Raw genomic sequence first — 57,671 nt, forward strand, 5'->3', positions numbered from 1 at the left:
ATTATTAAAAATTAAATGCTTAAAGAGAATTAGAATGTCATTGCCTACTTATGATCAACTCATGCTGCCACTTATGAAGTTATTAGCAGAGCAGGAAAGGGCAATAAAAATTTCTGAAGCAGCTGAATTACTTGCACAACGTTCGAAGTTATCTGAAGAAGATTTAAATAAGTCACTTCCAAGTGGGAAAAATATTTTTAAAGATCGAGTATCTTGGGCGAAAACGTATTTAGTTAAAGCTGGTCTAATTAGACAGCCACAAAGAGCATTTTGTGAAATTAGTGATTTAGGTAAAACAATAGATTTAAATAATTTATCCGCTATAACGAATGAGTTTTTAGCCCAGTTTGATGGTTTTTCTGAGTTTAAATTAGGACGAGCTGAAAATTTAGATATGATTCACTCTACAGAAAAGAGTTTTGTCGCATTAAACCTAAATAAAAATAATAAGGTGAACAGTACACCTGAAGAAATTATTCAAACAACCACTGAATTACTTTTATCAAATTTGAAAACAGACTTGTTGAAGCTGGTTAAAGAAAATAGCCCATCATTTTTTGAAAAGCTTGTGGTCGATTTACTTGTTGAAATGGGTTACGGAGGATCACATCAAGATGCAGCACAAGCCATTGGTAAAACGAATGATGGTGGTATTGATGGAATAATTAGCGAGGACCGTTTAGGACTCGATAAAATTTATATTCAGGCCAAACGTTGGGAAAATACAGTTGGTCGTCCTGATATTCAGCAATTTAAAGGTGCATTGGCTGATCAGGTTGCCAAGAAAGGCGTATTTATTACCACATCCAATTTCAGTAAGGAAGCAATCGAATCCGCCAGGAAATCAGGAATTGTTCTAATAGATGGTGACAAACTCACATCACTGATGATTGAATTTGGTTTGGGTGTGCAAGTCGAGCGCAGTTTTCATATTTATAAAATCGACCAAGACCGTTTCGATGAGGATAATTTCTAATTATTCATGGGTATAAATTGCCACCTGATTGCGTCCATTTTTCTTGGCTTGGTAGAGTGCAATATCGGCATTTTTAATGAGCAGGTTTAAATCACTTTGATTCGGCTGCAGTTGGGATACCCCAATCGACACACTGAAATTAAAGAAGCACTTATCTTTAACACAAATTTGATGGCTTTCAATTTTTCGGCATAAGCGGTTGGCAATGTTCATCGCATCTTCCAGTGTAGTATCGGGTAGCAAAGCAATAAATTCTTCACCCCCAAAACGGGCCAGTACATCGCTATGACGCATTTCCCGGCGGGTAATATCAGCCAGTACCCGCAGCACTTCATCTCCCACATCATGGCCATAGGTATCATTAATATTCTTAAAAAAGTCGATATCAAACATCAATAGACAGGTTAAATTATATTTGGGCCATTGCTGTATGCTCTGTTCGGCCAGTTGTAAAAATTGTCGGCGGTTATACAGCTGGGTCAGTTCATCCGTATGCGCCATTTCAGTTAAGGTGTAATAGTTCCAGTCATTGAGTAACACCCGCAAAAAATTACGTTTTGAATTTAAGGTGTTATTCCAGCTGATATACATGCTGAGCAATAAAACCGGCGCGTAAATGAGTGAAAATAAAATCAGTTCCTGGACGCTGACTAACCTGAATACGCCATTAAAAATCACCGCACTAATCAGCAGGGAACTAAAAATGGAATTACGAAAAGATACCTGTATGCATAAATTGCCCAATAAAATAAAAATGATGCTGGCGTAGAGATACATATTCACAACGGGACTCTGTGATAAATACAGCAGTTCAAGCCATATTGCTGCTGCAGCTGCAACAGAAGCCGGTAACAGACTATCCAGAATTTTAATATTCTTGCAGTAGCGGAAAGCCAGCCAGTTGACCGATAGTGCCAAGATGACCAGACTGAGCCGTGCAATACCAGACAGCATGCCAATGTCCGGTAATAAAACCCAATCGACAAAGAAATAGCCTAAAAAAGTCAGTTGACCAATAAAATTGACGCATTTTAAAAACTGTCGTTGGTGCTTATTTTGATAGTCCAGATAGTATTGTTGAAATTGCTCCGGAATACGTGTTGTGGGATGTTCTAATTGTTGTTCTATCTGTTTTTTATTGTCGAGCGTACACAGCTGCTTGGGTAAAATGGCAGTTCCGATATTTGAATATTTATCTTCATTGTTCCTGATATGATTATATTCTTGATTTTCAGAGTAATGAAAATTTTCCTGCTGTCCTTGGGACATGATTATCCTCTTCTATAGCAGATTGGTCAGGGAGAAATAGTATGCTGAGGAAAAATATCTGTATACAGAATATACAGTGAGTGACAGCCATAATTGTGACAAAAAATTTTTTTCCTATAAAATTCATATGAATAGGGTAAAAATAGTCAATCATTTATCGCGTTTAGACCTTGTTTTATGAAGAAAATTTCAAAAATAACATTGTCCTATACATGGTATTCAGCGTATTAACTTAACTATAGGCTGAATGACGAAGAATCTATATGATTTATGACAATAGATGAGAACTTACAACAACAGTCGCGTTCATGAAATTCAGGATAGTCATATGACCAATAGCAGCTATACAGAGCTTTCCAATTCGGACGATTGTGAAAAATACGTAAACCGCTTTATTCAGGAATTTCCTTTGCGTAGTGCGGAAATTGGACAGGGCACCGTGATTAAGCGCGCATTGCCAAGCCGGCATAAACGTTTAATTGGAGCCTGGTGCTTTCTGGATCATGCCGGTCCCGTGACTTTTCCTCAAGGCGATGGTCTGGATGTTGGACCGCATCCGCATATTGGCTTGCAGACTTTTACCTGGATGATTGAAGGCACCATGATGCATACCGACAGCTTGGGTAGCAAACAGCTGATTCGTCCCAAACAGGTCAATTTAATGACTGCAGGGTACGGCATTTCCCATACCGAAGTGGCACCGGAAAGTGAAACCCATATGCACGCTGCCCAGCTCTGGATTGCCTTGCCGGATGACAAGATCAATATGGCGCCACGTTTTGATCACTATCCGGAACTGCCAGTGGTGGAAAAAGATCAGGTTGAATTTACCGTACTGGTGGGGGAATTCTTGCAAACCCGGTCACTGGTTACGGTGCATAGCGAACTGCTAGGTGTGGATTTAACTGCACAGGAATCTACCACCACCCGAATTCCATTGAATCCGGAATTTGAATATGGCTTTATGGCGCTGGAGGGGGCTGCTGAAGTCAACGGTCATGAGCTGACGGACGACAACATGGTGGTGCTGGAACCAGGCATGACTGAAGTTGAAATTCGGTTACATAAAGGCAGTCGAGTACTGTTGTTGGGTGGCGAACCTTTCGAGTCACCGATATTACTGTGGTGGAACTTTGTCGGGCGGACTCAGGAAGAGCTTTGCCAAGCCCGTGACCACTGGATTACTCAGCATGAACGTTTTGGTACGATTCCTGACTATCCGGGACCCCGCCTGGAAGCACCCGCATTTCCCGATAAAATGCGTGCCTCAAAATAACAATAAAACTTAGGATTGTGGATATGGCAATTATTGCAAATGCAGAAGTACAGAGCCTGGCTGAACCCTGGTCAGGTGAAGTGAAAAGCGGAAAACACCAGTTTATTACCGATAAACCGGAATCCTTGGGCGGGCAGGATTTAGGGCCTGCACCTTATGACCTGATTTGTTCCGGCCTGATTTCTTGCACCATGATTACCTTGCGCATGTATGCCAGTCATAAAGGCATAGAATTAGGTCAATTTTCTGTGGAAGCCGATTTTAATGCCAATAAAGAAGGCAAAGAATGGATTGAGCGCCGTTTGTCTTTTGCCCAGCCATTATCGGATGAACTGAAACAAAAAGTTTTAGAGATCAGCAGTAAAACACCAGTCACCAAAACATTGTTGCGCAGTCTGGAAATTAATACGATTCTGCTTTAAATCCAACCCGATACCGATGACATTTTGTCCAAAGCAAAATGTCATTTTTTAAGACCATCCGCTATGATCAAAATATAAAAATAGAGGTCAAAAAATAATGATTACACTGCACCACTTAGATCAGTCACGCTCTTTTCGAATTTTATGGGCTTTAGAAGAACTGGCTCAAGATTACGAGGTCAAGTTTTATAAACGGTTACCCACCTTTGCCGCACCGCCTGAATTAAAACTGGTTCATCCTTTGGCTAAAGCCCCGATCTTGACCGATGAGGATCAGACCATTGTTGAATCGGCAGTGATTTTGCAGCATCTGCAAGAAAGCTATGATACGGTGCAGAAATTTAAACCGAAGGCCAAAAAGGATCAGCAACAGTACCGCTACTGGATGCACTATGCCGAGGGTTCGTTAATGCCATTATTGCTGATGCAACTGGTGATGAACAATGTCCCCAAACATGTTCCTTGGCTGATTAAGCCGGTTGCACATAAAATTACTTCGGGCGTGAAGGCGGGATTTATTCACCCGCGTTTAAAAGATCATATTGCTTACTTGGAAGATTATTTATCCACGCATGAATATTTTGCCGGATCATTTTCCTTTGCCGATATTCAGATGTGGTTTCCACTTGATGCCATTCAATCCAGAGCCTCGGGTTCATATCCGCATATCGCCCAGTATCTGAAGCGTCTTGAGGAACGGCCTGCCTTTCAGCGAGCCAGGTTTAAGGAACAAGGTCTGACTTAATACAGGCAGGTCTAGCAGAGTTTGTACAGGCGTTCTTTAGGGAAAATGACTTTAAAAGTCGAGCCTTCATTCTCTTTGGATTCAATTTCCAGATGTGCGCCGTGTTGCATCAGCACATGTTTTACAATAGCCAGACCTAAACCGGTTCCTCCAGTTTGACGGCTACGGGCGCTATCGACCCGATAGAAACGTTCGGTTAAACGTGGCAAATGTCTAGGGTCAATCCCGATACCGGTATCTTGAACGGTAAAGATGCCGTGTTCACCATCATCATGCCAACCCATGGTGATGGTTCCGCCTTTAGGGGTGTACTTAATGGCATTGGTAATTAAGTTACTAAAGGCACTGGCCAGCTCGGTCTCGGAACCGATCAGGTCGCAATGGCTGTCAATGTCGAGATTGAGCGCATGGTGATAGTCGACATTATAGGCCTGCGCATCATCAAACAGCTGGTTCATCAGACTTGGCATTTCAATAATCTGGTTTTTCGCGATTTTTTTGTCATTTTCTAAACGCGACAATAGCAATAAATCATTCACCAGGGCGTTCATGCGCTTGGTTTGCGCCTGCATCTGGTCGAAGGCACGTTTCCAGCGCGGATTTAAATCTTCCTGATCGGTAAAGGTTTCAATATAACCGCTGAGTACCGTAAGCGGTGTACGTAATTCATGGGAAATATTGTCGACAAAATCTGTGCGCATCTGTTCCAGATTATGCATGCGGGTGACATCGTAGGCCACCAATAAGCGGCTTTCTCCACCGAAACGGGTCATTTTGACTTGCACATAATGGTCTTCAAAGGCAGAAGATTTCATTTTCAGGCCATCAGGTGCTTGATCTATATGATTGAAATATTCAATAAAACTGGGCTGACGCAGAATGGTCAAAATATTGCGACCACGGTCGAGTGGTTGAATACCAAGTAATTTTTCTGCAGCGGGATTCCACCATTCAATTTGATGCAGTTCATCAATTAAAACCACAGCTTCAGCCAGCGCTACCAGTGAAGATTGAGCCCGGTCAATCAGGCCGACCATTTCTGCTTGGACAATACGTTCCTGACGCTGCGAACGGTAGACATTAAACAGCAATGCACCCCAGATGCCATTTAAATTGGGTGGCACATCATAAGGGCGATTGGAAATCCACTCATTGACCAGATACAGCGAGCGTAATTGCAAGGCAAAAAACACCGCAAAGGCGATTAAAATAAAAATCCAGAAGTACCCAATTCCTACACCGATTAAACCTGAGATCAGCAATAAAAAGACCAGCAGACGTAAATCTTGCTTGGCAAAGGTCCATAAACTGCTGTAACGGAACTGTTTATGTTCTCGCGCAAGTTCGGGGACGGGGTAGGGTTCATACATAAAAAGTGATTTACCTGAAAATAACTAGCCTAAAGCCACATCTGCACGGGTAGAAAAACGGTAACCTGTACCACGAACGGTTTGTACATAACGATCGGCACCATATGGTTCCAGCACTTTACGCAAACGGCGGATATGTACATCAATGGTACGGTCTTCAATATATACGTTACCACCCCAAACCTGATCCAGCAATTGCGCCCGGGTATAAGCCCGTTCCGGATGGGTCATGAAGAAGGCTAGCAAACGGTATTCGGTTGGCCCCATCTCTAAAATATTTTGACCATGACTGACACGCTGACTGACCGGATCCAGTATCAGACCATTGGCATCAATGGTTTTTTCGCCGCTTAGGGCATTGGCACGACGTAACACGGCCTTAATGCGGGAAACCAGTTCACGGGTGGAAAAAGGTTTGGTCATGTAGTCATCGGCACCGGCATCCAGACCTTGCACTTTATGGTCTTCTTCAGCACGGGCGGTGAGCATGATCACCGGAATTTCAGATAAGGTTTCATCACGTTTTAAACGGCGACACAGATCTACACCGCTGACACCACCCGGTAACATCCAGTCGAGTAAAACAAGCGCAGGACGTTGATCTACAATCATCTGGTGGGCTTGTTTTGCATCTTCGGCTTGTAAACACTGAAAGCCTGCCATATCTAAAGAAGTATGAATCATCTCTCGAATGGGAAGTTCGTCATCGACGATTAATATATAGTCATTCACAACGCAATATCCTATTTGATGTTAACGGTGAACCGTTTTTTATTTATGACAGGCTTATTACAAAGATTAATTATGACAGTATCATTGCAGAAAAGGCAGTTCGGCCTATTTTCGCAAAAAATTGTGACAATTTTAATGTCATAAAATGAAGAATTTAAAATAAATCAGTTATATAAATATATTAAATTCAAGATGTTGAATATTTTTTAACAGCTTTGTAAGAGCAGCTGATTTTTGCTCATATTTTTTCTTTTTCCGAAAAAGTCTCCAGCAGCGATAAGAAAACGATACTGCAAGAAGACAGTACATCCTCTATCGAGAGCTTGAAACCACTGACCACCCAGCGGATGGCTATTTGCGTGACATAGCCATTTAAACCAGTCGAAATCATTGAAATTTCACGTTCAGAGCGGTTAATGTTCGGCATCATCAGCATGACAAAAGCATGAATCATACGGTCAAACCGCAACATGGTTTCATGGATGGTGGCCTGGTTATGCAGTTCTTGCACCAGCATGGCATCAATATAAATAATCCGCGCCATAGGTGGATTGTCTTTTAAGGTGGTGAGCAGGGCAGTGAGACCCGCTTCGATCATTTTCTTAGGATCGGTCGAGGCCTGCATAATGGCCTGCATGACATTGTGCTGCAACTGGTCAATTAACTTTAAAAAAATGGTTTGAAAAAGTTCTTCACTTTTCTTAAAGGATTCATAGAAATAGCGTTCTGTTAACTTGGCTTCATTACAAATATCTTTCACAGTAACTGCAAAAAAACCATGCGTACCATAGGCTTCAATCCCGGCTTCAATCAATTTTTCACGACGTGCCTGTTTACGTTCGGTTAAGGACATGCCTTTAAATTGACGTTCTTTGGTTTTTGCCGGTTTTTTTTGATTTTCTTCGAAACTTTTGTGCTGTTCAGTCATAAATGTGGTGTGCCAAATGAAATCGAGATTTTGCTCTATATTAACAATAATTTATCTCTATACCTATGCGTAAAACAAAGCCGCGGCTTTTGCTGTATGGATGGATAACTTACATATTATATTGACAATGGTTATTGTCAAAATTATATTGGATGGATGAATTGCACATCATCCCGACAGAAAAACAATCGAGATGTTTAGGATGATGGGGCAGAAAACTGAATAAGGATAGGTCATGAAAAATTTTAAAAATAAAGTCGCAGCCATTACCGGTGCAGGGTCAGGTATTGGACAGCAATTGGCCGTACTTTTGGCCAAGCAAGGCTGTCATTTGTCCTTAAGTGATGTCAATGAACAGGGTTTGGCAAAAACGGTTGAACTGGTCAAAGACAGTCATGTCCGTGTGACGATAAAAAAAGTCAATGTGGCCAAACTGGAAGAAGTCCGTGATTGGGCTGCAGAAACCGTAAAAGATCATGGTTCAGTCAACATGATTTTTAACAATGCCGGTGTGGCATTGGGTTCAACCGTGGAAGGCGCTTCGTATGAAGAGCTGGAATGGATTGTAAATATTAACTTCTGGGGCGTGGTGTATGGCACCAAAGAATTTTTACCCTTGATCAAGCAATCGGGTGAAGGGCATATCATCAATATTTCCAGCCTGTTTGGCCTAACTGCTCAACCGACCCAGTCCGCTTATAACGCGACTAAATTTGCGGTGCGTGGCTTTACGGAAGCCTTGCGTCAGGAACTGGATATGGAAAACTGTGGCGTGAGTGCACTCTGTGTGCATCCGGGCGGAATTCGTACCAATATTGCCAATGCAGCGAAAATGAATGACAGTATTCGCGCCTTGGGCATGCATCCTGAAAAATCAGCTAAATCTTTTAATAAATTATTACGTTGTCCGCCTGAAGAAGCAGCACGTCAAATTATTGAGGCAGTTCAAAAAGATAAGCGCCGTTTGCTGATTGGTAACGATGCCAAGGCAATCGATTTGATGCAGCGTATTTTGCCGACCGGCTATCAGCGCGTTATGGCATTGGCGACAAAATTAGGCAATAAAGGCAAGAAATCCGCTTAAAAGCCTACCCTTTAAAACCCGCATCATGCGGGTTTTTTTATGTCTGATGATAGGGAAAATGAAGTTTCAAATATGCTTTGAACCTATCGATTGAAGCTGTAGAGCTGAGTTTAAAAGGTCTCTTATATCTAAAAATAAGAAATAAAAAGACAAAAACAAGCTGAATTTAAATAAGCAAGTGTTGAATTATCAACACACATATCGCGTTAAAACCAACATATTTGGTTGGGATATAGCAATAAATTTATTTAAAACAATAACTTAAATTGTTGGCATGCTTGTTGTAATAACAGGGAGGTGTAATGATAAGAAATTAGGTAAACCTCATGACAGTTTTAAAAGATTTAAAGGCAAAACAATCGCGTGCTGCTCAAGTGCGTTCTCAGCTCGATTTTCCAGTGATTGATACGGATATCCATACCAATGCCTATAGCCCGGCTCTGGAGGATTATATTGCGCAGTATGGTGGTTCACGTGTGGTCGATGTATTTCGTAGCCATTTAAAAAGTAATGGTTTAAACGCATTAGCGGCAGAGTGGTACAACGCCAGCCCAGAAGAACGTAAAAACCGTCGTCTATTCCGTCCGCCATTTTGGGCACTCCCTTCAGAAAATACCTATGACTTGGCAACGGTTGCCTTACCGGGCTTATTGTATGAGCGTCTAGAAGAACTTGGTACGGACTATGCTGTGCTCTATCCAAATTTGTCTTTATTTCCAATTAACTCATCCAATGATGACCTGCGTCTGTCCTTAACCCGTGCGATTAACCATTTCCATGCCGATATCTATCAGCCTTATGCTGACCGGCTGACGCCAGTAGCTGCGATTCCGCTCAATACGCCGCAAGAAGGGATTGAGGAACTCGAGTTTGCACAAAAATTGGGATTAAAAGCTGCACTGATTCCGGGTGCAGTACGTCGTCCAATTCAGGCTGTTGCAGAGAAATATCCTGAAGATACTGATCTGCGTCGTTATGCTTACTGGTTAGATTTCTTTGGCATCGACAGTGAATACGACTACGACCCGTTCTGGCAAAAGAGTGTGGATTTGGGAATTAACCTGTCGACGCATTCGGGCGGTCAAAGCTGGGTGGCACGTAACTCGCCAAGCAATTATATGTTCAACCACATTAACCACTTTGCCGATGCCTCTGAAGCATTGGCGAAAGCCTTGTTTTTTGGCGGTGTCACTGAGCGTATTCCACAGCTTCGTATTGCACTTTTGGAAGCAGGGGCTGCCTGGGGTCAAAACGTGTTGACTCATCTGGTTGACCGTTTTGAAAAACGCGGTAATGAACATGTGCAACAGTACAACCCGGAACGGCTAAACCGTGAATTGGCGATAGAGCTCTATCGTCAATATGGACATACCCTGTACCAAGGTCGTGAACTGAATGAAGCAGAGATTATTGAGAGTTTATTTGGCGTGGCTTCAACTTCACGTTTCCAGACGCAAAATCCAGCTGAAGTAAATGATTTTGCCTTGGCCAAAATTCAAAACAAACAAGACATCTGGGATCGCTGGGTACCGAATTTCTACTTTGGCAATGAAGCAGATGACCGCACGATTGTCGGTGCATTGAATCCTAAAGGTAATCCATTTGGTCAAAAAATTAATGCCTTGTATTCATCAGATTCCGGCCATTGGGATGTACCTGAATTAACTGAACCCTTGGCAGAAACATGGGATTTGGTGCAAGAAGGTGCCATTACGGCAGAAGACTTCAAGGCCTTGGTGTTCACCAACCCATACCAGTTCTATACCGCGAACAATCCAGCCTTCTTCAAAGGCACGCAGGTTGAACACAAACTGAAAAAGAATCAGGCCGCTTAAAACCAACCACTCAGGAAATTGAAACAACCTCATGTCTTTGGCATGGGGTAGGGGAAATTTTGTTTTTTAATCATAGATGAAGTGAATGTAACAATGAGAAAGACGAGTTTAACTGTTGCGATTGGATTTATTCTGACGACGACATCGAATTTTAGTTTTGCCCAGGATGCCACTCTCAACAAGCAATTGGAGGGACTCAAAAAGCAGATTGAAGTTTTACAACAGCGTTTAAATGCCGTTGAAACGCAAAGCGCACCAAGCACAAAAAAAGCAGTTGCTCCGGCAGCTGTAAATACAGATAACAGCGAAGTGCTGACAGTTCAAGACAGTGAAACTGGCGAAGAAGTCGTAACAGCTGAAGCGACCCCTGCAACATCTGACGATATTGAAGGCTTAAGAGCCGATATTGAAAACTATAAATATGACCAGTCTCGTCAGTACGAACGCCAAACGGTCAAGTCGACACGTGATACGACTTTATTCGGTACGGTGCAACTGCGTGCCAATGTGCAAGACAATAACACTGCACCCAATACCCCAAAATCGAGCTTCGATGTGGGTACGGCATTGCTGGGTGTGCGCGGTAATTTATTTAAAGATTATAACGAAGGCAAAAACCTCGACTATCAAGCCTCTTTTGGCTATTCAAAACGTAATGATGGCACTAACAACAGTAACTTTAACCTGCTAGATGCCTACCTACGCTATCACGTATTTTCAACCAATGGCGGTGCAGAAGTTCCCAGGTTGAACCTGACTTTGGGTCAACAACTCTTGCCATTTGGTCTAGATGTGCAATCTCCGGAAGATTTACGCCCCACCATCAGCACTGCAACTGCGCCTACCTATTTGGGACTGTTTACCCGTCAAAACGGTTTCATTGTGCGTGGCGATGCCAAGCCATTTGTGGACTATGGCGCGAACTATCGTGCGCCCTTATTTGAATATGCGCTTGGGGTGACCAATGGTAATGGCAGTAACAAAACCGATGACAATAACGGCAAAGATTATATCGGGCGTGTGGCGTTTACCTTGCCTGTGGATTATGCCAGCTGGCTTCGTGAGTTGAAATTCGGTGCTTCCTATATCAAAGGTGAATCCAAAATTTCTGGATCGGGAATTACCGACAACAAGGCAAAACGTGATCGTCTGGGTTTTGATGTGTATTACAACCATGCACCGTTTGGCGTGACTTATGAATATCTGCAAGGCAAGACCGATTACATTGATAGTACTGTACCTGCCGTAAAAGAAGCCAAAGCTGAAGGCCATACCGTCACTGCATTCTATACCTTGGGTGACCAGTTCTATAACAGTATTAAATCCAATGCCAAGTTTGATGACTTCTGGCCAAAGTCGATCCAGGGTTACTACCGTTACGACACCTATAACCCCAATAAAAATCAGAAAGATTATCTCGATACAGCCAGTGGTCGTATTGGCGAATACGACATTCACTCACTGGGTCTCAACCTGTTTTTTGCACAAACCACCAAATTCCAGTTGCAGCTCAATCATTACAGCTACGACATAGAAACAGCAACCCAAAAAGACACCAATGAATTGCAGGCGCAATTCCAATACACCTTTTAATTTTGATTGTTAAGGAACAGATTTAATGAAACTTTTTTCTAAAAAAATTGCGGCAACATTTTTAGCACTCTCCGCATTCGGTTTAAGTTTGCACATCCATGCAGCCAATCCAAAAGAAATCCGCATTTCTATGTCGGGTGCTGGTGAAGGCGGTAAGCCAAAAACAGGCGGGAGCTTTGTGGCTTCAGCACATTTACGCGGTGTACTCGAGCAAGAATTTAAAAAAGATGGCATTGCTGTGAAGTGGTTATTCTTCCCGGGTGCAGGCCCTGCAACCAATGAAGCTTTAGCCAACGGTAAAGTCGATTTTGCTTTACATGGTGACTTACCTTCATTGGTGGGGCGTTCTACTGGACTTAAAACCAAAGTACTGTTCTCCACGGGGCATTTTGGACCAGTATATGTAGCCGTACCAGCCAGTTCTAATGCGAAGTCTTTTGCTGACCTCAAGGGTAAAAAATTCTCAATCTTTAAGGGTACAAACCAGCAAATCGTTTTTAACCGTGTCCTGGCTAAATATGGCTTTACCGAACGTGATCTACGGGTGATTTCACAAGATAGTTATTCCGCACGTACAGCACTTGCAACAGGGGATATTGATGCCGCGATTACTTCACCCTTTAGTCTGGTTTCACGTGGAGTCGCAAAAACTTTACTTGAAATTAAGGATCCAAAAGTGGCGCCATTGGCACATTTCTGGGTAACCGAAAGCTTTGAAAAGCAATATCCAGAAGTAACTCAGCGCGTGGTCACCACGTTAATTAAACAAGCGAAATGGAGTTCTGAAGAAGCCAACCGTGTTACCCAATACAAACTATGGGCACAAAGCGGGATTCCATTGGTGGATTATCAAAAAACCTGGGATGGCTGGAATTTAAAAGATCGTAACAGCCCATTATTAGATGAATTCCATCGCTCACAAGTCGACAGTGCTTTAAAAATTGCCAAAGACTCACGTTTGATTCGTCGTGATGTGGATACCAAAACCTGGTATGAGCCGAAGTATCTGAACAATGCCTTGAAAGAACTGAATTTACAGAATTACTGGCATGCATTTAATACCAATGGTCAGCCGAAATAATTCAGGAACGTGGTTATGAATCCCATTGAAACCAATGTTGTGACCACGCCATTGACCGTAAAATTCATGAGTAGCTTTGTGCTACTCACGATTATTGCCGGTTTGGGCGTAGGTGTGGCACGGGTACTGATTTCACTTTATGCGGTGCACCTGAACGCATCTGAACTGCAACTTGGTTTGATCTCGGCAGCACAAAACATTGGCATTTTATTTATGGCCTTGCCGATTGGTGTCCTGGTACAGCGCTTAGGTTCATTAAAGGTATTTAGCATCGGCAGTGTGATGGGCGCCGTGTTGTATTTCCTTACCCCCTTACAAGCCAATGCCTGGTATCTGATGATTTTAACCGCACTGGTGAGCTGCTTTTTGCCGATGCGCTTTGTCTCCATTAATACCGTGTTTTTGAGCAATCTGAAGCGATTAGGCCCTGCCAAAGCTGGCTGGTTCCGTGGTTCACACATGATGGGATTCTTCCTGATTGCTCCTGCTTTAAGTGTATTGCTGATCGAGCATTTTGGTTATGGTGGCAGTTTTTACTGCGTGGCATTGCTGTTTCTGGGTACATTATTTTTTGCCCCGTTTTGCTTTCAAAAAGTTCATCAACACACCGAAAGTACGCCGAGTTTTCAATGGCGAGATGTGGTTGCACCACTGGCCTTGCTGAAAACCCATGCGCCATTACGAGTGATTTGCGCCTTGGAATTTTTAAGCAGCGTCGCGAATAACTATTTTGGCTTTTTTATTGTGGTGATTGCGATCCAGAGTTTCTCTTTAGCGGAATCTATGGCGGTCATGCTGCTGACCACACAAGGCCTGGTTTTTGTTGGTTCACTTTTTACTATGGGTGGCTTGGCGGAACTGGTGGGATACCAGAAATTTTATTTGATCGGATTGGGCCTGATCAGTAGTGCCTTACTGACTTTGGCAATTACATCGGTCACGCTGTGGATGTGGCCCGCATCGCTGATGTTGGGACTCGGTCTAGGCATGCTGCATATCGCAAACTTCATGTCCTTTGCCAAAGTGGGTGAACAAACTGCGATGGCAAAAATCTCTCCAATTCTAGCCTTGGTTGGCCCTACTGGTGGCTTATTGGGTGGCTTTCTCGGTGCGGCATTTGGTGCCAGCATGGGTCTGCAAAACCTGTTTTTACCAATTGGTCTGGCGTTTATAGCACTAATTTTATTGATCTCACGAGATCAGACATTTATTTCATTTTTAAAACCTGATGTATCAGCACAGGTCGCAGAAGGACAAGAATCATGAGCCTTACGAATGTAACCGCACATTCGGTACAGTGGCAAAGTTACCGTAGTGCATTTGAATTTTTTAAGAAATACCTGAAAGTAACCTTGCAATTGGCTTGTGGTCTGCTGCTACCGGTGTTGTTGTTGGCGGTGTGGCATGTGGCAACCGTGCAGCAGTGGTTGCCAGAGCAAATTTTACCGGCACCACAATTGGTGTGGAGTACCAGCGTTGAACTTTGGCAGTCTGGCGATTTGCAATTTCACTTTGCCACCAGCGCCAAACGTATTTTCTGGAGCGTGGCTTTAGGGGTGAGCGTAGGCTTAAGTTTAGGGATCTGGTTTGCGTTATCACAGCGCGCGCAGCGTTTTGTCTTGCCAACGATTCAGCTCCTGACCCAGTTTCCGATTATTGGCTGGATTCCACTGCTGATGATTTTCTTGGGTATTGATGAAGCCTTGAAGATTGTTGCGATCTCATTAGCCGTGGTTTCACCGGTGCTGATCGCAACCTTTAAAGGCATTCAGCAAGTACCAAACCGTTTAATTGAAGTGGCACAGGTTTACCAGTTTTCCAAACTTCAGACTTTTTCAAAAGTCATTCTGCCTGCCAGCCTCCCTGCGATTATTAGCGGTTTGCGTCAGGGTGTGATGCAAGCGTGGTTGGCCTTGGTGTTTGTAGAATTACTGGCAAGCAGTGAAGGCATTGGCTTCCTGATGGTGTGGGGACGTCAATTGATGCAGATGGATATTATTTTCATGGGCATCATTTTAATTGGCATCACGGGCTTTGTTCTAGACAGTGGTTTGGCTGCCTTTGAACGCCTTGCTCGTTTTTATGCAACGCGAGTAGGGGGTTAATCATGTCAGAACTCAGTCTTGAAAAATCGGTCATCCGTGTAAATTCGGGTGTGGAAAAAAGTATTAAAGTGCTGCAAGCCTTGATTTTACCTCTCGCCTTTATTGCACTCTGGGCCGTGGCATCAGCCTTACAGTGGCTGGATGCCAAACTGATTCCATCACCCTTGACGGTATTCAACGGGGCAATCCAGAGCTTTAGCCAAGCCGAATTTTGGCAGGGTTTTGTGGCGAGCTTAAGTCGTAATTTTGTGGGCTATGCCATTGGCGCAACGCTCGGTGTTGCCTTTGGTGTGGCTTTAGGGACTACATGCTGGATCAACTGGTTATTTGCACCCGGTTTTAACGTGTTGCGTCAGGTCTCGCTGTTTGCCTGGTTACCGTTAATCTCGACCTTTTTAGGCTACGGTAACGGCGCAAAAGTCCTGTTTATCAGCCTTTCAGTATTCTATCCCGTCGCCCTGCATAGCCTTGAAGGCGTGAGCAGCATCAGTGCGAAATACAGTGAAGTCGCAAAAGTCTATCAGTTTCCAAAACTGTATACCTACCGCAAGCTGATTTTACCGGCCGCCAGTCCACAGATTTTTGTCGGTCTGCAACTCGGTTTGATTTTCGCCTGGCTGGCAACCGTGGGTTCCGAATTTTTACTGGCAAATTATGGCGTTGGGCTGGGTAATCTGGTCATTCGTGGTCGTGAGCAGTTTAATGTGTCCTTGATTATTTTAGGCATGCTGAGCATTGGTTTTGTCGGGGTGATTTTAAATAGCATCCTTGTCCGTATAGAACGAAAAGTCCTGCGCTGGCAGCAGCGCAGTTAGGAGAAATAATAATGAAAATACTCCCAAAATTTTGGCAAAAAGCGGTCTTGGCAGCCGTGATCGGTGCAAGTGTCGTTGCAGGCTGTAGCACACAACAGCTGGAAAAAAATCCTGCCGCTGCAGTGACGAATTTGCGTTACCAAAGTTATCCCGGTCTGGTGTCCTTGCCTGAACTGGCACAAGACTTGGGTTATTTCGGCAATCTTAAACTGGATTACGTCGGCACGGTACAGGGTGGTCCACAAGACCTGCTCACGCTCGTTGCAGGCGATGTCGACTTTGCCTCGGCCTTTAATGGGGCGGTGGTGAAAGTGATTGCTGCAGGTCTGGATGTTGTACCAGTTGTTGCATCTTATGGTAGCGATGCGGAAATGAACGTGGGTTTCTATGTACTGGAAAATAGCCCGATTCGTAGCGCACGCGATTTTATTGGCAAAAAAATCGCAGTAAATGCCTTTGGCGCACATTATGAATTTATCGTGAAAGATTATTTACTGCGTCATGGTTTAACCGAAAAAGAAATCCGTGAGGTGGAGCTGATTGTCTTGCCGCCAATCAGTGCTGAGCAAGCCTTACGCAATGGGCAAATTGATATTGCCGTGTTCTCGGGCATTTTGGAAAAACGCGCACTCAAGAGCGGCGGGGTACGTCCGGTGTTTAAAGATATTGAGTTATACGGACCATTTACTGCCGGCAGTTATTCAATGCGCCGTGACTTTATTGAGCAAAACCCGGAGCTGGCCAAAACCTTTGTCAATGGTGTGGCACGTGCACAAGAGTGGTTACACGACACCCCGAAAGAACAAATTATTGCGCGTATGGAAAGCATTATTGATAAACGTCAGCGCAACGAAACCAAAGTCCTGATCCCGTTTTATACCGGAACCGGTGTACATGCAGTGGGTGGGGTACAAAAAGATCAAGACTTCGAGCCTTGGGTCAAGGCTTTGGTACAAGAGCAGAAATTAAAACCGCATCAGCTCAATGTCAGTACGTTGTACAGCAATGAATTTAATCCTTATGCACCACAAAAAAATTAAGATTAAAAAAGGAATATGACTATGACCAGTGCTTTAAATTTAGATCATGTGCGGAAAATTTTTCCTGCACAAAATCATCCCAATAGCAAAAATTATAAACCTGAATTCGTGGCGGTTGAAAATGTCACTTTAGATATTCAGCAAGGTGAATTTGTTTCCATCGTGGGTCCTAGTGGCTGCGGTAAATCGACTTTACTTGACCTGATAGCCGGCCTGACCAAACCCTCTTCGGGGCAAATTCTACTCAGTGGCAAACAGATTACCCAACCCGGTCTGGATCGTGGCATTGTGTTTCAGCAATATGCACTGTATCCCTGGCTGACCGCTTTAGAAAATATTGAATTTGGTCTGGAAGCCAAAGGTGTCGACAAGAAAACCCGCCGTGAGAAAGCGCAGTATTATTTGCAACTGGTCGGGCTGTCTGGTTTTGAAAAACATTATCCCAATGAACTTTCAGGCGGCATGAAACAGCGTGTCGCGATTGCACGCAGTCTGGCTTATGAACCTGAAATTTTATTGATGGATGAACCCTTTGCTGCACTGGATGCACAAACCCGTGAAACCCTGCAAGAAGAGCTGATCAAGATTTGGCAGTCCTCTAAAAAGACCATTGTTTTCATTACCCACAGTATTGATGAAGCGATTTTCCTTAGCCAACGCGTGGCCATTATGACCTCTAGACCGGGACGGATTAAGGAAGTCATCGAGATTCCACCCAGCCTAAAAAGTAATGCCGAAGATATTCGCTCAACTGCAGAATACGGTCAATTACGTCATCAAATTTGGTCGCTTTTAAGCGAAGAAGTGATTAAGGCACAAGCACTCGAAAAAGATAAACAGCTTGCTCACGCATAAATAAAATTGAGGATTATTCATCATGTCATCGACTCAACAGGCGATTCCGCATAGCGAAGCCTTTAGCCCGTCAAAACCACGCCTGGAACTAAGCTGGCTGAACACTATTTTTAAACGTAGTATCGCCATCTTATTATTTTTATTGCTTTGGGAAACCTTACCCCGAACAGGTGTAGTCAGTCCGGCATTTTTACCGCCATTATCCACTGTGTTGGAAACGGCCTGGCAGCTCTATCAAAGCGGTCAATTGGGTACGCATTTCTTTGCCAGTATTCAGCGTTCAATCATTGGTTTTGCTCTGGCCTTAGCCATTGCCATTCCACTGGGTTTGGTGATCGGCTGGTACAAACTGGTTGCGGAAACCTTAAATCCACTCCTGGAACTGTTTCGTAATACCACGGCCTTGGCCTTAATGCCGTTATTCATCCTGTTCCTGGGTATTGGTGAGGCATCCAAAATCAGCTTACTGGTTTATGCCTGCACCTGGCCGATTCTCTTAAACACCATTACCGGTGTACAAACGGTTGATCCATTGTTAATTAAATCGGCACGTACTATGGGTTTAAAACCCTATCAACTGTTCCGTAAAGTGATTTTACCCGCTTCTGTACCGACTATTTTTGTCGGCATCCGCTTGGCCGGAGCGATCTCGATCCTGGCTTTGGTGGCAGTAGAAATGTTTGGTGCCAAAGCAGGACTGGGCTATCTGATTATGTATTCACAGTTCAGTTTTGAAATTCCGCAAATGTTCGTGGGAATTTTAGTGATTACCTTAGTCGGATTATCGTTTAACTATATTTTAATTGGCCTGGAAAAATACTTTACAGCCTGGAAACGTAATCCAATCGAATAATAAGAAATAAAAATCATTAAAATAGACTTCTTTCATAATTATTCACACCCTCTTTATTTTTCTCCCATAGGGAGAAATAAAAGGAATTTATAAAATAAAAAACCTCGATAGATAAATCGAGGTTTTTATTATCTGGTTAAAATTTAAATAGTAAAATAAACGCATAATAAAATAAATGAGTGGATATTTATAATAAACCATATTTAATTAACCGAGTACGAATGACATTACGGGTCACGCCTAATAATTTTGCAGTATGTACCTGGTTGTACTGGCAGTATTGATAGGCACTGCGAATAAATTTTTCTTCTATCAGCTCATTGATATTGGTCTGTTTAAACTGTTCCGAAGACTGAAAAATACTCTGAAATGTCTGTTCTAAAAGTTGTCCTGCATCCTGAGGATCCTTAATCGTTCCATTCACTGAAGCAGTTGAAGCAAAGGTAAAAGGTTCAGCTTTCTGGGCAATCGATTGAATACTGGAAAAAGTAATATCTTCCGGTTCAATCACGCCATTTTTACTGACTAAAACGGCATGATGAATAGTGTTTTCCAGCTCGCGGATATTGCCGGGCCAAGGGTGCAAAGTCAGCTTTTTGAGCGCCAGTTGACTGAGGCGCAATGGGGTCGCATGCGGGTCGGTCTGGTAGACCTGAATAAAGTGTTTTGCCAGCGGCAGAATGTCATCGCGACGTTCTGAAAGCTTTGGAATTCTGAGTAAAGCCACATGCAGTCGATAGAATAAATCTTCCCGGAAACGACCGTCTTGCACGGCTTTTTCCAGATCGACATTGGTCGCGGCAATAATGCGCACATTGATTGGAATCGGCTTGAGTGAACCGACACGCACGATCTCGCGTTCCTGTAAAATCCGCAGTAATTTGACCTGCATCGACAGCGATAAATCGCCAATTTCATCTAAAAATAAGGTGCCATTATGCGCAGCTTCAAACCAGCCCACACGGGTATGGATTGCACCAGTAAAAGCCCCTTTTTCATGTCCAAAAAGTTCACTTTCGACTAATGATTCGGTGAAAGCACCACAGTTCACCGCCACAAACGGGCCTTTGGCACGATGGCTGAGCTGGTGAATTTGCCGGGCGACCAGTTCCTTGCCTGTGCCAGTGTCACCAATAATCAACGCATTGGCTTCACTTGGCGCAATCTGTTCAATACGGGCAAGCAGCGCCTGTGATAAAGGATCTTCAAATACCGTCGCCGTTGCACGCTTATGCTTCAGGGCAGAGGGTACATTGGGGTGGGTTAAAATAGACATGAGATTCTTATACTTGTTGAAAATGTTGATCATCATGAAATATTTAAAATGGAATGATAAATAATATATCGGTATTTGATTATCGCTTTCAGATATAAATTAAAGCTGGGATTATTTATCTTTTTAAAAGATAAAAAAAATAGGGATAACTAAAGGATAAATCAAGATAAAGTAAATCAATAATCTGTTTTATATTAGAGACCTCTAAATAACAAAAGGCATAATTAAAATGGCAATTACTTCAGTAAATGTACGTAACCAGTTTAAAGGTATTATTCAAGAAGTATTAGAAGGTGACGTTGTTTCAGAAATAAATGTGGAAACCAAAGCCGGTCTGTTCACTTCAATTATCAGTACCCGTTCAGTGAAAGACCTGGACCTTAAAGTCGGTTCTGAAGTGGTGGTGTTGATCAAATCGACGGAAGTGTCCCTGGCGAAGCTTTAATTCGCCAGTGCCTCAAGCTTTACAGGAGAATTGAGAGATGACACAGCAAGCAACAGGCCATGTATCTATTCAGCAACTCAGCAAAACCTATCCGACACAAAACAATGACGCTTTAACTGTGCTGGACGATATTAATTTAGACATCCAGCCGGGTGAATTTATCAGTATTGTCGGCAGCAGTGGCTGCGGCAAGTCCACACTGTTACGCTTATTGGTGGGACTGGAAAACAGCTATCAGGGCCAGATCCAGGTGGATGGAAAAAAGATTTTTGGCACCAGTTTACAACGCGGGATCGTATTTCAAGACCACCGTCTTTTTCCTTGGTTAAGCGTGCGTGAAAATGTGCGTATTGCACTGCATCAGAGTAAGCTGACACGGGCTGAGGAAGACAAACTGATTGATGAACATTTGCAATTGGTCAATCTGACCAGTTTTGCCAATGCCTATCCATCCCAGCTTTCAGGCGGCATGAACCAGCGTGTGGCGATTGCACGCAGTTTGGTCAATCGTCCGGAAATTTTATTTCTCGATGAGCCTTTTGGCGCACTTGATGCTTTAACCCGTCAGAACCTGCAAGACGAATTACAGCGGATTTGGCAGGCAGAAAAAATCACCATGGTGATTGTGACCCATGACGTTGAGGAAGCAGTATTTTTAGGGGATCGTGTGGTGGTGATGCAACCCCATCCGGGTCGGATTAAACGTATTGTTGATATCCCGGTTGCCCATCCGCGTAAACGTGAAGATGTGCGTTTGCACAATATTAAAAATGACATTTTGACGGATTTTAGCGATCCGCTAAAAGACCAGTTACACCGTAATAAACCGGCAGCGAAGTTTTCAGATTATCAATTTGCCTGGTAATTCGCAGATTCAAACCGACAGCCTTGGAAACAAGGCTTTTTTAATGCCTGAAAATTTTAAAAACTAAAATTAAGAACATAAAAAAATGCCCCCGCAGGGCATTTTTTTTGGCAAATCTTTTACTTAAGATGCCTGAGCGGTATGACGCTTTTCCAGCACATACTGGTTTTCAGGACGTTTTAAGCCTAAGTTTTCACGTAAGGTTTTACCTTCATACTCGGTACGGAACAGGCCACGACGTTGCAGTTCAGGTACTACCAAATCAACAAAGTCATCCAGGCTGGCAGGCGTGGTTGGCGGCAGGATATTAAAGCCATCCGCGGCTTCATTTTCAAACCAGGCTTGTAGTTCATCCACCACCTGTTCTGGGGTGCCAATAATGGTCCAGTGACCACGTGCACTTGCCACCCATTGATAAAGCTGGCGAATAGTGAAATTGTTTTTACGTGCAATCTCTAGAATCAATTGGTTACGGCTGGCGCCATTTTCTATTTGTCCAATATGCTCAGGGAGGGGTTGATCCAGATCAAATTTTGACAGGTCTTCGGTAAAACCGCCCAGTTGTTGAATTAAAGACAGACCCAAGGTCGGATGAATATAGCTGTTCAGTTCATCATATTTGGCCCGTGCTTCTTCTTCTGTCTTGCCAACAAAAATGGATACACCTGGCATGATTTTCAGGTCATCGGCATGACGGCCATATTTGGCTAAACGGCCTTTTACATCACGGTAGAAGGCTTGGGCATCTTCCAGTTTTTGTTGGGCTGTGAAAATCACTTCGGCAAATTTTGCCGCCAGTTCACGGCCATCTTCAGACTGACCCGCCTGGACTATCACCGGATAGCCTTGCGGTGAACGTGCCACATTCAATCCACCATGTACGGCTAAATGCTTGCCTTTAAAACGCGGTGGATGCAGTTTGTCCCCATCAAAGAATTGTCCGGTTTCTTTATTATATTCAAAGGCATCATCTTCCCAGGAATCCCAAAGTTTTTGTGCCACTTCAATGAACTCATCGGCACGTTCATAGCGTTCTTTCGGATGTGGAGCATCGTTTAAACCAAAGTTTTTAGCCACATGTGCTCCCGCAGTCGTCACTACATTCCAGGCAGCACGACCTTCGGATAAATGATCCAGTGAAGCAAATTTACGTGCCAGACTGTATGGCTCTTCATAAGTGGTTGAGGCAGTGGCAATAAAGCCAATATTTTTGGTCACTGCTGCTAGTGCAGAAAACAGGGATACAGGCTCAAGTCCTGCAGAAAAACCGCCGGTTAAACCCAAGTTGGGTGTGGTATCCGGATCGACAGTCACTGGAACGTCAGCAAGGAAATAGGCATCAAATAAGCCACGTTCAGCCGTTTTGGCCAGTTCAATAAAGTAATTTAAGTTATGGCTGTCTTGTGGACGAGCTTGCGGATGGCGCCAGCCTGCAACGTGCTGAGAAGTGCCTGGTACAAAAGCACCAAGGCGAATTTGACGTTTTGACATATGAAAACCTGTTTGATGTTGTTGATTATGGTTTTATATAGTTCAAAGAGCATGCCAATAAAATAAATAATAAAAATCATATACTTAGTAATTTAAATTTAATTTATTGTTGTTATATCAACAGCTTAACTGTTGTTATGTTGCCATGAGTTCAGCTTAAAACTTGCATTGAATATGCTGAGGATGAAAAAGGCATAACTTTTTTATGGGTATAAGATACATGCCCCAACTGGAGCATGTGTTTTCAGGTGATCAAGATGCCTTGTTTGCTTGTTGAGCGATGACATGCTGATTTTCAGGACGTTTCAGCCCCAAGTTCTCACGCAAAGTCGAACCCTCGTATTCAGTACGGAACAAGCCACGGCGTTGCAGTTCAGGCACAATGAAATCAACAAAGTCATTCAAGCCAGCAGGGGTGGTCGGTGGCAATACATTAAAGCCATCAGCACCTTCATTTTCAAACCAGGTTTGCAGTTCATCCACCACCTGTTCAGGCGTACCAATCAGGGTCCAGTGACCCCGCGCAGAGGCAATGTATTCGTACAATTGACGGATGGTAAAGTTATGACGGCGGGCAATATCAATCATCATTTGCTGACGGCTAGAGAAATTAATGTCGGTATCTTCCAGTTTCGGGAACGGCGCATCCAGATCAAATTTCTTTAGATTGATTCCGCCTGCCAGACCGGACAATAGGCTCAGACCGACTTCAGGATGAATTAGGCTATTCAGTAGCTGATATTTCTCTTGAGCTTCCTGTTCAGTTTTGGCCACGAAAATAGACACACCCGGCATGATTTTCAGGTCATCCGGATGACGGCCATATTTCAACAGGCGGCTTTTCACATCACGGTAGAATTCTTGCGCATCTTCCAGGCTTTGCTGTGCGGTAAAGATCACTTCGGCATATTTACCCGCAAGTTCACGGCCATCTTCAGACTGACCAGCTTGTACAATCACCGGATAGCCTTGCGGTGGACGTGAGACATTTAGCGCACCTTGTACATTGAAGTATTTTCCTGCATGTAATGGCTCATGCAGTTTGCTGGCATCGAAGAATTGACCATCTTCCTTGTTATAGATGAAGGTGTCATCTTCCCAGGAATCCCAGAGTTTTTGCGTCACTTCAATGAACTCATCGGCACGTTCATAACGGACTTTGGCATCAGGATGCTTTTCTAGGCCGAAATTCCGTGCAGTGTCGGCAGATGCCGTAGTCACCACGTTCCAGGCTGCACGTCCTTTGGAAATATGATCTAAAGACGCAAATTTACGAGCCAAAATGTAAGGATCTTCATAGGTAGTTGATGCGGTGGCAATAAAACCAATATTTTTGGTCACTGTGGAAAGTGCTGCAAATAGGGTAACCGGTTCAAAGCCGACACCTTTATCGCCTAGGCCCTTTTCGCCTTCAATTGCAGAACCCCAACGTACCGATAAGCCATCTGCCAGAAAATAAGCATCAAACAAGCCGCGTTCAGCTGTCTGTGCAAGTTCAATCACATAGTCAATGTTGAGATGATCTTGTGGACGAGATTCAGGATGGCGCCAGCCGGCAACGTGCTGTGAAGTGGTAGGAATAAAGGCACCAAGTTTAATTTGACGTTTTGACATTGTTATATCCTGTACATTTTAATCAATAATCAAAACAGCTGCTTCAAACATTGTGCCAAGTTAAAAATTTATAAAAAACAGAATCTTATTTTGGATGTCATTTTTATATGTTGAAGAATCAGCACTCATCAGGCGCTTTTGTTTCAAAACAGACAGTAGAAAAAACGCAGTGCTTATATGAAATAAAGTCGATCTTCAAAAAAGAATACTTTGGGGCAAAGTAGTGATGAGAAAGATTAAAATGAGTTGAATTTCAAAATACATAAAAAATGCCCCGAAGGGCATTTGGGTGGTTCTTGAATTAAGATGCCTGCGCTTGTTTTTGCGCCAGTACATACTGATTTTCCGGACGTTTCAGTCCCAAGTTTTCACGAAGGGTGCTGCCTTCATATTCGGTACGGAACAGGCCACGGCGCTGCAGTTCTGGCACAATCAGGTCGACAAAATCATTTAAACCGGCAGGCGTGCTTGGTGGCAGAATATTAAAGCCATCTGCAGCTTCATTTTCAAACCATTCTTGTAGCTGGTTTACAATCTGCTCAGGAGTACCCACCAGCGTCCAGTGGCCACGTGCAGAGGCTACATATTCATACAGTTGGCGGATGGTAAAGTTATGCTTGCGGGCAATATCAATCATCATCTGCTGGCGACTGCCAAAATTGATCAAGCTTTCATCCAGTTCAGGGAAAGGCTCATCGATGTCATATTGTTCCAGATCGATTCCGCCGGCCAAACCGGAAAGCAGACCCAGACCGACTTGTGGATGAATAAGACTGTTTAACAGATCGTATTTTTCCTGTGCTTCTTCTGCCGTTTTTGCCACAAAAATCGAAACACCCGGCATGATTTTCAGGTCATCCGGATGACGACCATATTTAGCTAAACGACCTTTCACATCACGGTAAAATTCCTGTGCATCAGCTAAATTTTGCTGTGCAGTAAAAATCACTTCGGCATATTTTCCAGCCAGCTCACGGCCATCTTCCGACTGACCTGCCTGTACAATCACCGGATAGCCCTGTGGCGGGCGCGGTACGTTTAATGCTCCTTGCACTTCAAAATATTTGCCCTTGTGCTGAGGTTCATGAAATTTTTCTGGCTGGAAAAACTGTCCAGAGGCTTTGTCATATACAAAGGCATCATCTTCCCAAGAATCCCAGAGTTTCTGTGTAACCTCAATAAATTCATGTGCACGTGCATAGCGGCTTTTGGCATCTGGATGTTCGGACAGGCCAAAATTGCGCGCGACTTGTTTAGAGGCTGTGGTGACTACATTCCATGCCGCACGTCCTTTGGAAATATGATCCAGTGAGGCGTATTTGCGTGCCAGCGTATATGGGTGCTCATAGGTGGTCGATGCAGTAGCGACAAAACCAATATTTTTCGTCACTGCAGACAGGGCAGCGAATAGGGTGACTGGTTCAAAGCCAGTATCTTTATCGCCCAGACCCCAGCCTTTGCTGGTGGCGGAACCCCAGTCACCACGCACTGCCAAAGTATCTGCTAAAAAGTAGGCATCAAATAAGCCACGTTCTGCCGTTTTGACCAGCTCAATGGCATAGTCAATATTTAAATGATCCTGCGGTCGTGACTCCGGATGACGCCAGCCGGCAGCATGCTGAGAAGTGGTTGGAATAAAAGCACCAAGACGGATTTTACGTTCAGCCATGAGAAAAACCTTGTGTTTTTTATGTTGTCAGCTGGTTATAACAAGGAATTTTCAGGCTTAAAAATACGATAAAATTAAATCCATATAAAAAATATGGATTAAGCAGGAAATACGCCAATCACAAGTTTTTTGCTTGGATTTATTTCGCTGTTAAAGGCTGAATATTACACCAGTGCCTTAATGGTCTTTTTCTTCCACACCAACTGATAATAAAGTGCCTGCAAAATACACAAGCAGACGAATGACAGCGCATAGGCATACCAAATGCCTTGTAAGCCCCACCAGTAACTGAACAGGTAAGCACAAGGCACTTCAATCAATAAAATTGTGCCGATGTTAATTAGCATGGGGATCGTTACCGTACCGCTGGCACGCATGATGGAAGCAAAAATTGCACTGGCACCAAAGAACAGGATGGACCACAGCACAATAAATAACAGTTGCTGTCCCAGTACCACCACCGTCGGGTCGGTGATAAACAGCGCCATCAAGTATTTGGAGAACAGATAAGCCAAAGCCACTAATCCACCGGTAATCACAATATTCATAGCGAGTGCAGTATGGGTCACTTTATTGAGCAGATCCGATTTTTCTGCACCAATCGCCTGTGCTGCAAAAATGGAGGCAGCAATTGAAATGGATAGGGCAGGAAACTGGATGTAATTCAAGACCTGATTGACTGCACCATAGGCTGCAGTGGCATGTGAACCATAACGGTTGACCAGGCCGACAATAACCAGCCCGGCAACAGATGTGGTGACCATCTGCACACCGGTAGGAATACCCAAACGCAGAATAATTTTACTCAGTTCAGGGTGATGGCGAATATGGCTGAGCAGATGACGGTCAAGCTTCAAGGGATGGTCTTTCTTGTTGAGATACACCAGCAAAAACACCAGTACTGCCAAGTAACCAACAGCGGTGGCAATAGCCGGTGCAATAATGCCCATTTTGGGAAAGCCAAAATAGCCGGCAATCAGTACCGGGGTAATTACTACACCAATCAGAATGGTCATGCCGGAAGCAATCAGCGGTGTGGTGCTGTCACCCACGCCACGTAAAATGGAAGTATAAATAATATAAATAAACAGCAAGGGACTACCGGCCAGCATCCACTGTACATAAGGCAGGGACAGATGCATTACATCTGGCGTGGTACCCAGAGCCAGTAAAATATGCTTAGAAAAAAGCACGCCAAACAAGGCGATAATACTGCCGCCAATTAAGGTCATAAACAGGGTAGAACCCACCACACAGCGTACTTTTTCAATGTTTTGCGCACCCCATGCCTGTCCAACCAATACCGTAGCACCTGCGGAAAGCCCAATCACAAAAGCCAGCAGGCAGAACAAAATCGGAAAGAATACTGCCACTGCTGCAATCGCATTCACGCCCATCATTTGTCCAACAAAAATGGTATTCATCGTTCCAGACAGGTTTTGCAGAATATTGGTCGCAATCAACGGCCATAGAAAAATCAGAAATGTTTTCCACAGTTTTTGTTGGCTGAGCAGCGGTTTATGTTGAGGCATGGATCATCCTGTAACGTTATTTTTATCATTTTCAGATTTAAAGTCACACTACCCGAGTTAGCTTAAAAAAGCCTTAGTTGTTAAGTAACTAAGGCTAAATTTCATGAATAAATCATGAACTTAAACTGCGGATAAAATAGCCGAGGCCTGTTCCAGGGTTTCATCTTTTTTGGCAAAACAAAAGCGGATTAAACGTAAATTTTCCGGGGACTGTTGATAAAAAACCGAAACCGGAATGGCAACAATGCCATGCTGTTCCGCCAGAAATTTACACATCTCGACATCATCCAGATCGGGACGAATGGCACTGTAGTTCAGGTTTTGAAAATAGGTGCCCTGTGAAGGGGTAAAATGAAAGCGCGAGTTACGCAGGCCTGAATTAAACAGATCACGTTTATCTTGATAAAAGTCTGCAAGCCCTTCAATATGTTCAGGATGCTGCTGCATAAAAGTGGTCAGTGCCATTTGTACTGGTGTTACCCCGCAGAAACTGGCGAACTGATAGACCTGTCTGAATATTTTCATCAGTTCAGGTGAGGCAATGCAATATCCGGTTTTCCAGCCGGTGACATGGAAAGTTTTACCAAAAGAACCGATCACTATGCTGCGGTCGCGAAGCTCCGGAAAAGACAAGGCTGAATAATGCTTTTGACCGTCATAAATCAGGTGCTCATAAACTTCGTCGGACAGTACAACGATATTTTTATCCCGAATCAGTTCAATTAAAGTGAGCCAGTCCTGACCTGACCAGATTGCCCCGGTTGGATTGTGCGGCGTATTTACAATGATCATTCGGGTTCTATCATTGATGGCATCTTTAACTCGGTTCCAGTCCACTGAAAATTGTGGGGCAGTCAGGGGAATATGAATGGCTTTTCCGCCGACCAGTTGCACGCTGGGGCCATAACTGTCATAGCAGGGATCGAAAATGATGACTTCATCACCGGCATGAATCAGCGCTTGAATGGCAACAAAAATGGCAATCGTGGCCCCGGGCGTAATGGTGATTTCAGTCAGTGGATCAATTACCAATTGATCGCGTTTTAAAAATTGCTGGGCTACCTGTTCACGCAGTGAAATCAGACCATCACTGGGAGCATATTGGTTAAAACCATCTAGAGTCGCCTGGCTTAAGGCTTTGAGTAGCGCGGGTGGCGCGGCAAAGTCGGGAAAACCTTGGGAAAGATTTAAGGCATTCAGGCGATGTGCCATCGCGGTCATCACGCTGAAAATGGTGACACCCTGTGCCGGTAGTTTGGAATGAATCTCAAGCATGACCCGAACTCTTCAATATTCTTATGCTTTTCAGTGTAACAGCAAGCTCAGCACAGCAGAATAAAAGGATGGGCTTAATCTCTGCACATTTTTATCTAATTTCATCCATTTAACTGAATTACGCCAATGGATAAAATTAACAAAAAACCTACTGGACTAAAAAAACAACATTTTCTAGAATGCGTCTCAAATTAAAATAATCCTATAAAAATAATAAATCATGATGTTTAAAAATATCCATACGCTGATGGACAGTATGGGCTTAAGTTTGCAAAAGCGCGCCCTGCACATCCAGTTTTCCAATGAATTGCTGAATTCTCAGGTCTTTATTCAACGCATTGAAGGGCAACATCGCATCAATCAGGGCTTAAAAGCCGAACTGATGTGCTTGTCGACGCATGCCCATATTCCTCTAAAACAATTTATTGGTGGGCAAGTGGCTGTAGATCAGGTGACGGATTCAGGCGACTTGTCTCGGATGACTGGGGTAATTACTGCCGCCAGTCAAGGCCAAAGTGATAGTGCATTCACCCTATATAAACTGAGCATTGAAGATGCAACTGCACTGTGGCACAAGCGCCGTAACAGCCGTGTGTTTATGAACAAAAGTGTGCGGGATATCAGCGAAATTCTGTTTAAGGAATGGCAAACGAAAAGTAGCTTGTTTGCAGCCAGTCTCAGTTTAAATATGCAAGGCCTAAATAGAGAATATGATGTGCGTCCTTTTGTGATGCAGGCCAATGAAACAGACTATGAGTTTTTAACCCGACTGTGGCGCAGTGAAGGCATCAATTGGCTGATTGATGAAGCCGAGCATGTCGTTGCCAGTCCTGCAGCAGCAATACAAGCGCAAAAATTATGCTTAATTGATGAAAATCATCAATTTAATGCCTTAAAAAGAAGATCAGTTCGCTTTCATCGCAGTCATGCCACAGAAGCGTTTGATAGCATCACCAGTTTTATTGCCGAACGTTCTTTGCAGTCGACCGCCGTTCAGGTGCAGCGTTGGCAAGCGCATTATCTATCTCAGGATCAGGCCAATTACCAGTTAAGCAAGCATCAGCATAGTGATTTGCACGACAACGCAAGCTTAAGTCTGGAACAGGCATGGAGCATTAGCCCGGCATGGACATCGGATTTAAGCGGGGTGGATCAAAGCACCGCTTCAGGTAGTGAGCAATTAGAAAAACTGAATCGGCAACTGAGCCAGTACCAAGACTTGCAGGCCAAATACTTCACCGCGCAAAGTAGCGTGCGTGATGCCCATGTCGGCTACTGGTTTGAATTGCTTGATCATCCTGAAATTGACCGTCATTCAGGTTCAGATAAAGAATTCCTGATTTTGGGTAAATCTTTTTATAACCAGAATAATTTACCTAAAGACATGCTGCGCCAGTTAGACACTCTATTAAGCTTGAGCCGTTGGCAACATCAGGGAGATGAACGACAGGCGAATGAGCTTTATCTGGTACGACGCAATATAGCTGTGGTTCCTGAATACAACCCCCTGATACATCGGCCTGCGGCCTATCCGCAACGTGCCAAAGTGGTGGGTCCTGAAGGTGAAAGCATTTATGTCGATCAGTGGGGCCGGATTAAGGTTCGTTTTATGTTTACCCGTAATGAGGATCATGGACATGATGGCGGAGCCGGAAGCAATGACAACGATACCGATTCAGCCTGGGTTGATGTACTGACTCCGTGGGCCGGTGAGGGTTATGGTGCACGTTTTCATCCGCGAATTGGTGAAATCGTGGTGATTGATTTCTTTGAAGGCGATGTTGACCGCCCATTTGTGGTTGGACGGATTCATGAAGCAGAACGCCATCAAACCATGTTTGATATTCAAGGCCAGTTACCGGAGACCAAAAAGCTCAGCGGCATCCGCTCGCAGGAAGTCGGTGGTTCGGGTTTTAACCAATTGCGTTTTGACGATAGCACTGGACAAATCAGTACCCAGTTGCAAAGTAGCCATGGCGCAAGTCAGCTGAATTTGGGACATCTCAGCCATTCCAAAGCTGCCGAGACCAGTGATGGACGCGGGGAAGGGTTTGAGCTAAGAACAGATCAATGGGGCGCTGTCCGGGCGGGTGAAGGTTTGCTCATTTCCACACATAAACAAGATAGCGCGGCAGGTCATCATTTAGAGGTGAATCAGGCCAAACGTCAGCTTGAAAATAGTTTCAATCATTCAAAAGCACTCAATGACATAGCGAAAAATCAGCAAACGGATTCACTCACCGTTTTAGACAATTTAAAGTATTTTCTAGAGCAGATGGAACGCAGGAATGAAGCCAAAGCAAATGCCTTTAAACAGGCTTTAATGATTCTTGCTGCGCCAAACTCCATCGCCTGTGTCACCCATGAAGATTTATATTTCTCGGCAGATGGACAGATCAGTCAAAGTGCCGGAGATGCTATTAATTTCTCAACGCAAAAATCATTGATTGCCCATGCTCAAGACAAGATTAGCCTGTTTGCAGCGCAGCAGGGCTTTAGTGCATATGCTGCGAAAGGCAAAGTCGAGCTTCAGGCACAGGATGATGCCCTTGAAGTTATAGCCCGTAAGGTCATTAAGCTGATTTCGACCGAAGATAAAATTGAGCTGAGCAGTCCTAAAGAGATTGTACTGACAGCAGGTGGTTCACAGTTAAAGATCAATGCAGAAGGTGTTTTTACTACCACCGGTGGTAAGTTTGAGAGTAAGGCGGGGCAGCATAGTTTTGTGGGAGGGGCTAAAGTGCTGACACCTCAGGTAAGTTTACCAATGCTTGAAACGCCTTACAGCAATCGAATTGATTATATTTGGAACAGACCTTCTATGGGTGAAAAGGAGATTTTTATTGTTGATAAATCAGATGGAAAATTAATTAAAAATATTAAGAATGAATTGGATAACGATAAAAATATGAGTTCCTTAAGATTCTATACTCCACAACAAGCAGAATTTAGAGCATTGGGATTTAATTCTTTAAATACTTATTTAAGTCAGGACATATCAAACGATAATTGTGATGAATTGATAGAAGAAACAGAAGAAGAAATTTTAGAAGATGATGAAGTTTACTCAGAAGAGGATTTTGATTAATGAGTAGTTTGGTCACAATTATTTCTAAATTCTATGATAAATCCGGTCAACGAGTTATCAATCTAAATGTAAAGTCTCGTTATCATGGATCAACCAGAGAAAACCTGCAAAAGACAGATGAAAAGGGTTTATTCATCTTTCAAGCTTCTTCTAACAGAACAATCGAAATTTTAGCTAAACCACCTAATGCTAAAGAGTATACAGTTTTTAAAATGATGAATTCATCTGTAAGTTCATCTGCGAGTCATCCGGTAAAAGTTTATTTACCCAAAACGATTGAAGAATATCGACAAGAAAACATAAAAATTCCTCATAGTAAAACCGTAAAGAATTTTTTTAAGGTGGTTGATCGTCATGGAAAAGTGATGAGCAACTTTCCTATACAATCGCGTCCTAAAGGGAAAAAATCTTTTGAACGTTCTACCAACGAAGAAGGACTGGCAGAAATAGAATCTTCTCCAAATCGGGATATCGAAATTTTAGTTCTGACATCGGGTGATACATTTGTTTTAAAAAAATCTGTAAATTCTGGCAGTGGTTCACAACAGCCAATACTTATTCAATTAGATGAACCTTACGATAATTTTAAAAGTTTATCGACGATCACTTTGCTAGATAGAAATGACAATAAATATAGTGTAGAAAAAACCAATGTTGAAATATTGAACCTAGAGAGTAAAGAAAAAAATATCATCACTACTTCAAATGGAAAGCTTGTGGTTCGTGGTCATATTGGAAAATGGTTGAAGATAACAGTATATAAACCTGATGGTACACCACTAAAATCGGTAAATTATTTGCCAAAAAGAATAAAGGAAAGTTCAGTTAAGTTGCATCTAGATGTAGATGTAACTAATGGAAGTACTCAACAAGATAAACCAAATATTAATAGACAGATTACAGAAAATATTACCTGCAAAACTTGTGGAAAATCTTTGAAACTTAATATTGATTTTATAAAGAATATAGCCCCTAAAGCTAAAGCTGAATTTCAAGAAGCATTATTAATGTTACCTGATTTTATGAAAAAATATGAAGTAAACTCTTGCAGAGATTTAGTCAATATTTTAGCTCAAGGAAAAATAGAAACTGAAGACTTTACAAAATTAAGAGAAAGTTTGAATTATACTAAGAAAACTTTTAAAAAACCTGAAAATATTTATGCAATATCACCCACGGCAATAAATGCTGGTTTTAAACGGCGTGGCATGGGGAAATATACTAGACAGCAGAAACTTGAATATATTTGGAGTTATCTGGCAGGTAATGATACTGCTTATGGTTTTCATTTATATGGAAATGAAAAATATCCTAATGAAGATTATAGAGGAAGGGGGTTATTACATTTAACTCATTTTACAGGCTATGAAGATTGTGCAAAAGGTACAGGTTTAGATATTGTTAATAATCCTACTCTATTAGAAAATAATTATAGTATAGCTATAGAAACGGGGGCTTGGTTTTGGAAAAATAAAAATAATGGAAAAATAGCTAATCTTACGAAAAATGAAAGTATAAAAATTGATTCAGATAGTATAACGACTTCTATTACACATTTAGTTAATGGTGGGGAAATGAAATTAGCTGAAAGAAAAATAGCTAAAAAATTTATAGCTCAAAAATTTATTCTTAAATATGGTGTATGTAAATGAATTATTCTTTAAAATATCTGCTATTTATTTTTTTATTTACACTAGTAAATTCTTCTCTTTATGCAAATAATATAATTAAATTAAATACATATAAGTGTATAGAGTCCAATGAAATTTTTAATAAGTTAGATGTTTATATTAGTGATTGTAATAAAAAATTAAAAAAAATTGACTTTTATGAGATTCCTAATAGTATTCCAAAAATAGATTACGTATTTTCTAATAATATAAAAGATAAATATAATGTTTTTTTGGTAATTTCATATAATGAGAATTATAGAGATCCATTAAATAGATTTAACTATTTAGATAAATATTATATGGTGCGTGCATATGAGTGTGATAAAAATAATAATTGTAAAGAAAATGAAAAATTATCTAATTTTTTTGGTAGTGGGGGTGATATAGTAGACTTAGAAAACAAAAAAATAATATATAAGTTTCCTTATTCTAGTCAGCATAAATTGAAAAATGAGTTAAATTCAAATTTTTTTAAAGATTGGAGGAATGGAAAGCTTGATAGTGGAATTGTACTTCGAAAAACATTTATTAATGACGTTAATAATTTTACACCAGAACATGTCGGATATCTGATAAAAGGTGATAAATTCAAAATAAAAGAAGTAAGTTCTAGGTGGTTAAATATTGTATATACTAATAAAAATGGTCGAACGACTTCAGGTTGGATAGCATGTGAAGATACAAATGTATGTAATTAATTTTTATTTTCAGAAATCTATTACGTACTTTGATTAACCTGAGAGAGTTATAGTTATCTAATTTTTTAAAAAAGTAGTTACATCTATAACTACTTTTTTTTAATTTATCATCCTTCCAAAACTTCTTCCAACAACTCTTCACTCGGCGCAAAGTAATACGCCCCATCCATTGGTGTCACAAAGTGAAGTAAACGGTCATGAATCCCATCGCCAGCTGTGCCAAACATATGTTCCAACATATGATCGATAATGCTTAAGTTTTTGGTATAGGCAATAAAGAATAAACCTTGGTCACCTCGGCCTTCACCATAAGGAAGAGAATGACGTAAAATTTCCATTTCTTCGCCTTTCTCATCTTCAATCACAACACGGGCAATGTGGGCATTTTCAGGTTTCACCTCATCATCCAGTTCAATTGACTCTAATTTGGTTCGACCCATCACATTTTCTTGCGCATCTACTTTTAATTTTTTCCATTTTTCCAGGTTATGTGCATAACGCTGTGCAAACACAAAAGAGCCATCAGCAAAAATTCCGGCATCTTCACCGAGTAAAGCGACTTCGGCACGATCATCCGGGAATTGCGGATTTTCAGTCCCATCAATAAAGCCTGTAATGTCACGCCCGTCGAAATAACGGAAGCATACGCGTTCATCCAGCACTTCAACTTTATCTTGAATCCCTTCAAAGAAAGACTGACTTAAGGCAAAGCAAATGTCGGCACGAGCACTGGCAATATGAATCAGCACATCAGCAGGAACAACAGGCATTTGAAATGAACCTTGGATCGGTTCTAATTGTTTAAAGCCAGCAGGAATTTGATTATAGAGCTTTGCCCAAAGTTCGGGACCAAAAGCGACACCTGTTTTAATTTGCGCGTTAGGATGCTGGGTGATTAAACGATCACGTGTGGTAAATAAATCTGCAAGTTTCTCTTTTAACTCATCAATCGTTAAGTCTTTTAAACGTAAAATAATAAACCGAGCATGATCTGAAGGTAATGGTAAAATTACAGATTGGGCAGTCATACTGGGCTCCTAACAATTTTTATAAAATATGTGACTGGCTTTATTGTGCCTCATCACTGCCTGGGTGAATAGCTCAAAGTTTTATTTTGATCGTGGATTTTTAACGCTTTATAAGTGTGAAAAGTCATATAATGAGCCGGTCTTTTTATCTCCTTGTATTTTATGTCTTACCAAGTTTGGCTTGCCTATATGTTGGCATGCTGGGTCATCAGTATTTCTCCTGGAGCAGGTGCAATTGCTTCGATGTCGAGCGGTTTAAATTATGGCTTTCGACGTGGCTATTGGAATGCTTTAGGTTTACAGCTGGCATTGTTGGTGCAAATTGGCATTGTGGCTGCTGGGGTAGGGGTATTGTTCGCGACTACACCTTGGGCTTTTCTGCTGGTGAAATGGTTTGGTGTGGTGTATCTCTTGTATTTGGCATACCTGCAATGGACAGCACCTGTACAGTCCATTGAGATTCAACAGGAACAACCGAATAAATCGATTCCTAAACTGGTCTTATATGGCTTCTTGGTCAATATGAGCAACCCGAAAGCGATTGTGTTTTTACTTGCCGTGTTGCCACAGTTTCTGGATTTGTCTAAACCACAATGGATTCAGTATCTGATTATGGCAGTCACCATGGTGAGCATTGATCTGATCGTGATGGCGGGCTATACCGGCTTGGCCGCCAAAGTTTTACGATTACTAAAATCGCCGAAACAGCAGAAATATATGAACCGAACTTTTGCCGTGTTGTTTAGCTGTGCAGCTGGATTACTGAGTTTGGTGCATCAGTAAGGATTGTTTCCCTCTCCTTTAAAGAAGTAAGAATCCTCAGAATATATTCTGAGTTTGCAAAGGAGAGAATGTTATAAAATAAAAATCATCTTAAAAATGATGCATATATAAAGGAAAAACTAAGCCATCTTCTTCACTTTCTGCACTGCAAAAATCACGGCAAACGATATCGCCATGGTCAGTACAATGGTTAAACCAGTAGAGGTGTCTAAACCTGCGCTTGACCATAGACCAACACTAATGCCAAATTGTGCAATCACAAAAGCCCACACCACCATCTGTTTAGGTGAGTTTGCTAAGAGTCGTGCTGTTAATGCAGGAATGACCAGTAGAGCACCCATCAATAATGAACCGACTGCACGTAAAGCCAATACGGTAAAGAGTGCCAGCAGCAGCATAAACACCAGGCGTTGCCATTTTGCGTTTACACCTTCACTCACTGCCATGTCCAGATCAATCGCGATTTGAATCTGCGCTTTCCAGTTTTTATACAACACCGCTAAAGCCGCAATAATGACGATGGCAAACATTGGCAAGTCTGACCAGGAAATTTGTAGCAGATCACCAAACAGGTAACTGAGTAGTTCCGGTCTTAGGCTTGGAATATGCTGTATAAACAGTAAGCCTGAGCAGAGCAGGGTTGCGGAACAGAGTGCCAGCAAGGCATCGTTGGGCAAGCGCGGGTCATGCAGTACCCATAAAATAGCCACCAATAGAAAAGCCAAAAAGCTCACGCCCAACCATAAAGGCAGGCTTAAAGCGCCGGCAATCGCCACACCCAGTAAAGTGCCATGTGCCATGGTGTCGGCAAAAAATGACATCCGTCGCCATAACATTAAACAGCCCAGCGGAGCAGTCAGAAACACCAACAGGGTTCCCATGGTCCATGCAGGTAACAAGAGTTGTAACCATTCCATCATGGCTTAAGCTTCCGGTTCAGGGTGAATATGAGGGCGAGAATCATGCTGACATGGAGCCGCACTATCACCATGCGCACAGTGGTCATGATGATGCTGATAGAACACACGGTTGGTGCCAAAAATGGCCTGATATTCCGGATGCTGCTGAACATTTTCCGGCAAGCCGCTACAGCAGATGTGCTTGTTCAGGCACACCACGCGATGCGTGCCTTGCATGACCCATTGCAAGTCATGCGATACCATCAACACGGCACAGCTATACTTGATTGGCAAGCTTCTGACATATTCATACAGTTCAGCTTCAGACTGAATGTCCAGACCTTGCATCGGTTCATCCAGTACCAGTACATCGGGCTGACGTAGTAAAGCGCGTGCCAGTAATACACGCTGCCGTTCACCGCCTGAAAGCTGCTGAACTTTACAATCCTGCAATTTGGTAATGCCGGTATCGCGAATAATTTCTGCTTTGATATCGGCGTCGCAATGTTCTAAAGCCAGTAAATCCTGCACCCGTAAAGGCAGGCTATGCGATGGATTAAACTTTTGCGGTACATAAGAGAATTTGAGTTTTTTATGGCTATGAATTTTGCCTGAATTGGCTTTCACAATCCCCAAAAGCACTTTAATCAGAGTAGATTTGCCCGCACCATTCGGACCGATCAGCGTGACAATTTCTCGCTCATGCAAAGCGAAATCGACATTCTTTAAGATGTCACGTTCGTCAATCCGAACACTGATTTTGTCTAAAGCAATCAGGGGATTGGTGGTTACTGTTTGTTGCGACACTGCTGACATATCCCAGAAATTTCAATAATACTGTGATGTGCAGTAAATTGATCGGAGGCTGAAAGTTCATCTAATTGTGTTAATAAACCCTGAGCCGAGGCTTCTTTTACTTTCTTGCAAGCAGTACAGATTAAAAATGCCGCTTGATGTCCTTCGCGCGGATGACAACAGGGTATATAGGCATTAATCGAAGTTAAACGATGGATTAAGCCTTTTTCCAGTAAAAAGTCCAAAGTGCGATACACCGTTGGTGGTGCAGCAGGACGGTCAGACTCGCTCTTGATTTTTGCCAGCAAGTCATAGGCACCCATGGGGCCGGTGGCATTTAAAATCAGTTCCAGCACTTCTTTACGTAATGGGGTTAAACGCGCACCTGCAGAGGTACAGAGACTTTCTGCTTCAGCAAGACGTGTTGCTATATTATGATGGTCATGTACGCCATGTAATGCATTGTGATGTTCGTGCGAACATAAGCTCATAGCAAAACCTCAAGTACGGAATTTATAAAAATCAAAGGACATTAAATCTTAACATGAAGCACCTACAGTTTCGATCAGGCATAGGTATTTTTGTCGATTTGTTATATTATAACACTTATTGAACATTTGGTGATCTTCTTCATGTCCCGTTTCTTTGCATTTTGTGCCCTGGCCTTATTGAGTAGCTTTGGCTGGTCGCAAAATCTGGTGGTCTCTACACATCCAATTTATCTGATTGCTCAGGAAGTGACTCAAGGTATAGAGAAGCCTGTGCTTTTGTTGGGAGATCAGTCTGGACATGACATTACCCTGACTCCGGCGCATCGCAAAGCCATTCTGGATGCCTCTTTGGTGATCTGGCTAGGTAAGGCACATGAAGCCCCATTGAATAAACTGTTGTCTGATAATCCCAAAGCGATTGCGATTTTAGATTCTGGTATTGTGCAAACGCTGCCTCAGCGTACTACCCGTGGTGTGGCGTTGAACAATACGGTCGATACGCATGTGTGGCTCGATCCCAACAATGCGGTGCGCATCGGCTTTTTTATTGCAGCCTTGCGTTCACAACAATTTCCTGAACATAAAGATGCCTACTGGGCCAATGCCAAACGCTTTGCACAAGAAATGTTGCTGAGTGCACAACAATACAATAGCCAGACTACAGCCAAACCTTACTGGTCATATCATGATGCGTATCAGTATCTGGAACGTGCTTTAAACCTGAAGTTTGCCGGTGCATTGACCGATGATCCGCATGTGGCACCTACACTGGCCCAAATTAAATATTTAAATGACAGCCGACCAAGTCGCAATATGTGCCTTTTGGCAGAAGGTCATGCCAGCAAAAACCAGTACCAAAAATTGAATCCGATTACCTTCCAAGCGGTCGATGAAAGCATGGGCAGGGAAGGGGACTTTGTGCTGGCGTGGAAGAAACTGGCCGATCAAACATATAAATGTGTACAAAATGCACGGAAATGATGCAAAAATTAAGCAACAATTGATGAGTTCGAAAGCGGTTTATGTAATTAAAAAATCCGACTTAGGTCGGGAAAAGATTGCATGTTCAGGGGTGTAACTCTATAATGCCTGCGATTAAAAACGATCATCAGCTAAACTTGTCAAGCATGATTGCTGTGAGTGAATAAATAATGAGCCGAACTAGTCGAATGATTGACCGACGATTAGCGAAAGCTTTAGTCATCTTACAAGCATGCATGATCCCTGTTTCAGCCTTGATAGCGTGGGTCGTGAAAGACTCAACTGCAGCTTACAGTGCCGCACTTGGTGCGTTGGTGTGTTGGCTTGCAAGTTGTTATTTTTCCTGGCAATCGTTTCGAGCTGCAGGTGCGCGAGCTTCAAAACAGGTTCTTTCGAACATGTATAGAGGCTTGATGGGCAAATTTGCAATTGTGATTGTTGGTTTCATTTTAATTTTAAGCAATGTTAAACCGTTGTCAGCGGTGGCATTGTTTTGTGGATTTATACTTGTTCAGACGATGACGTGGGTCGCACCTTTTTGGGCGTCACGACTCCAGAAATGAGTTTAAACACAACAAAAAATTGAAAAGTTTTTTAGGAGAAGAACGAGATATCAGGCAGCACGCGATGTTCGTTCTCTCTATTTAGTATTTGACATTGACCAGGTGTGATTTATGGCTGCTGAAGAACATGCCCTTACTTCGACCGAGTACATCAAGCATCACTTGACCAATTTAACCTATGGCAAAATGCCGGATGGTTCTTGGAAATTGGCTGAGACTGCTGATGAAGCTCAACAGATGGGGTTCACTGCTATTCACTTGGATTCAATGGGTTGGTCTATCACTCTCGGTGTGGTTTTCTGTTTGTTGTTCTGGTTAGTAGCGAAAGCTGCAAATGCTGGTGTTCCTACCAAGTTCCAGTCTGCAATCGAAATGATCATCGAGTTTGTTGACTCAAGTGTCCGCGACACTTTCCATGGCAAATCACGCTTAATTGCGCCTTTAGCCCTCACAATTTTTGTGTGGATTTTCCTCATGAACGCGATGGATTTACTACCAGTAGATTTCATCCCGCATCTTGCAGGAATTATTGGTTCAAACGTATTTGGTATGGACCCGCACCACGTTTACTTCAAGATCGTTCCATCTACTGACCCTAACGTTACCCTTGGTATGTCATTGTCGGTATTTGTACTTATCTTGTTCTATAGCATTCGTGAAAAGGGCATCGGCGGTTTCGTCGGCGAGTTAGCACTCAACCCATTTAACCCAAGTAACCCAGTTGCAAAAGCGTTGCTCATTCCAGTGAACTTGATTCTGGAACTCGTAACATTCCTTGCACGTCCAGTTTCATTGGCTCTACGACTTTTCGGTAACATGTATGCAGGTGAGTTAATCTTCATCCTCATCGCGTTATTACCGTTCTGGATCCAGTGGGCGTTGTCTGTGCCTTGGGCGATCTTCCACATTCTTGTTATTACGTTACAAGCGTTCATTTTTATGATGCTGACTATCGTATACTTGAGTATGGCTAGCGAAAAACATTAATGGTATTGCCTGACTGTCAACCGATGGTTGGGCTTAATTTTTTACTTTAATTTGGTATATACCTAACCTCTGAGGAATTATCATGGAACTCACTTTAGGTCTAGTTGCAATTGCATCTGCTATCTTGATCGCTTTTGGTGCTTTAGGTACTGCGATTGGTTTTGGTCTTTTAGGCGGCCGTTTCCTTGAAGCTGTAGCTCGTCAACCAGAATTGGCTCCACAACTTCAAACTCGTATGTTCTTAATCGCGGGTCTTCTTGATGCTGTGCCTATGATCGGTGTTGGTATTGGCTTGTTCTTCATCTTCGCTAATCCATTTGTAGGTTAATCAGCTTAATTCCTAAATTAAACCATTGAGGAATAGCAATGAATATCAACCTCACATTGATTGGCCAAGCGATTGCATTTGCGATTTTCGTCGCATTCTGCATGAAGTTTGTATGGCCACCACTAATCAATGCGATTAGTGAGCGTCAGCGTAAAATCGCTGATGGCTTAAACGCTGCTGAAAAAGCGAAAGCTGACCTTGCCGATGCGCAAGCTCAAGTGAAAGCTGAATTAGACGCAGCTAAAGCACAAGCGGCTCAATTGATCGAACAAGCGAACCGTCGCGGTGCGCAATTGGTAGAAGAAGCGCGTACTCAAGCAGCTGCTGAAGGTGAGCGTATTCGTCAACAGGCTAAAGAAGCTGTTGATACTGAAATCAATGCTGCCCGCGAAGAATTACGTCAACAAGTTGCTGCTCTTGCAGTTACTGGCGCAGAAAAAATTCTGACCCAGCAAGTTGACGCAGAAGCTCACAATGCCATGCTGACTCAGCTGGCTGCTAAACTTTAAGAGAGGCGGATTATGGCTGAACTCTTGACGTTGGCACGCCCATACGCTAAAGCAGCATTTGCTTACGCTTCTGAGCAAGGTGCAACTGACTCTTGGTCAAATGCATTGAATTTGCTCAGTGCTGCGGTGCAAGATGAAGCATTTTCAGCTTACTTAAATCGCCCTGAGCTTACTCCTGCAGAGCAGGTAAGTGTTTTTGCCAAAGTTTTAGGTGAAGATCAAACCGCAGCAGTGTCAAACTTTTTGACATTGCTTGCTGAAAACAACCGTTTGGAACTTCTTCCTGAAATTGCGACAGAATACGAACAGCTCAAATCACAGAATAACAACACTGTGGATGTAGTGATTGAATCTGCATTCCCATTGTCTTCTACACAAGAACAAGTACTTGCAGATGCGTTGAAAAAACGCTTTAACGCTGCGGTAAATGTTTCTGTAGAAGTTAAACCAGAACTAATTGCTGGTGTAGTTATTCGTGCAGGCGACCAAGTGATAGATGATTCTGCGCTTAACAAGCTTGAAAAAATGCGGACTCGTCTTCTTGCGTAATTATTTATAAAAAATTACTGCGTAAAAGAAGACTGAACTTTAAAAAGATTGAGGTATAGCGCAATGCAACAACTGAATCCATCCGAGATCAGTGCGCTCATTAAACAGCGTATCGGCGATCTGGACACCAGCGCGACCGCTAAGAACGAAGGGACCATTGTTATGGTTTCCGACGGTATTGTGCGTATTCACGGCCTTGCTGATGCAATGTACGGTGAAATGATCGAATTCGACGGCGGCTTATTTGGTATGGCACTGAACCTAGAACAGGATTCAGTGGGCGTCGTTGTTTTAGGTAACTACTTAAACCTTCAAGAAGGTCAAAAAGCTCGTTGCACAGGTCGTGTATTAGAAGTTCCGGTTGGTCCAGAACTTTTAGGCCGTGTAGTAGATGCTTTGGGTAACCCGATTGATGGTAAAGGCCCTATTGATGCAAAATTAACTGATGCTGTTGAAAAAGTAGCACCAGGTGTAATTTGGCGTCAATCAGTGGATCAACCTGTACAAACTGGTTATAAATCAGTAGATACAATGATCCCAGTAGGCCGTGGTCAACGTGAGTTGATCATTGGTGACCGTCAAACTGGTAAAACAGCAATGGCGATCGATGCGATCATCGCTCAGAAAAACTCTGGCATTAAATGTGTATACGTAGCAATTGGTCAAAAACAATCGACTATCGCTAACGTAGTACGCAAGCTAGAAGAAACTGGCGCTATGGCGTATACAACTGTTGTAGCAGCAGCTGCAGCTGATCCAGCAGCAATGCTGTATCTAGCTCCGTACTCTGGCTGTACAATGGGCGAATACTTCCGTGACCGCGGTGAAGACGCGTTAATCATTTATGATGACTTGTCTAAACAAGCTGTTGCGTATCGTCAAATTTCATTGCTTTTACGCCGTCCACCAGGTCGTGAAGCGTATCCAGGTGACGTATTCTATCTTCATAGTCGTCTACTTGAACGTGCTTCTCGTGTATCTGCTGACTACGTTGAGAAATTCACTAACGGTGAAGTTAAAGGCCAAACTGGTTCATTAACTGCATTGCCGATTATTGAAACTCAAGCGGGTGACGTATCTGCATTCGTACCAACCAACGTAATTTCGATTACTGATGGTCAGATCTTCCTTGAAACATCATTGTTCAACGCGGGTATTCGTCCTGCTGTGAACGCGGGTATCTCTGTATCTCGTGTTGGTGGTTCTGCGCAAACTAAGATCATCAAAAAATTGTCTGGTGGTATCCGTACCGCTTTGGCTCAATATCGTGAACTTGCAGCGTTCGCTCAGTTTGCTTCTGACCTTGATGAAGCAACTCGTAAGCAACTTGAACACGGTCAACGCGTAACTGAATTAATGAAGCAAAAACAATATGCTCCATATTCAATCGCTGACCAAGCTGTTTCAATTTACGCATCTAACGAAGGCTACATGGCTGACGTAGAAGTGAAGAAAATCGTTGCATTTGATGCTGCGTTAGTTTCTTACTTCCGTTCAGAACAAGCTGCGTTAATGCAAAAAATTGACGAGACTGGTGCTTGGGATAAAGATATCGAAGCAACATTCAAAGCAGGTATTGAAAGCTTTAAAGCGACTCAAACTTACTAAGTTTCAACTTTGTTGAATTTAGTGTTGGTTTGGTTCACGGAATCAACCTTCGGAAGCTCGAAAGAGCTTTCGAATACTAGGTTAAGCGTATGGCAAATTTAAAAGAAATTCGCGCCAAAGTAGCTAGTATCAAGAGCACGCAAAAGATTACTCGCGCGATGCAAATGGTAGCAGCTTCTAAGATGCGTCGTGCGCAAGAGCGCATGGCTCAAGGCCGTCCGTATGCCGAAAATATGCACCGTGTAATTGCTCATTTGGTACAAGCGAACCCTGAATACAAACACCGTTATATGGTTGAACGTCCTGTTAAGCGCGTTGGCTATATCATTGTGTCTTCAGATCGTGGCCTTGCTGGTGGTTTGAACATTAACCTGTTCAAGAAAGTGGTAAAACACGTTCAACAGCAACAAGAGCAGTCAATTGAAGTTCAATTTGCTTTGATTGGTCAAAAAGCGGTTTCGTTTTTTAAAAACTACGGCGGTAAAGTGCTGGGTGCGACTACAAACGTAGGTGATGCGCCGAGTCTTGAACAGTTAACTGGTTCTGTGCAAGTGATGTTGGATGCTTATGATAAAGGCGAGTTAGATCGTATTTATCTAGTGTCAAATGGCTTTGTTAACGCCATGACTCAAAATCAAAAGATCGAACAACTTGTTCCTTTAGCAGCTGCTGAAGAAAACGATGGTCTAAACCGTCAATACGGTTGGGACTACATCTATGAGCCAGAAGCTGAAGAGCTGTTAAATGGCTTATTGGTTCGTTACATCGAGTCTATGGTTTATCAAGGCGTGATTGAAAACATCGCGTGTGAGCAGTCTGCCCGTATGGTTGCAATGAAAGCTGCAACTGACAACGCAGGCGACCTCATCAAGAGCCTACAACTTATTTATAACAAGCTGCGTCAAGCCGCGATTACTCAGGAAATTTCTGAGATCGTTGGTGGTGCCGCTGCCGTTTAACATTATTAGTTTGAATTGAGGAGACAGCAATGAGTAGCGGTCGTATCATTCAGATCATCGGCGCGGTTATCGACGTCGAGTTTGAACGTAATAGCGTTCCTAAGATCTATGACGCTCTCCAAGTTGACGGTACTGAAACTACTTTAGAAGTTCAGCAACAACTTGGTGATGGTGTAGTTCGTACCATCGCAATGGGTTCTACTGAAGGCCTTAAACGTGGTCTTAACGTAACTAACACTGGCGCGCCTATCTCTGTACCTGTAGGTACAGCATGTTTAGGTCGTATTATGGACGTTCTTGGTCGCCCTATCGACGAAGCTGGTCCAGTTGCGACTGAAGCGCGTTTGCCAATTCACCGTCAAGCACCTTCTTATGCTGAACAAGCAGCTTCTACTGACCTTTTAGAAACTGGTATTAAAGTAATTGACTTACTTTGCCCGTTTGCTAAAGGTGGTAAAGTTGGTCTGTTCGGTGGTGCCGGTGTTGGTAAAACTGTAAACATGATGGAATTGATCAACAACATCGCTAAAGCTCACTCAGGTTTATCTGTGTTTGCTGGTGTTGGTGAACGTACTCGTGAAGGTAACGACTTCTATCACGAGATGAAAGATTCTAACGTTCTTGACAAAGTAGCAATGGTCTACGGTCAGATGAATGAGCCACCGGGTAACCGTTTACGCGTAGCGTTAACTGGTTTGACCATGGCTGAATACTTCCGTGACGAAAAAGATGAAAACGGTAAAGGCCGTGACGTATTGTTGTTCGTAGACAACATTTACCGTTACACATTGGCTGGTACCGAAGTATCTGCACTTCTAGGTCGTATGCCATCTGCAGTAGGTTACCAACCGACTCTTGCAGAAGAGATGGGTGTTCTTCAAGAACGTATTACCTCTACTAAGTCTGGTTCGATTACATCTATCCAAGCGGTATATGTACCTGCCGATGACTTAACAGATCCATCGCCTGCAACTACCTTCGCTCACTTGGACGCAACTGTAGTATTGAGCCGTGACATCGCATCTTCTGGTATTTACCCAGCGATCGATCCACTTGACTCTACTTCACGTCAGTTAGATCCATTAGTAGTGGGTACTGAGCATTACGAGATTGCTCGTTCAGTTCAAAACGTTCTTCAACGTTATAAAGAATTGAAAGACATCATCGCGATTCTTGGTATGGACGAATTGGCTGAAGAAGACAAACTTACTGTATACCGTGCACGTAAGATCCAACGTTTCTTCTCTCAACCGTTCCACGTAGCTGAAGTGTTTACTGGTGCTCCTGGTAAACTTGTACCGCTTAAAGAAACAATTCGTGGCTTTAAAGGTCTTCTAGCTGGTGAATACGACCACATTCCAGAACAAGCGTTCTACATGGTTGGTGGTATTGACGAAGTTATTGCTAAAGCTGAGAAACTTTAATTAGTTACCTAATTTAGGAGATTCTCATGTCAACTATGCAATGTGACGTTGTAAGTGTTAAAGAGTCTTTGTACTCAGGCACTGTAACTATGCTAATTGCTAAAGGTGCTGGCGGTGAGTTGGGTATTATGCCTGGCCATGCTCCGCTGGTAACTTTGCTCAAGCCGGGCGCAATCCGCGTTCTGCTTGAAAACGGTACAGAAGAATTAATCTATGTATCTGGTGGTGTACTTGAAGTTCAACCGCATGTTGTTACGGTTCTTGCAGATACTGCAGTCCGTGCAGAAAACTTAGATGAAGCTGCAATTATTGAAGCACGTAAAAATGCTGAACAATTGCTTGCGAATCAAAAGAGCGACTTGGACTCTGCTGCTGCATTGGCTGCTCTTGCAGAAACTGCTGCACAGCTGGAAACGATCCGCAAAATCAAAAACCGCGCTCAATAAGAGACGGTTCGAGATTGAAAAACCACCCGAAAGGGTGGTTTTTTTATATATAAAATAATGTATATTCAAAACAAATAATTAGTAAAAAATTCAAAATGCTAAATTATATTTATATGGATGATTTGCCCTTATTTACCTATATTATTTACTTCTTCATAGGTTATGGTTTTACTCTATATTCACATAACATTGGTTTAGAAAAATTTTCTGTGAGAACACTACCATATTGGTTTTACTGTATTTTATATTTTGTTGGTAATCTAGCTATGTTAAGTGTTATGAGCTTAATGAAAACGCATCTTGGGTTATACTTTTTAGCGAATATAGTGGTGCCTTATGCTGCTTTGTGGCGATCATTTCCTGCAGAAAAATCATAAAATCAATGGAATGAGACAATGCTATTCACTTTTTTGAGTGTGTTAACTTTAGTCCTATCATTGGGTATCTGTAGTGTTTTTTTTCTTCAAAGAAAGTTTACAATTACCTTAAGCATATTATCTTTTTTATTGTGGATGGTAAGTCTTTGGTTGTGGATGAATTATTTAATGGAATTTCATCCTATCAAATAAAGGGTGTACTAAAACATCTGCCTAATAAATTCTTATGAACCTAATCGATTTTGAAATCCACTTCTGGGAACTCTATCAAGACGACACTCATTATTACTTAAGTATCGCGGTCGACATGAATTCAGTGGTATCCTGCTGGGATTTGGAGCTGACCCATTACTCATAATGTCCTGATAAAAAATTCAGCACCACTTTTTGACTGAGATTTCACTTAACCAAAAATCTAATTTTTGTCATCTGTAATAAAAGCCTGTCTGAGTTGAGCTAATAACAGATGGCTCACCTTGTCATCTTGTATCTTAATTAGTTGCTTTAATTTTTCAGCTTTTGGCGGGTCTTCCGGAACGATAATTTCTCCTCCAGATTGATCGGCATATGAAATAGGTTGAGGGTTTGCCGTGACCAGATTGGATGAAGCGGGATATTCGACATGCCAAAGCTGAGTTGAAAGCGCCATGATGTATTGATATTCATCCGTATCTGGCTGAAAACGTTTATAGAATTGTAAATCTTGCAACGCTTCTAAACGATCACCTGGGGCAGTGGAGGAAGGACTTTGCCCTTCGATAATGATCGGGTGAATTTCATGTTGCATCAAATGGTAGTCAAGCCAGTCGCCAAGCAGGCTGTGGTCAATATCTGCAACATAATCGCTGTCTTGCTGGATCAACTGTTGAAGTCGTTGCAATACGTTAATTTCTTTTTGTTGAAGCACATAACGTGCTTCAGTATCAAGTTGTTCCAACTCTGTAATAGGAAGCTCTAGAAAGCGTTGTTGCTGTTCAAAAGCATCCACAATATTGCTTTGATGGACACTATTCCATTGCTGCAAAGCATGAATTTCAAGTTGCTGAATTTCTTTAAATGCCTTGCTTCGATAGTGACTAAGCTTAATACGTTGAATATTTTGTTGATTAAATTCAATTCGTTGTTTGATGTATTCAACATAGAGGTTTGTTTGTTTGGGGCTAACCGGTTGAATAACATCAACCAATAACAATTGCTGCTGTTGGCGGTATTTGAGCCAGTCTTGAATCAGTTGAACCTCTTTTATGGGTTGAGAAAAAAATTGATTTAAGCGTGGGATAGCTTTTTCAGGCATGATGAAATGGAATGCGCCATATGTCAGGGTTGCTAAACAGACCACCACTAGAACAATTTTTTTCATTATATAAATGTGTTCTCTTTATTTGTTATTTGTACATCCTATCGTAAAAATGAGAACTGGTTAATGTTTTTCTATAAAAATATTAAATATTTATGAAAATGGAAAATTCACTATTAATTAGAATGTTTAGCTTAAAAATTTAATGAAAGTTTTGTTTAAACGAGGCTTTTTCTTCTCAATACTTTTGGATGTTTGAAAATGGGTAGTCAACAATATCTAAAGTTGCATATATTTTATCCGCACATTTTCTTAATCTAAAACAAATCATTCGCTGGCTTAGACCCTATGAACCTCATTGCCCATGAACCCCATTTCTGGGAACTTTACCAAGACGATATTCATTATTACCTCAGCATTGCGGTCGATATGAGTTCAGTGGTGTCGTGTTGGGACTTGGTCTTAATACAAGAGGAAATACAGGGTTATGAACACCGCGGTCGCGAGAGCATTCAAGAATTGGCAAAATCTCTTGTGGCTTTGGTCTATAAAGGCGATTTTTCACAAATGGAGCGCCGAGCAGTGAAACCCTATGAGCGCCAAGCCATGCAGGCAGCATTTAAAGCGTGGCAGAATAGTCAAAAAGTAGAGTAAGCGATTTATTCAGAAAGAGGGAGAATAGAAAACTCACCATTGCCGATAATTCTTATCTTAAAAATTTCGTCAAAACCTTCATTCAAATTGGGTACTTCAAGCTTTTTATGGGTGGCACGTACACCCACTTCAGGAATATTGGCTTTACCTACCCGGAGGCTATTCCGTTCTAAAGTGCTGTGCAAGTCCGTCTCAAAATAATAGCAAATCACTTCAAAGTCAGCATCTTTAGCACGCTGAATATATCGGGCACGATCATCTTGAGTCGGGTTGGTGTTATCAATCACCATCTTGGTTTTAGAGGCAAGACCTGCTTCAAAAATCATATTTTCCCGATGCCGGGTTTTCAGCATATCCAGATTAATGCGCAAATGACTATGGTGCAGATTCAGCAGGTAAAAGCTGGATTTACCTGAAGCCTGAATCCCTGTAAAAATAATCAGTTGCATGATACGCGCTACATCTTGAAGTCAGGTTTTATTAAATCATAAATCGTCCGTTTCGGGATATTCTTCTCGCTTGCCGCTTTCATAACTGGCAAAGTGAGGCTGTGTCCGTTTAAACACTGGGGCAGCACTATCCCAAGGCCAGTCGCCAAAATGGGTTTCCCGATAGCGCTTGAAGGCATCATTCAGTTCTTGTGGCGTGTTGAGGACAAAAGGTCCACGCATAGCAACGGGTTTAGCAATCGGTTCACCTTCCAGCCATAAAATCCGTGCTTCCAGTCCACCTGCTTTTAACTGGATTACCTGATCCGGTTTGAGCTCAACCAGATGTTTAAATTGAATTGCCTGAGCTTCAATCCATAGTTTGTTGCCCTGATAAAAATAGGCGAACCGGGTCGCAGTCGCAGAGCTTGCAGGAATAGTGAGTTCTGCGTGTGGCTCTAAACTAATCAAATAAATATTAACCTTATTTTCACTGGCCGCAGCTCAGGGATGTGGCGGGCACGACATCGCCATAGTACATATTGAACTCTTTATTTTTTGCCGCAGTTTGTGGCCCCATCTCGGCATTCGCTGCTGGAAAATGATCAATATGATGGGCAGTAACGGTAAACGGATCTTTCAGATCAAGACGGAATTCAACCGGAACAATCGAGAGTATGGACAAGTCGTTCATGCGCGATATCCTGAAATCAAGTTTTTGTTTTTATGAGCAATAGATGAATAAGCAACTTATTTGATGACTTTGAAGCTGGGTTGAAAAATGGTCTATAGCTGAACTGTAAGATGCATCAACATGAGTGAATTTGCTACAAATTAGCAACTATGGAGTTATTTATTCTTCTTTATAGTAGAACCAGCTTATTAAAAAAGCGATCTCAATATGTGTCATATGGAGAGAGTAAATATGGCAACAACAATGAAAGCAGCAGTGGTGACTGCATTTGGTCAGCCGCTGGAAATACAAGATGTTGAAATTCCTAAAATCAGTCCCGGCAAAGTGCTGGTGAAGATTATTGCCACAGGTGTTTGTCATACCGATCTGCATGCCATGCATGGGGATTGGCCAGTGAAACCGACTTTGCCTTTTATTCCTGGACATGAAGGTGTAGGTGAAGTCATCGAAGTAGGTGAGGGCATTGAGCATTTAAAGGTCGGTGATATTGTCGGTGTTCCATGGCTGTATTCAGCTTGTGGGCATTGTGATCATTGTTATGCAGGTTGGGAAACCCTGTGCAAGAAACAACAAAATTCAGGTTATTCAGTCAATGGAAGTTTTGCCGAATATTGTCTGGCAGATGGCGATTATGTCGGGGTGATTCCTGAAGGTGTCGATCTGCTGGAAATCGCCCCGATTCTATGCGCGGGTGTAACGGTCTATAAAGGCTTGAAAATGACTGAAGCCAAAACCGGTGATTGGATGGCCATTTCCGGTATTGGTGGCCTAGGGCATGTAGCCGTTCAATATGCCAAAACCATGGGCTTTAATGTGGTGGCGATTGATGTAGATGACACTAAACTTGATTTGGCAAAAAGCTTGGGTGCAGATGTTGGATTAAATGCGCTTAAAGTCGATGTGAAAGAACAAGTATTGAAAGCCACTGGTGGTGAGGGTTGTCATGGTGTTTTAGTCACCGCCGTCTCTCCGAAAGCATTTGAACAAGCCGTTGCCATCGTCCGACGTGGCGGAACCATGGTCTTGAACGGTTTGCCACCCGGAACATTCGATTTGTCTATTTTTAATATGGTGCTGGAAGGTATTACCGTACGTGGTTCTATCGTCGGAACACGTTTAGATTTGAAAGAAGCACTGGATATTGCTGCTCGTGGCAAAGTCAAAGCCCATATTCATGTCGAACCCCTCGAAAACATCAATGATATTTTTGAGCGGATGGAGCATGGCAAAATTGACGGTCGTATTGTGATTGATATGAAACTTTAATCTGCCAACAGAATCAGACCACTTCAGCACAACTGAATTGGTCTGTCTCTGATGCGTCTATCTTTAGGTAGAGACTAGCTTTTTTGAGCATCTTTATCCTGACTGTCAGGAATCATCATGCTGGCAAGCTTGACCATTTCCAGCTGGATATTACCCATCTGTTTTTCAATTTTCTTGAAATCGACCTGAGCCAAGTTGATTTCTCCATTGAGCAAGGGAGTTGCGAGTACTTGCTGGTTGGCCTGCAGCAAATCTTGGCGAATGGACTCAATTTCCTGACTTTTTAAGTTCAGGCTACTCAGTGCCTGATTAAATCCGGTCAGTTGCTGTTTCAAGGTATCGGCACTGTCTTGAAGCTGTGTCTGATCTTTATCCTCAATGGCTGTTTGTAAATCAGTCTGGGTTTGTTTGAGCTGCTCGACATAATCACCCGCTTTCAACTGCATATCGGCCACATCACGAACGATATAAAACATGTTGCCACTTTTCAGTTCGGCTTTTGGCGTTGCGGTTGATTCGGTGCTTAATTCCTGAGCGTCCTGTTCAGATACTTCGCTTGATTGTGAAGTGTGGGCTTCTGTTGAGTCAGGAGTATTGGCTTGCTCACAACCAATCAATATAAGGCCCGCACTAAACATCACAAAAGGAGAAACCACATTTTGGATGAATTTTTTCATAACCAATTCAGATCTTTATTTCAGTAAAGATGAATATAAGGCTGAAATGTGTAGAAAAAACTGATTGTTGCAAAGCGATAACAAATTTATTTTCAGCTATTCAAAAAGAGTGCCGAAGCACTCTTTTTTCACCGAGATTGTTGAGCATTAACCGCGAATGATTTTAATGATGTTATGGTTCATTACGTTGGTTAATACATAGTCGCCATTCACTTTAATCCATTGCTGGTGCAGCAACCAAAGCAGTAGATAAGGATAAAACGATTGTTTTTACTCGAGTATTCATACTTCACCTTTTAATCATGGCGGTTTGTTTATGAGTTGATCATAGTTCTAAGTTGTTGATAAATATGGGATGGATTGTTGTTGAATGATTAAAATCATGAAAGAAAAATGAAGAGCAGAATTTTTTATTTTAATTAGTTAAACTTTTGTTTTTAAATGAAAAATATAAGCACCTACAGGCTGTGTAGATGCTTACATTACTGTTACAAATTACTTGCCGAGTTCAGCATTAATCGCCTCAACAATACGCGGATCATCTGCCTTGATGTCTGGCGCAAAGCGGGCAATCACTTCACCTTTTTTATTAATCAGGAATTTTTCAAAGTTCCACAGCACTTCAGGTTTAGGATTAGGTGTTAAGCCATAATCGACCAAGTCTTCCCACCAGGGACCTTCACCAATACGTTCAGGAATGGCTTGGGTCAAGGTCTGGTAAAGCGGGTGTTTATCTTCACCCGCCACTGAGATTTTAGAAAATAGCGGAAAATCGACCTGATAATTCAAAGAGCAGAACTCCTGGATTTCTGCATCTGAGCCCGGTTCCTGGGCCAAGAAATTATTGGCAGGAAAGCCTAAAATCTCTAGTCCTTGGTCTTTCTTTTCTTTATACAGCTTTTGTAGGCCTTCATATTGCGGGGTTAAACCACATTTAGATGCCACATTCACCAAGAGCAATACTTTGCCTGCATATTGATTTAACGTAGTGTCCTGTCCGGCAATGGTTTTGACGGGAATGTCATAAACAGATTGGCTCATGAGAAAGTCCTTAAATATTTGAATGTGAACTACTGCTTTGTTTTAAAGCTTATTCTGCATGCCGACAAGTCTTTATTGATATGAAGATATCAATATTCATTCATAGCTGAATTAAAAAACAGGTCAATCGACCTGTTTTTGGGTATTCGGCAGAGCTTATGGGGCTGTTTTTGCTGGGGCAGTTTTGACCTGGTTTTGCAGTGCCTGCATTTCAGTCATTAACTCTTTCTGCAATTGAGCGGCACGGTTCTGTAATTCCGTCACTTTTTGCTTATCCGGTGAGCTTTCAAGACTGGTTTCTGCCAGCGCTATGCCTAAATTATTTGATTCTTTGATTTTGTCACGAACAACATTCACTTCGCTACTTTTCAGTTTTAAGGCATCAAGTTCTTGATTAAATTTATTAATATAGGTTTTCATCTGTGCCACAGTGCTGGTTAAAGCAGCTTTGTCACCTTTTTGCGCTGCCTGATAGGCTTTATTTTGCAGATCCGTAGCCTCTTGGGAGTTCTTGTTGGAGAGCATCTGGATTTGATCTAAATCACTTTTAATATCAGCTGAATTATTCGAGCTAAGGCTAGCTGTGACCGGTTGAGTGGTGGTTGAGGTTGAGGTGGTTACTGTGCTGGTTGCTGATGATGCGGGTGCTTCATTTGTTTTTTTATCACAGGCCGTTAATGCCAGAGTAGCCATACACAGTGAAGCCAGTAATGATTTTTTCATATCGCATCCTTATAGATCCAATGAAAACATCAGATCTAAATATTAAAACAAACATTAAAAACGTTAAAAATATAGTTTAGACTCGATTCAACAGAGTGTTGTGATCAAAATGGCATAGGATGTTGACTGGTGACTAGGGCGTTTTTGTTGTTAAGCTGCTGCAAATTGCAAAAAGAGTTATTTATTTAATAACATAAAGGATTAGATATCGCGCAGTTGTGCAGGGGTTTGTTCGGTATAACGCTTAAAGAATTCAATAAAACTGGAACTGTGCTGATACCCCAATTCATAGGCCAGTTTTTTCACTGTTTTGCCTTGGCGAATCTGTGTGATCGCATACAAAATTTTAGCCCGATTGCGCCATTCAGATAAACTCAATTGTAATTCCTGCTGGCTTAAACGCAGTAAATGTCGTTCGCTGATGGATGAGTCTCTGATGAGTTGTTGCAAGCTTTTCTGAAATAGTTCTGGATTGGCCAATTGCTGTAATAGTGGCTGTAGCAAAACATGATGGCTTTGCGGTAAATAATGTTCATAGGCAGGTGCAGTTTTTAGTTGATCGAATAACACCTGTAATAAATTACGATAATGCAGCGTGCTTATGCCTTGCTGTTTTTGTTCCAGGATTTCATGTACCAGATGCCGAAGAAAGGGGCGAATGCTTAAAGTTTTGGTGCAAGCAGCAAAATACTCACATAGACAAGGATGCACACGAATACAGACATAATGTGTAATTTGTTCATCCAGTGCGATCGAGGCATGTGCGGTTTGTGGAGGAAGCCACAGACCATAGTTGGGAGGCGACAGATATCTTTGTCCTTCTATTTCATACTCCAGAATACCGTTCAGGCTAAAATTAAAATCACCCCATAAAGAACTGTGTGGTGCCACAATTTCATCTTTTTGATAAAAGAAGTCATTCACTTCTATATAGTGCTCAATATGCTTCAGCATATGAATATCCTTGTGTTCATTTTTTTATTTGTAGAGTGATCATTGAAAGACTTGGAAAGTTATTTAAATAGCCACAATCCGGTCAGTCAGTGTCTGTAGCTCAATACTGATGTCTGAAATTCGATATTCTAATTATTTCAGACTTCAGTAAAAATGAATACGGGATATTCAGGCGCTGGAAAGGGTATGACACAGCAACACAACAAGACAGTAGGGTGGGCGATCGCTTTGCCCTTGCTGGCAGTCTTAATTTGGTCGATGAACATTACCGTAACCCGCTATGTAGCGGACTATATTTCACCCGTCAGTATCAGTTTTTATCGCTGGCTGGTGGCTTTTGTAATCTTAACCCCGTTTATGCTGAGCAAGGTCTGGCGTGAACGGCAGCTGGTTTTGGCACACTGGAAACAGCTTGCCGTTCTTGGTGCTTTTGGAATGGTACTGTATCAAGGTCTGGGTTATAGCGCAGCGCATTATACCACTGCCACCAACATGGGCATTATCAATGCCTTCATTCCGGTGTTTACCATCTTTGTGTCCATGTTTATGCTGAAGGACATTCCAAACCGCTTTGCTGTTATAGGTAGCATTCTGTCTTTTGCAGGTTTGCTCTATGTCATGGCGCAGGGAAATTTTAGCCATTTGGTGCAATCAGGTGGACATCTGGGTGATCTCATGATGGTACTGGCAGTCTTTTTTTACGCGTTTTATGGGGTTTTCCTGAAAAAATGGCAGCTCCAGATTCCCTTGCTGATTAGCCTCTATGTGCAGATTATTTTTGCCCTGCTTTACCATTTGCCTTTTGTGTTATGGCTGGGCTTGGATGGCATTAATCCACAGAATCTGGGCAGTGTGCTGTATGCCGGTATTTTCCCATCTTTGATTGCACCACTGGTCTGGATGTTAGCGGTACAGATGATCGGACCGAATCGCACCAGTATTTTTATGAATTTAATGCCAGTCTGTACGGCTATTATTGCCAATCTGTGGTTAGGTGAAGCATGGACCATGTATCACAGCATCGGTGGTATGATCATTTTATTGGGTATTTTATTGGCTCAAAAGAAAGATCGGGTGGTAACAACAGCAAAATTAAATGCCTAAACGCAAAAACAACCGATTAAAAAACAGACAAATAAACTGGTTTTATCACTAATTTTTATGAAAATAAAGTCTGAGTCGTAGTTTTAAAAAAGTATTTAAAATGGATGTTTAGCTAAAAGATAATTAAAAAATAGTGAGATAATTTAAATTATTAATAAAAAATGATAAATATTTGATAGTTTTTAGCTGTCTTTTAAGATAAATAATATATTTGTATAAAGAAATTAATTATTACATAATATTTATATCGTGAATGTTTAAGTTATTCTTAACAATCTTTAAACCTTCACAACCAGATTTACATACCCTCTGGATGTGATTTATGCACATCCTTTTTATGCTCAACCGTCCCTATATGGTTGAGCTTTTTTTTGCCTGAAAATTAGCTCAGTCCCTTATTTATTACATAGCAATGACCCGCATTAAGCGCGGATCACTTCACCTGTTTCAGCATCAATAATACGGCTGGGTTCTTTGCTTAGACCCAAATCACCATTCAAATAATTGACCTGACTGGAAAAATATTGGTTGGCTTCTTGCAAAGAGCGGGCGGGATTTTCCCCGGCAGGATTGGCACTGGTTGAGACAATAAAACCGTTAAAGGCATTGCATAGTGCAACGCATAAGGGGTGTGTGGTGACTCGTACCGCCACTTTGGGATGGTTGCCTTTAATCCATGCAGGAATATGATCGCCTGCCGGTAACAACCAGGTGGTTGCGCGTTCAGTCGGAGAGCGATGACTCCAGGAATCAATCACTTTTTGACGCATTTCTGCAGTCAGTGGTTCTAACAGATGTTCTACCTGCGCAATTTGCGCTGCCAGTAAAATAACCCCTTTTTCAATGGGACGTTGCTTTAAACGTAAAATCTCCAGGAACGCTTGTTCATTAAAAGGATCACAGCCTAAGCCCCAAACTGCCTCTGTGGGATATGCTAAAACATGTCCTTGTTTTAAACATTGAGCAGCTTCGGCAACAGAGGTGGTAATCATCAGATTTTTTTCCCTTCATATTTGTTAAAGGGCTATTGTGAACCTTATTTGCCTGGACGACAACGTAGATACAAGCCTGCCTGTTGGGTACACAAGCCAAGGAGCTCCAGTTCCATCAGTTGGCTGGTCAGTGTGGCAACGTCTAAATGCTGCTGAATGACCAGCTCATCCAGATGTTGTCCCATCCAGTCCAACTGGTTATACAAAATACTTAAATGCGCTGGCAGTACGGGTTGAATATTTAAAGGTGCGATTTTACTGGCTTGTTCGCTATGCTGTTGAGTTTGCCATTGAGTCGGTAGAGCCAGATCTTCAATCACCTGTTCAGGATGATCCACTAAAATGGCACCTTCACGAATCAGCTGATGGCAGCCTTGATGGTGCTCACTATAAATATGACCGGGAATGGCAAAGATAGATTTACCCTGTTCGGCTGCCCATTTCGCCGTGATTAAAGAACCACTTTTCAGTGCCGCTTCTGCAACAATGACGCCGAGGCTTAAAGCACT

The 57,671-nt window shown here is 42.4% G+C and carries 55 protein-coding genes and 1 pseudogene (1 of these 56 running past the window's edge); 33 read left to right on the forward strand and 23 right to left on the reverse strand.

All coding sequences use genetic code 11. The features are described 5' to 3' along the window. Positions 1–34: 34 nt before the first annotated feature. Positions 35–976 (forward strand): restriction endonuclease, encoded by a 942-nt coding sequence (locus WAE57_RS13485; RefSeq protein ID WP_237787598.1) that lies wholly within the window; start codon positions 35–37, stop codon positions 974–976. On the opposite strand, the gene WAE57_RS13490 is transcribed toward WAE57_RS13485, so the two are convergent. Continuing rightward, a complete protein-coding gene (locus WAE57_RS13490) occupies positions 977–2,245 on the reverse strand; it encodes a GGDEF domain-containing protein (protein WP_337710974.1) in 1,269 nt (422 codons plus the stop codon). It abuts the gene before it with no gap. 328 nt (positions 2,246–2,573) lie between these two features. On the opposite strand from WAE57_RS13490, the gene WAE57_RS13495 reads away from it, so the two are divergent. The 3 genes from WAE57_RS13495 (at position 2,574) to WAE57_RS13505 (ending at position 4,688) form a co-directional block, all read left to right on the forward strand. Then, positions 2,574–3,521: a pirin family protein gene (locus tag WAE57_RS13495; protein ID WP_337710975.1), complete on the forward strand. Its 948-nt coding sequence runs from the start codon at positions 2,574–2,576 to the stop codon at positions 3,519–3,521. Positions 3,522–3,544: 23 nt separating this feature from the next. Beyond that, positions 3,545–3,943, forward strand: coding sequence for an OsmC family protein (locus WAE57_RS13500; RefSeq protein ID WP_337710976.1), 399 nt, complete (start codon positions 3,545–3,547; stop codon positions 3,941–3,943). 97 nt (positions 3,944–4,040) lie between these two features. Further along, entirely contained in the window at positions 4,041–4,688 is a 648-nt protein-coding gene (locus WAE57_RS13505; RefSeq protein ID WP_337710977.1) for a glutathione S-transferase, read from the forward strand. An 11-nt stretch (positions 4,689–4,699) separates the two neighbouring features. On the opposite strand, the gene phoR is transcribed toward WAE57_RS13505, so the two are convergent. The 3 genes from phoR to WAE57_RS13520 form a co-directional block, all read right to left on the reverse strand. After that, positions 4,700–6,058, reverse strand: coding sequence for a phosphate regulon sensor histidine kinase PhoR (gene phoR / locus WAE57_RS13510; RefSeq protein ID WP_337710978.1), 1,359 nt, complete (start codon positions 6,056–6,058; stop codon positions 4,700–4,702). 24 nt (positions 6,059–6,082) lie between these two features. After that, positions 6,083–6,805, reverse strand: coding sequence for a phosphate regulon transcriptional regulator PhoB (gene phoB, locus WAE57_RS13515; RefSeq protein WP_265733371.1), 723 nt, complete (start codon positions 6,803–6,805; stop codon positions 6,083–6,085). 223 nt (positions 6,806–7,028) lie between these two features. Then, a complete protein-coding gene (locus WAE57_RS13520) occupies positions 7,029–7,718 on the reverse strand; it encodes a TetR/AcrR family transcriptional regulator (RefSeq protein WP_301433754.1) in 690 nt (229 codons plus the stop codon). A gap of 235 nt (positions 7,719–7,953) precedes the next feature. Here WAE57_RS13520 and WAE57_RS13525 point away from each other — a divergent pair, with 235 nt between their 5' ends. From WAE57_RS13525 to WAE57_RS13570, 10 genes are all read left to right on the forward strand, one after another. Beyond that, positions 7,954–8,802 (forward strand): SDR family NAD(P)-dependent oxidoreductase, encoded by an 849-nt coding sequence (locus tag WAE57_RS13525; RefSeq protein WP_337710979.1) that lies wholly within the window; start codon positions 7,954–7,956, stop codon positions 8,800–8,802. A gap of 326 nt (positions 8,803–9,128) precedes the next feature. Continuing rightward, on the forward strand, positions 9,129–10,637 hold the full coding sequence (locus WAE57_RS13530) for an amidohydrolase (RefSeq protein WP_337710980.1): 1,509 nt from the start codon (positions 9,129–9,131) through the stop codon (positions 10,635–10,637). A gap of 93 nt (positions 10,638–10,730) precedes the next feature. Continuing rightward, a complete protein-coding gene (locus WAE57_RS13535; RefSeq protein WP_337710981.1) occupies positions 10,731–12,230 on the forward strand; it encodes a DUF3138 domain-containing protein in 1,500 nt (499 codons plus the stop codon). Positions 12,231–12,255: 25 nt separating this feature from the next. After that, complete coding sequence (locus WAE57_RS13540) at positions 12,256–13,311, forward strand: ABC transporter substrate-binding protein (RefSeq protein ID WP_337710982.1); 1,056 nt, start codon at positions 12,256–12,258, stop codon at positions 13,309–13,311. Positions 13,312–13,326: 15 nt separating this feature from the next. Further along, on the forward strand, positions 13,327–14,577 hold the full coding sequence (locus WAE57_RS13545) for an MFS transporter (RefSeq protein ID WP_337710983.1): 1,251 nt from the start codon (positions 13,327–13,329) through the stop codon (positions 14,575–14,577). Further along, on the forward strand, positions 14,574–15,416 hold the full coding sequence (locus WAE57_RS13550; RefSeq protein ID WP_301433758.1) for an ABC transporter permease: 843 nt from the start codon (positions 14,574–14,576) through the stop codon (positions 15,414–15,416). The genes WAE57_RS13545 and WAE57_RS13550 overlap by 4 nt, the downstream gene beginning before the upstream one ends. Before the next feature lie 2 nt (positions 15,417–15,418). Next, positions 15,419–16,231: an ABC transporter permease gene (locus WAE57_RS13555; RefSeq protein ID WP_337710984.1), complete on the forward strand. Its 813-nt coding sequence runs from the start codon at positions 15,419–15,421 to the stop codon at positions 16,229–16,231. An 11-nt stretch (positions 16,232–16,242) separates the two neighbouring features. Next, positions 16,243–17,271 carry an ABC transporter substrate-binding protein gene (locus WAE57_RS13560; RefSeq protein WP_337710985.1) on the forward strand — a complete coding sequence of 343 codons (1,029 nt, stop codon included), beginning with the start codon at positions 16,243–16,245 and terminating at the stop codon, positions 17,269–17,271. 21 nt (positions 17,272–17,292) lie between these two features. Continuing rightward, positions 17,293–18,126: an ABC transporter ATP-binding protein gene (locus WAE57_RS13565; protein ID WP_237787611.1), complete on the forward strand. Its 834-nt coding sequence runs from the start codon at positions 17,293–17,295 to the stop codon at positions 18,124–18,126. A gap of 22 nt (positions 18,127–18,148) precedes the next feature. Further along, positions 18,149–18,979 carry an ABC transporter permease gene (locus WAE57_RS13570; RefSeq protein ID WP_237787612.1) on the forward strand — a complete coding sequence of 277 codons (831 nt, stop codon included), beginning with the start codon at positions 18,149–18,151 and terminating at the stop codon, positions 18,977–18,979. 187 nt (positions 18,980–19,166) lie between these two features. Here the strand turns inward: WAE57_RS13570 and WAE57_RS13575 are convergent, their stop codons facing one another. Further along, on the reverse strand, positions 19,167–20,255 hold the full coding sequence (locus tag WAE57_RS13575) for a sigma-54 dependent transcriptional regulator (protein WP_337710986.1): 1,089 nt from the start codon (positions 20,253–20,255) through the stop codon (positions 19,167–19,169). Between the two features lie 229 nt (positions 20,256–20,484). Here WAE57_RS13575 and WAE57_RS13580 point away from each other — a divergent pair, with 229 nt between their 5' ends. Together WAE57_RS13580 and WAE57_RS13585 are read left to right on the forward strand one after the other, a co-directional pair. Beyond that, the gene (locus tag WAE57_RS13580; protein WP_086176493.1) at positions 20,485–20,700 is read left to right on the forward strand and encodes a TOBE domain-containing protein; all 216 of its coding nucleotides are present in this window, start codon (positions 20,485–20,487) and stop codon (positions 20,698–20,700) included. Positions 20,701–20,737: 37 nt separating this feature from the next. Continuing rightward, the gene (locus WAE57_RS13585) at positions 20,738–21,565 is read left to right on the forward strand and encodes an ABC transporter ATP-binding protein (RefSeq protein ID WP_200223485.1); all 828 of its coding nucleotides are present in this window, start codon (positions 20,738–20,740) and stop codon (positions 21,563–21,565) included. Positions 21,566–21,688: 123 nt separating this feature from the next. On the opposite strand, the gene WAE57_RS13590 is transcribed toward WAE57_RS13585, so the two are convergent. The 5 genes from WAE57_RS13590 to WAE57_RS13610 form a co-directional block, all read right to left on the reverse strand. Then, positions 21,689–23,056 (reverse strand): LLM class flavin-dependent oxidoreductase, encoded by a 1,368-nt coding sequence (locus WAE57_RS13590; RefSeq protein ID WP_237787615.1) that lies wholly within the window; start codon positions 23,054–23,056, stop codon positions 21,689–21,691. Between the two features lie 252 nt (positions 23,057–23,308). Beyond that, a complete protein-coding gene (locus WAE57_RS13595) occupies positions 23,309–24,670 on the reverse strand; it encodes an LLM class flavin-dependent oxidoreductase (RefSeq protein WP_301433951.1) in 1,362 nt (453 codons plus the stop codon). A gap of 301 nt (positions 24,671–24,971) precedes the next feature. After that, positions 24,972–26,339, reverse strand: coding sequence for an LLM class flavin-dependent oxidoreductase (locus WAE57_RS13600; protein ID WP_337710987.1), 1,368 nt, complete (start codon positions 26,337–26,339; stop codon positions 24,972–24,974). 164 nt (positions 26,340–26,503) lie between these two features. Next, complete coding sequence (locus WAE57_RS13605) at positions 26,504–27,871, reverse strand: MATE family efflux transporter (protein ID WP_337710988.1); 1,368 nt, start codon at positions 27,869–27,871, stop codon at positions 26,504–26,506. Between the two features lie 120 nt (positions 27,872–27,991). After that, positions 27,992–29,146 carry a methionine aminotransferase gene (locus tag WAE57_RS13610; RefSeq protein WP_337710989.1) on the reverse strand — a complete coding sequence of 385 codons (1,155 nt, stop codon included), beginning with the start codon at positions 29,144–29,146 and terminating at the stop codon, positions 27,992–27,994. Between the two features lie 223 nt (positions 29,147–29,369). Between WAE57_RS13610 and WAE57_RS13615 the strand changes: the two genes are divergently transcribed. The 3 genes from WAE57_RS13615 to WAE57_RS13625 are packed head-to-tail and all read left to right on the forward strand — an operon-like array spanning position 29,370 to position 34,605. Continuing rightward, entirely contained in the window at positions 29,370–32,234 is a 2,865-nt protein-coding gene (locus tag WAE57_RS13615; RefSeq protein ID WP_337711010.1) for a type VI secretion system Vgr family protein, read from the forward strand. After that, positions 32,234–33,886: a glycoside hydrolase family 19 protein gene (locus WAE57_RS13620; protein WP_337710990.1), complete on the forward strand. Its 1,653-nt coding sequence runs from the start codon at positions 32,234–32,236 to the stop codon at positions 33,884–33,886. Before WAE57_RS13615 ends, WAE57_RS13620 begins: the two co-directional genes overlap by 1 nt. Further along, on the forward strand, positions 33,883–34,605 hold the full coding sequence (locus WAE57_RS13625; RefSeq protein WP_337710991.1) for a hypothetical protein: 723 nt from the start codon (positions 33,883–33,885) through the stop codon (positions 34,603–34,605). The genes WAE57_RS13620 and WAE57_RS13625 overlap by 4 nt, the downstream gene beginning before the upstream one ends. A 107-nt stretch (positions 34,606–34,712) precedes the next feature. On the opposite strand, the gene WAE57_RS13630 is transcribed toward WAE57_RS13625, so the two are convergent. After that, on the reverse strand, positions 34,713–35,633 hold the full coding sequence (locus WAE57_RS13630; RefSeq protein ID WP_337710992.1) for a Dyp-type peroxidase: 921 nt from the start codon (positions 35,631–35,633) through the stop codon (positions 34,713–34,715). A 162-nt stretch (positions 35,634–35,795) separates the two neighbouring features. On the opposite strand from WAE57_RS13630, the gene WAE57_RS13635 reads away from it, so the two are divergent. Next, positions 35,796–36,416: a LysE family transporter gene (locus tag WAE57_RS13635; RefSeq protein WP_337710993.1), complete on the forward strand. Its 621-nt coding sequence runs from the start codon at positions 35,796–35,798 to the stop codon at positions 36,414–36,416. Positions 36,417–36,535: 119 nt separating this feature from the next. Here the strand turns inward: WAE57_RS13635 and znuB are convergent, their stop codons facing one another. Genes znuB through WAE57_RS13650 form a run of 3 tightly spaced genes read right to left on the reverse strand, consistent with a single transcriptional unit; the run spans position 36,536 to position 38,601 of the window. Then, on the reverse strand, positions 36,536–37,336 hold the full coding sequence (gene znuB, locus WAE57_RS13640; protein ID WP_337710994.1) for a zinc ABC transporter permease subunit ZnuB: 801 nt from the start codon (positions 37,334–37,336) through the stop codon (positions 36,536–36,538). A 3-nt stretch (positions 37,337–37,339) separates the two neighbouring features. Then, the gene (gene znuC, locus WAE57_RS13645; protein ID WP_337710995.1) at positions 37,340–38,131 is read right to left on the reverse strand and encodes a zinc ABC transporter ATP-binding protein ZnuC; all 792 of its coding nucleotides are present in this window, start codon (positions 38,129–38,131) and stop codon (positions 37,340–37,342) included. After that, complete coding sequence (locus tag WAE57_RS13650) at positions 38,104–38,601, reverse strand: transcriptional repressor (RefSeq protein ID WP_086200325.1); 498 nt, start codon at positions 38,599–38,601, stop codon at positions 38,104–38,106. The genes znuC and WAE57_RS13650 overlap by 28 nt, the downstream gene beginning before the upstream one ends. Before the next feature lie 141 nt (positions 38,602–38,742). On the opposite strand from WAE57_RS13650, the gene WAE57_RS13655 reads away from it, so the two are divergent. The 10 genes from WAE57_RS13655 to WAE57_RS13700 all read left to right on the forward strand — a co-directional run bounded on the left by WAE57_RS13655 (position 38,743) and on the right by WAE57_RS13700 (position 46,955). Further along, entirely contained in the window at positions 38,743–39,582 is an 840-nt protein-coding gene (locus WAE57_RS13655; protein WP_086176478.1) for a zinc ABC transporter substrate-binding protein, read from the forward strand. 170 nt (positions 39,583–39,752) lie between these two features. Continuing rightward, the gene (locus tag WAE57_RS13660; protein ID WP_086176477.1) at positions 39,753–40,145 is read left to right on the forward strand and encodes an ATP synthase subunit I; all 393 of its coding nucleotides are present in this window, start codon (positions 39,753–39,755) and stop codon (positions 40,143–40,145) included. A 111-nt stretch (positions 40,146–40,256) separates the two neighbouring features. Further along, positions 40,257–41,132 carry a F0F1 ATP synthase subunit A gene (gene atpB, locus WAE57_RS13665; protein ID WP_086176476.1) on the forward strand — a complete coding sequence of 292 codons (876 nt, stop codon included), beginning with the start codon at positions 40,257–40,259 and terminating at the stop codon, positions 41,130–41,132. An 82-nt stretch (positions 41,133–41,214) separates the two neighbouring features. Then, positions 41,215–41,460 carry a F0F1 ATP synthase subunit C gene (gene atpE / locus WAE57_RS13670; RefSeq protein ID WP_000424060.1) on the forward strand — a complete coding sequence of 82 codons (246 nt, stop codon included), beginning with the start codon at positions 41,215–41,217 and terminating at the stop codon, positions 41,458–41,460. A 38-nt stretch (positions 41,461–41,498) separates the two neighbouring features. Then, positions 41,499–41,969 (forward strand): F0F1 ATP synthase subunit B, encoded by a 471-nt coding sequence (locus WAE57_RS13675; protein ID WP_086200323.1) that lies wholly within the window; start codon positions 41,499–41,501, stop codon positions 41,967–41,969. Between the two features lie 12 nt (positions 41,970–41,981). Beyond that, complete coding sequence (locus WAE57_RS13680) at positions 41,982–42,518, forward strand: F0F1 ATP synthase subunit delta (protein WP_086176474.1); 537 nt, start codon at positions 41,982–41,984, stop codon at positions 42,516–42,518. A 63-nt stretch (positions 42,519–42,581) separates the two neighbouring features. Further along, positions 42,582–44,126 carry a F0F1 ATP synthase subunit alpha gene (gene atpA / locus WAE57_RS13685; protein WP_337710996.1) on the forward strand — a complete coding sequence of 515 codons (1,545 nt, stop codon included), beginning with the start codon at positions 42,582–42,584 and terminating at the stop codon, positions 44,124–44,126. 89 nt (positions 44,127–44,215) lie between these two features. Further along, complete coding sequence (gene atpG, locus WAE57_RS13690) at positions 44,216–45,085, forward strand: F0F1 ATP synthase subunit gamma (protein WP_086176472.1); 870 nt, start codon at positions 44,216–44,218, stop codon at positions 45,083–45,085. A 29-nt stretch (positions 45,086–45,114) separates the two neighbouring features. Further along, entirely contained in the window at positions 45,115–46,509 is a 1,395-nt protein-coding gene (gene atpD, locus WAE57_RS13695; RefSeq protein ID WP_086176471.1) for a F0F1 ATP synthase subunit beta, read from the forward strand. A 26-nt stretch (positions 46,510–46,535) separates the two neighbouring features. Beyond that, entirely contained in the window at positions 46,536–46,955 is a 420-nt protein-coding gene (locus WAE57_RS13700; protein ID WP_086176470.1) for a F0F1 ATP synthase subunit epsilon, read from the forward strand. Positions 46,956–47,747: 792 nt separating this feature from the next. On the opposite strand, the gene WAE57_RS13705 is transcribed toward WAE57_RS13700, so the two are convergent. Beyond that, complete coding sequence (locus tag WAE57_RS13705) at positions 47,748–48,692, reverse strand: hypothetical protein (protein WP_337710997.1); 945 nt, start codon at positions 48,690–48,692, stop codon at positions 47,748–47,750. 285 nt (positions 48,693–48,977) lie between these two features. On the opposite strand from WAE57_RS13705, the gene WAE57_RS13710 reads away from it, so the two are divergent. Continuing rightward, positions 48,978–49,283, forward strand: a complete 306-nt coding sequence (locus tag WAE57_RS13710) for a hypothetical protein (RefSeq protein WP_337710998.1) — start codon at positions 48,978–48,980, stop codon at positions 49,281–49,283. A gap of 5 nt (positions 49,284–49,288) precedes the next feature. Here the strand turns inward: WAE57_RS13710 and WAE57_RS13715 are convergent, their stop codons facing one another. Both WAE57_RS13715 and WAE57_RS13720 read right to left on the reverse strand, forming a co-directional pair. Then, on the reverse strand, positions 49,289–49,732 hold the full coding sequence (locus tag WAE57_RS13715; RefSeq protein WP_337710999.1) for an AAA family ATPase: 444 nt from the start codon (positions 49,730–49,732) through the stop codon (positions 49,289–49,291). Between the two features lie 36 nt (positions 49,733–49,768). Further along, positions 49,769–50,405: pseudogene (locus WAE57_RS13720) on the reverse strand (pirin-like C-terminal cupin domain-containing protein). Between the two features lie 231 nt (positions 50,406–50,636). Between WAE57_RS13720 and adhP the strand changes: the two are divergent. Further along, positions 50,637–51,671 (forward strand): alcohol dehydrogenase AdhP, encoded by a 1,035-nt coding sequence (gene adhP / locus WAE57_RS13725; RefSeq protein WP_337711000.1) that lies wholly within the window; start codon positions 50,637–50,639, stop codon positions 51,669–51,671. Positions 51,672–51,745: 74 nt separating this feature from the next. Here adhP and WAE57_RS13730 read toward each other — a convergent pair whose 3' ends face one another. The 4 genes from WAE57_RS13730 to WAE57_RS13745 form a co-directional block, all read right to left on the reverse strand. Next, complete coding sequence (locus WAE57_RS13730; protein WP_337711001.1) at positions 51,746–52,348, reverse strand: hypothetical protein; 603 nt, start codon at positions 52,346–52,348, stop codon at positions 51,746–51,748. A gap of 495 nt (positions 52,349–52,843) precedes the next feature. Next, the gene (locus WAE57_RS13735; RefSeq protein ID WP_237787633.1) at positions 52,844–53,389 is read right to left on the reverse strand and encodes a glutathione peroxidase; all 546 of its coding nucleotides are present in this window, start codon (positions 53,387–53,389) and stop codon (positions 52,844–52,846) included. Between the two features lie 156 nt (positions 53,390–53,545). Further along, positions 53,546–54,112, reverse strand: coding sequence for a hypothetical protein (locus WAE57_RS13740; protein ID WP_337711002.1), 567 nt, complete (start codon positions 54,110–54,112; stop codon positions 53,546–53,548). A gap of 201 nt (positions 54,113–54,313) precedes the next feature. Continuing rightward, positions 54,314–55,066, reverse strand: a complete 753-nt coding sequence (locus WAE57_RS13745; protein WP_337711003.1) for an AraC family transcriptional regulator — start codon at positions 55,064–55,066, stop codon at positions 54,314–54,316. 186 nt (positions 55,067–55,252) lie between these two features. On the opposite strand from WAE57_RS13745, the gene WAE57_RS13750 reads away from it, so the two are divergent. Beyond that, a complete protein-coding gene (locus WAE57_RS13750; protein WP_337711004.1) occupies positions 55,253–56,170 on the forward strand; it encodes a DMT family transporter in 918 nt (305 codons plus the stop codon). Positions 56,171–56,592: 422 nt separating this feature from the next. On the opposite strand, the gene WAE57_RS13755 is transcribed toward WAE57_RS13750, so the two are convergent. Together WAE57_RS13755 and dprA are read right to left on the reverse strand one after the other, a co-directional pair. Continuing rightward, positions 56,593–57,162 (reverse strand): Sua5/YciO/YrdC/YwlC family protein, encoded by a 570-nt coding sequence (locus tag WAE57_RS13755; protein ID WP_337711005.1) that lies wholly within the window; start codon positions 57,160–57,162, stop codon positions 56,593–56,595. 44 nt (positions 57,163–57,206) lie between these two features. Further along, a protein-coding gene (gene dprA, locus WAE57_RS13760; RefSeq protein WP_337711006.1) for a DNA-processing protein DprA crosses the window boundary here: on the reverse strand, positions 57,207–57,671 show its final stretch. Its footprint extends 681 nt past the window's final position; only the last 465 of its 1,146 coding nucleotides appear in the window; the start codon falls outside the window, past its right edge; it ends in the stop codon at positions 57,207–57,209.

Source organism: Acinetobacter sp. NS-4, assembly GCF_037402435.1.
Taxonomy (GTDB): domain Bacteria; phylum Pseudomonadota; class Gammaproteobacteria; order Pseudomonadales; family Moraxellaceae; genus Acinetobacter.

Excerpts from the sequence above, each read along its gene's own strand:
- WAE57_RS13485 (WP_237787598.1), top strand. The coding sequence starts at position 35 with ATGTCATTGCCTACTTATGATCAACTCATGCTGCCACTTATGAAGTTA.
- WAE57_RS13490 (WP_337710974.1), bottom strand. The coding sequence starts at position 2,245 with ATGTCCCAAGGACAGCAGGAAAATTTTCATTACTCTGAAAATCAAGAA.
- WAE57_RS13495 (WP_337710975.1), top strand. The coding sequence starts at position 2,574 with ATGACCAATAGCAGCTATACAGAGCTTTCCAATTCGGACGATTGTGAA.
- WAE57_RS13500 (WP_337710976.1), top strand. The coding sequence starts at position 3,545 with ATGGCAATTATTGCAAATGCAGAAGTACAGAGCCTGGCTGAACCCTGG.
- WAE57_RS13505 (WP_337710977.1), top strand. The coding sequence starts at position 4,041 with ATGATTACACTGCACCACTTAGATCAGTCACGCTCTTTTCGAATTTTA.
- phoR (WP_337710978.1), bottom strand. The coding sequence starts at position 6,058 with ATGTATGAACCCTACCCCGTCCCCGAACTTGCGCGAGAACATAAACAG.
- WAE57_RS13520 (WP_301433754.1), bottom strand. The coding sequence starts at position 7,718 with ATGACTGAACAGCACAAAAGTTTCGAAGAAAATCAAAAAAAACCGGCA.
- WAE57_RS13525 (WP_337710979.1), top strand. The coding sequence starts at position 7,954 with ATGAAAAATTTTAAAAATAAAGTCGCAGCCATTACCGGTGCAGGGTCA.
- WAE57_RS13530 (WP_337710980.1), top strand. The coding sequence starts at position 9,129 with ATGACAGTTTTAAAAGATTTAAAGGCAAAACAATCGCGTGCTGCTCAA.
- WAE57_RS13535 (WP_337710981.1), top strand. The coding sequence starts at position 10,731 with ATGAGAAAGACGAGTTTAACTGTTGCGATTGGATTTATTCTGACGACG.
- WAE57_RS13540 (WP_337710982.1), top strand. The coding sequence starts at position 12,256 with ATGAAACTTTTTTCTAAAAAAATTGCGGCAACATTTTTAGCACTCTCC.
- WAE57_RS13545 (WP_337710983.1), top strand. The coding sequence starts at position 13,327 with ATGAATCCCATTGAAACCAATGTTGTGACCACGCCATTGACCGTAAAA.
- WAE57_RS13550 (WP_301433758.1), top strand. The coding sequence starts at position 14,574 with ATGAGCCTTACGAATGTAACCGCACATTCGGTACAGTGGCAAAGTTAC.
- WAE57_RS13555 (WP_337710984.1), top strand. The coding sequence starts at position 15,419 with ATGTCAGAACTCAGTCTTGAAAAATCGGTCATCCGTGTAAATTCGGGT.
- WAE57_RS13560 (WP_337710985.1), top strand. The coding sequence starts at position 16,243 with ATGAAAATACTCCCAAAATTTTGGCAAAAAGCGGTCTTGGCAGCCGTG.
- WAE57_RS13565 (WP_237787611.1), top strand. The coding sequence starts at position 17,293 with ATGACCAGTGCTTTAAATTTAGATCATGTGCGGAAAATTTTTCCTGCA.
- WAE57_RS13570 (WP_237787612.1), top strand. The coding sequence starts at position 18,149 with ATGTCATCGACTCAACAGGCGATTCCGCATAGCGAAGCCTTTAGCCCG.
- WAE57_RS13575 (WP_337710986.1), bottom strand. The coding sequence starts at position 20,255 with ATGTCTATTTTAACCCACCCCAATGTACCCTCTGCCCTGAAGCATAAG.
- WAE57_RS13580 (WP_086176493.1), top strand. The coding sequence starts at position 20,485 with ATGGCAATTACTTCAGTAAATGTACGTAACCAGTTTAAAGGTATTATT.
- WAE57_RS13585 (WP_200223485.1), top strand. The coding sequence starts at position 20,738 with ATGACACAGCAAGCAACAGGCCATGTATCTATTCAGCAACTCAGCAAA.
- WAE57_RS13590 (WP_237787615.1), bottom strand. The coding sequence starts at position 23,056 with ATGTCAAAACGTCAAATTCGCCTTGGTGCTTTTGTACCAGGCACTTCT.
- WAE57_RS13595 (WP_301433951.1), bottom strand. The coding sequence starts at position 24,670 with ATGTCAAAACGTCAAATTAAACTTGGTGCCTTTATTCCTACCACTTCA.
- WAE57_RS13600 (WP_337710987.1), bottom strand. The coding sequence starts at position 26,339 with ATGGCTGAACGTAAAATCCGTCTTGGTGCTTTTATTCCAACCACTTCT.
- WAE57_RS13605 (WP_337710988.1), bottom strand. The coding sequence starts at position 27,871 with ATGCCTCAACATAAACCGCTGCTCAGCCAACAAAAACTGTGGAAAACA.
- WAE57_RS13610 (WP_337710989.1), bottom strand. The coding sequence starts at position 29,146 with ATGCTTGAGATTCATTCCAAACTACCGGCACAGGGTGTCACCATTTTC.
- WAE57_RS13615 (WP_337711010.1), top strand. The coding sequence starts at position 29,370 with ATGTTTAAAAATATCCATACGCTGATGGACAGTATGGGCTTAAGTTTG.
- WAE57_RS13620 (WP_337710990.1), top strand. The coding sequence starts at position 32,234 with ATGAGTAGTTTGGTCACAATTATTTCTAAATTCTATGATAAATCCGGT.
- WAE57_RS13625 (WP_337710991.1), top strand. The coding sequence starts at position 33,883 with ATGAATTATTCTTTAAAATATCTGCTATTTATTTTTTTATTTACACTA.
- WAE57_RS13630 (WP_337710992.1), bottom strand. The coding sequence starts at position 35,633 with ATGACTGCCCAATCTGTAATTTTACCATTACCTTCAGATCATGCTCGG.
- WAE57_RS13635 (WP_337710993.1), top strand. The coding sequence starts at position 35,796 with ATGTCTTACCAAGTTTGGCTTGCCTATATGTTGGCATGCTGGGTCATC.
- znuB (WP_337710994.1), bottom strand. The coding sequence starts at position 37,336 with ATGATGGAATGGTTACAACTCTTGTTACCTGCATGGACCATGGGAACC.
- znuC (WP_337710995.1), bottom strand. The coding sequence starts at position 38,131 with ATGTCAGCAGTGTCGCAACAAACAGTAACCACCAATCCCCTGATTGCT.
- WAE57_RS13650 (WP_086200325.1), bottom strand. The coding sequence starts at position 38,601 with ATGAGCTTATGTTCGCACGAACATCACAATGCATTACATGGCGTACAT.
- WAE57_RS13655 (WP_086176478.1), top strand. The coding sequence starts at position 38,743 with ATGTCCCGTTTCTTTGCATTTTGTGCCCTGGCCTTATTGAGTAGCTTT.
- WAE57_RS13660 (WP_086176477.1), top strand. The coding sequence starts at position 39,753 with ATGAGCCGAACTAGTCGAATGATTGACCGACGATTAGCGAAAGCTTTA.
- atpB (WP_086176476.1), top strand. The coding sequence starts at position 40,257 with ATGGCTGCTGAAGAACATGCCCTTACTTCGACCGAGTACATCAAGCAT.
- atpE (WP_000424060.1), top strand. The coding sequence starts at position 41,215 with ATGGAACTCACTTTAGGTCTAGTTGCAATTGCATCTGCTATCTTGATC.
- WAE57_RS13675 (WP_086200323.1), top strand. The coding sequence starts at position 41,499 with ATGAATATCAACCTCACATTGATTGGCCAAGCGATTGCATTTGCGATT.
- WAE57_RS13680 (WP_086176474.1), top strand. The coding sequence starts at position 41,982 with ATGGCTGAACTCTTGACGTTGGCACGCCCATACGCTAAAGCAGCATTT.
- atpA (WP_337710996.1), top strand. The coding sequence starts at position 42,582 with ATGCAACAACTGAATCCATCCGAGATCAGTGCGCTCATTAAACAGCGT.
- atpG (WP_086176472.1), top strand. The coding sequence starts at position 44,216 with ATGGCAAATTTAAAAGAAATTCGCGCCAAAGTAGCTAGTATCAAGAGC.
- atpD (WP_086176471.1), top strand. The coding sequence starts at position 45,115 with ATGAGTAGCGGTCGTATCATTCAGATCATCGGCGCGGTTATCGACGTC.
- WAE57_RS13700 (WP_086176470.1), top strand. The coding sequence starts at position 46,536 with ATGTCAACTATGCAATGTGACGTTGTAAGTGTTAAAGAGTCTTTGTAC.
- WAE57_RS13705 (WP_337710997.1), bottom strand. The coding sequence starts at position 48,692 with ATGAAAAAAATTGTTCTAGTGGTGGTCTGTTTAGCAACCCTGACATAT.
- WAE57_RS13710 (WP_337710998.1), top strand. The coding sequence starts at position 48,978 with ATGAACCTCATTGCCCATGAACCCCATTTCTGGGAACTTTACCAAGAC.
- WAE57_RS13715 (WP_337710999.1), bottom strand. The coding sequence starts at position 49,732 with ATGCAACTGATTATTTTTACAGGGATTCAGGCTTCAGGTAAATCCAGC.
- adhP (WP_337711000.1), top strand. The coding sequence starts at position 50,637 with ATGGCAACAACAATGAAAGCAGCAGTGGTGACTGCATTTGGTCAGCCG.
- WAE57_RS13730 (WP_337711001.1), bottom strand. The coding sequence starts at position 52,348 with ATGAAAAAATTCATCCAAAATGTGGTTTCTCCTTTTGTGATGTTTAGT.
- WAE57_RS13735 (WP_237787633.1), bottom strand. The coding sequence starts at position 53,389 with ATGAGCCAATCTGTTTATGACATTCCCGTCAAAACCATTGCCGGACAG.
- WAE57_RS13740 (WP_337711002.1), bottom strand. The coding sequence starts at position 54,112 with ATGAAAAAATCATTACTGGCTTCACTGTGTATGGCTACTCTGGCATTA.
- WAE57_RS13745 (WP_337711003.1), bottom strand. The coding sequence starts at position 55,066 with ATGCTGAAGCATATTGAGCACTATATAGAAGTGAATGACTTCTTTTAT.
- WAE57_RS13750 (WP_337711004.1), top strand. The coding sequence starts at position 55,253 with ATGACACAGCAACACAACAAGACAGTAGGGTGGGCGATCGCTTTGCCC.
- WAE57_RS13755 (WP_337711005.1), bottom strand. The coding sequence starts at position 57,162 with ATGATTACCACCTCTGTTGCCGAAGCTGCTCAATGTTTAAAACAAGGA.